This is a genomic window from Pseudomonas sp. QLc11A (assembly GCF_052112305.1).
GTDB classification, from domain to species: domain Bacteria; phylum Pseudomonadota; class Gammaproteobacteria; order Pseudomonadales; family Pseudomonadaceae; genus Aquipseudomonas; species Aquipseudomonas laurylsulfatiphila.
On the sequence record NZ_JAVAJJ010000002.1, the window covers coordinates 172365 to 229883 of the forward strand.

Consider the following 57519-nt stretch of genomic DNA (forward strand, 5'->3'; position numbering starts at 1 on the left):
GATGTCGTCGTAACGACCGCCCTGGGCAATGGACTGGCCAACACCCGGCACGAACACGGCGAACACCACACCAGTGTGGTAGTGGTAGCCACGCAGCTCGCCCAGGTCGAAATACAGCGGCAGTTCAGGGAAACGCACAGACAACCGCTCGGCAATTGCCAGCAAGTCGTCCAGCGCCGCCAGAACCGGGGCAGGCGCCTTGGCCAGACGCTCACGGGCCGCAGCCAGCACTTCACGGCCGCCACACAGGTCGACCAACGCCCGCAGCATGCCCGACAGATCGGCAGGCAAGCCTTCGGTCAAGGTAATGACCTCATCGATGGCCTTGCGTTGCAAGGCATCGAACAACTGCTGCTCGACTTCACCGGACAAACCGGCCGCGCGGGCCAGGCCGCGATAGATGCCGACATGACCGAGGTCCATGTGCACATCCGGCACATCGGCCAGTTGCAGCATGGCCAGCATCAGGCTGATGACTTCGACGTCGCTGCTCGGACTGCCGTCGCCGTACAACTCGGCACCCAGTTGAATCGGGCTGCGCGAGGACGACAAGGCACGCGGCTGGGCATGCAGCACGCTGCCGGCATAGCACAGGCGGCTCGGACCTTCGCGACGCAGGGTGTGCGCATCGATGCGCGCCACTTGCGGCGTGATGTCGGCACGGAAACCCATCTGGCGGCCCGATTGCGGGTCGATGACCTTGAAGGTGCGCAGATCCAGGTCCTGGCCCGCGCCGGTCAGCAGGGATTCCAGGTACTCGATATGGGGAGTCACGACAAACTCGTAACCCCAGCTCTGGAACAGATCCAACACCTGACGACGCGCGACTTCAATACGCGCAGCTTCCGGTGGCAGTACTTCTTCGATGCCATCTGGCAGAAGCCAGCGGTCTACCGTTGCCATTACGCCTTCCCCTATCTCCGGGCGACCAGCCTGTCGGCGAGCCTTGAGTGAAGCAGAAAATGATCGGCTTGCGCACAAACCACGCGCATGAGCGACGGAGCGAAAAGCCCTTCTACCGGCTTCGCCAACCACTTTCCTCGAAAAACTGTCGAGCCAATCGGCCCGGCATCTGCTTTAAAACAGCAATCAAACATGCAGACGCAAAAAAGCCGGGAATTTCCCGGCTGCCGCATCATACACACGTTTTCCCAAAGGATCACCCCGCCAGAGGTTTTAGCCGCCCGGCGGGGGGATAATTCAGGTCAACGTCGTATCAAGGCTTGGCTTTTTCCAGGTAGTGGAAGAAGTCGCTGCTTGGGTCGAGGACCATGACGTCGGATTTGTTCGCGAAGCTTTCACGGTAGGCACGCAGGCTACGGTAGAACGCGTAGAACTCCTGATCCTGACCGTAGGCCTTGGAGTAGATCGCAGCGGCCTGGGCATCGCCGTCACCGCGAACCTCTTCGGATTCACGATAGGCTTCAGCCAGCAGCACGCGGCGTTGACGATCGGCGTCGGCACGGATGCCTTCGGCCAGTTCGTTACCCTTGGCGCGGTGCTCGCGAGCTTCACGCTCACGCTCGGTGCTCATACGTTCGAACACGCTGCGGTTCACTTCTTTCGGCAAGTCGATGGTCTTGACCCGGACATCAACCACTTCGATGCCCAATTCTTTTTCAGCCATCTTGTTCAGCGAAGCAGTAATGTCCGCCATCAAAGCATCGCGCTCACCGGAGACCACTTCGTGCAAGGTGCGCTTACCGAACTGGTCACGCAGGCCCGATTCCAGACGACGGGACAGACGTTCGTCGGCGATCTGCTTGAGGCCGGAAGTCGCGGTGTAGTAACGCTCTGCGTCCTTCACGCGCCATTTGGCGTAGGCATCGACCATCACGGCTTTCTTTTCCAGCGTCAGGAAGCGTTGTGTCGGTGCATCCAGCGTCATCAGGCGTGCGTCGAATTTACGCACCTGGTTAACGTAAGGCACTTTCACATGCAGGCCTGGCTGAACATCGGTCTGGACCACGCGACCGAACTGCAGCAACACCGCACGCTCGGTCTGAGCCACGATGTAGAAGCAGTTCCAGGCAGCGATCGCCACGACGACGCCGACAATAAGGGCGATCAGCGATTTATTGCTCATCAGCGACTCTCCCTGGTACGTGCTGGCTGTTGCTGCAGATCAGCTGCCGCACGCGCATTCGCTTCATTGCTGGTGGCTGCCGCACTGCTCACCTGGGTGCTGGTGCCGCGACCACTTTCGACCATCTTGTCCAGCGGCAGGTACAGCAGATTGCTCTGGCCGTTCTTGTTGCCGGTCACGAGAACCTTGCTGGTGTTGCTGAAGACTTCCTGCATGGTGTCCAGGTACAGACGCTGGCGGGTGACTTCAGGAGCCTTGCGGTACTCGGCAACCAGCTTGGTGAAGCGATCGGCCTCACCCTTGGCGCGCGAGACGGTCTCGTCACGGTAACCATTGGCATCCTCAAGGATGCGCTGGGCCTGACCACGGGCTTCCGGCACGACGCCGTTGGCATAGGTTTCGGCCTGGTTGCGCGAACGCTGCTCGTCTTCCCGGGCACGGATCACGTCATCGAAGGCTTCCTGGACTTCGCGCGGTGCCGCTGCGCTCTGAACGTTGACCTGGGTAACGGTGATACCGGTGCGATAGGTGTCCATGAAGCGTTGCAGACGCTCCTTGATCTCGCTGGCCATCAACTCACGACCTTCGGTCAGTACCTGGTCCATTGCGGTGGAACCCACCACATGGCGCAAGGCGCTGTCGGTCGCGTGTTGCAGGCTGATTTCCGGCTGATCGACGCTCAGCACGAAATCCTGCAGGTTGCTGATCTTGTACTGCACGGTCAGCGGCACTTCGACGATGTTCTCGTCTTCGGTCAGCATCTGGCCCTGCTTGGTGTAGGCACGCTCACGCGTGACGTTTTCCATGTACTTCTTGTCGATCGGCGGGAAATAGATATTCAGGCCCGGCCCCACGGTTTCGTAGTACTTGCCGAAGCGCAGCACCACGGCTTGCTCCTGCTCGTCGACGACATAAACCGCGCTGTACAGCCAAACGGCGGCCAACACGACCAGGCCGATGCCGAGCAGGCCGCCAAAGCCGCCACTCTTGCCCGGACCACCGCCGTCGTCGCCACCACGTTTCTTACCACCACCGAACAAACCGTTCAGGCTTTCCTGCAGCTTTCGGAAGGCCTCGTCGAGATCCGGTGGCCCCTTGCGGTCGCCGTTGTTACGACGCTTGCCACCCCAAGGATCCTGATTATTCGAGTTGCCACCCGGCTCATTCCAAGCCATAGCGCTCTCCATCTGATAAAGCAAAGACGCACCCACGGCGCGCCGACCAATGCTACAGAATGCCTGTCACCACGGCACAACCGCTTTCTCAGGCTTTTATTGCAAAGTGTGTTGCTCGATAAACTCCGTCGGCACAACGCCTTCACGGCTGACCAGTCGATTGAGCTCCGAGCGCGGCAATCGAATGGCCAGCAAGCTGACACCTTCTTCGTCGTATTCTTCTTTCTGTACCGCGCCCAACTCGAAAAATTGTGCACGCAGGCGCGCAAAGCGCTGAGGCAAGCGCAAGGTACCGACAAACAAATCACTGCCCAACAACTCGGCAATGGCTTGCTCAAGCAATTCCAGACCTGTGCCATCACGTGCCGAGAGCCAGACCCGTTGGGGCCTGCCGTTTTCGTCGCGCTGGATTTGTGGTTCAACGCCTTCAAGCAAATCGAGTTTGTTATAGACCTCGAGGATCGGCAAGTCCTGGGCACCAATCTCGCCCAGCACCACCATCACCTGCTCGATCTGCAACATGCGATCCGGTTCGGCCGCATCAATCACGTGCAGCAACAGGTCGGAGTTGCTCGACTCTTCGAGCGTAGACCGAAATGCCTCGACCAGCTTGTGGGGCAAGTGGCGAATGAAACCCACAGTGTCGGCCAGGACAATCGGCCCCAGGTCGTCCAGTTCCAGACGGCGCAAGGTCGGGTCCAGCGTGGCAAACAACTGGTCAGCCGCGTACACGTCGGATTTCGTCACGTTATTGAAGAGCGTGGATTTACCGGCATTGGTATAGCCCACCAGGGACACGGTAGGAATATCCGCACGGGAACGGCCGCGTCGCGACTGTTCGCGCTGACTTCGCACTTTTTCCAGCCGGCCCTTGATCTGCCGCAGGCGAACCCGGAGCAAACGGCGGTCGGTTTCCAGCTGGGTTTCACCCGGGCCACGCATGCCGATACCGCCACCCTGGCGCTCAAGGTGGGTCCAGCCACGAACCAGCCGGGTGCTCATGTGGTCAAGCTGGGCCAGTTCTACCTGGAGCTTGCCTTCATGGGTGCGGGCGCGTTGGGCGAAAATATCGAGAATCAGACCGGTGCGGTCGATCACGCGACACTCGAAGACACGTTCGAGGTTACGTTCCTGACTGGGTGTGAGGACGTGATTGAAGATGACCAGGTCTGCTTCTTCGGCATGGACCAGATCGCGTAGCTCCTCGACCTTGCCGCTGCCAATCAGAAATTTGGCGGTTGGCCGATGACGCGGCACGTTAAAAAACGCAACGGTCTCGGCGCCAGCCGAATTAGCCAATTCCTGAAACTCCTGCGGATCTTCGCGCGCCTCAGGGTCCTGTCCATCCAAGTGAACGAGGATCACTCGCTCACCACCACCGTGGCGCTCAAAGAACAAAGGAGACTCCTATCAGGCGTTACCTGGCTCAGCGTCACCTGCATCGGATTCGGTTGCGCTAGGCAGACGAATTGGACGCACCGGTACCACTGTAGAGATAGCGTGCTTGTAGACCATCTGGCTTACGGTGTTTTTCAGCAGGATGACGAACTGGTCGAACGACTCGATCGTTCCTTGCAGTTTGATACCGTTGACCAGGTAGATGGACACCCCAACTTTCTCTTTACGTAAAGTATTCAAGTAAGGGTCTTGTAGCGAATGCCCTTTTGACATGTGCCGCACTCCTTTAAGGATTCAATATAAAAAATAGGTAAACAGATGGCTTTAGCCGCCACACCCCCAAGGATAGACGGCAATTGCAAGGACTCAGCTCAATATGGAGATGGTCCCAAGGTATTTCAAGGCGCGCGGCAGATTGTCGCAATCCAGACTGTCCAGCCAATGCAGGTCAGTCCAACTGCGCAGCCAGGTGAACTGGCGTTTCGCCAATTGGCGCGTGGCAATGATTCCACGCTCCTGCATCTCGGCTGACGTCAGCTTGCCATCCAGGTAGTCCCAGACTTGGCGGTAGCCTACTGCACGTATAGACGGCATCCCGGCATGCAGGTCACCTCTATTACGCAGGGCTACGACCTCGTCAATGAATCCCTGTTCCAACATTAAAGTGAATCTTTGTTTAATTCGCTCGTGCAGTACCTGGCGATTTGCCGGGGCAATAGCCAAGTTCGCGACAGTATAGGGCAATTGTTGCTGTCCCGAAGCGGCTGCTTCGGTACTTTGCGCAGATTGTTGCAAGCGTAGCGCAGTCATGCTCTGACCGCTTACCCGATAAACTTCCAGTGCTCGACTCAGACGCTGCGGATCGTTCGGATGAATACGCGCGGCAGAAACCGGGTCGATCACTGCCAACTGGTCGTGCAGGGCTTGCCAGCCAAGGCGTGCAGCCTCTTCTTCGATCTGTGCGCGCACGTGCGGGTCGGCGGCCGGCATCTGCGCCAGGCCTTCAACCAAAGCCTTGTAATAGAGCATCGTGCCGCCTACCAGCAGCGGAATTTTTCCGCGCGCGGTGATCTCGGCCATGGCTTGCAGGGCGTCACGGCGGAAATCCGCAGCCGAATAGCTCTCCGCCGGGTCAAGAATATCGATCAGACGGTGCGGATATTGCGCCAGCAGCTCTTTGGAAGGCTTGGCGGTGCCGATGTCCATGCCACGGTAGACCAGCGCCGAATCGACGCTGATCAACTCGCAAGGCAGGACCTTGGTGAGTTCGATGGCCAGGTCGGTCTTGCCGGCGGCGGTCGGGCCCATCAGGAAAATCGCAGGTGGGAGCTGGCTCATCAACGACCGCGCAAGAACAGTTTGTCCAGATCGTCCAGGCCCAGTTGGGTCCAGGTCGGTCGGCCATGGTTGCATTGACCGCTGCGCTCGGTGTTTTCCATGTCACGCAGCAGGGCATTCATTTCCGGCAGGGCCAGACGCCGGTTCGCCCGAACCGCACCGTGGCAGGCCATGGTCCCGAGCAACTCGTTCAGGTGCGCCTGAATGCGGTCGCTGGTGCCGAACTCCATCAGATCCGCCAGGACGTCCGCGACCAGCCGATTGGCTTCGGCCTGCTTGAGCAGTGCCGGGATCTGCCGGATGGCCAGGGTTTCCGGGCCCAGGCGCTGCAACTCAAAGCCCAGGCGCTGGAACCAGGCGACATGCTCCTCGGCGCAATCGGCTTCACGCTGACTGACGGCCAGGGACTCCGGCACCAGCAACGGCTGACCACTGAGGCCCTCGCTGGCCATCGCCACCTTCAGGCGCTCATACATGATCCGCTCGTGGGCGGCGTGCATGTCCACCAGCACCAGGCCCTGGGCGTTTTCCGAAAGGATGTAGATGCCCTTGAGTTGTGCCAGCGCATAACCCAGCGGCGGGATGTCGTCCTGCCCGGCCGGTAGCGCGACGGCATTGGCCTCGGGCAGCGGCGCAAAAAACTCGCGGTAGGCGGCCTGCGCTTCGGCGACAGGCACACCGGACTGCGGGCGCGGCGTGTATTGATACTGATAACCCGCGCCAGAACCCGAACCTGCCGGCGCATTGAACGACGGCTGGGCCTGGGGCTGTTCCAGCAGCGCATTGGCGGCCAGGCGCATTTCTCCCTGAGGCCCGAATTCACCGGCTTCGAGGCCGGTAGGCCGGACGATGGCCGTGGCAACCGGTGCCGCCAGATGATCATCGGGGCGCACATCGCCCAAGGCACGATGCAAGGTGCCGTAGAGGAAATCGTGAACCATGCGCCCTTCACGAAAGCGCACTTCGTGTTTGGTCGGGTGCACATTGACGTCGACCCCGGTCGGATCGACTTCGAAAAACAGCACGAAGGTCGGGTGCCGACCGTTGAACAGCACGTCGCGATAGGCCTGGCGCACCGCGTGGGCCACCAGCTTGTCGCGCACGGCACGGCCATTGACGAAGAAATACTGCAAGTCGGCCTGACTGCGGTTGAAGGTCGGCAGGCCGACCCAGCCCCATAGATGCAGGCCGTTGCGCTCGATTTCGATCGGCAGGGCCTGTTCCAGGAAGCCCGGACCGCAAATCGCCGCCACGCGCCGGGCACGGGCGGCATCATCATGGGCCTCGTGCAGGCTGAGGATGGTCTTGCCGTTGTGGCGCAGATGGAACGCCACATCGAAGCGCGCCAGGGCCAGACGCCTGATGACTTCCTGCAGGTGATCGAATTCGGTTTTTTCGGTCTTGAGAAACTTGCGTCGTGCCGGCGTGTTGAAGAACAGGTCGCGCACTTCAACCGAGGTGCCCACCGGATGCGCCGCAGGCTGCACGCGGGGTGCCATGTCACGGCCTTCGGTCTCGACCTGCCAGGCCTGATCGGCGTCGCGGGTACGGGAGGTCAGGGTCAGGCGCGCGACGGAGCTGATCGATGCCAGGGCCTCACCGCGAAAGCCCAGGCTCATGACCTGCTCGAGGTCTTCCAGGTTGCGGATCTTGCTGGTGGCGTGACGGGCCAGCGCCAGCGGCAGGTCATCGGCAGAAATGCCGCTACCGTCGTCGCGCACCCGCAGCAATTTGACGCCGCCCTGCTCAACATCGACGTCGATGCGCCTGGCACCGGAGTCGAGGCTGTTTTCCAGCAGCTCCTTGATCACCGAAGCCGGGCGTTCAACCACCTCACCGGCGGCAATCTGGTTCGCCAGTCGCGGGCTGAGCAGCTCGATCCGAGCGCCGTTGTTTACGAGCTGATTCATTCTTTGGCCGCCAGTTCAGTGCCCGGAATGGTCAGGTGCTGACCGACCTTGAGCTCATCGCTCGACAGGTTGTTGGCACTGCGCAGGGCCGCGGGCGACACCTGATAACGCACGGCGATCATCGCCAGGGTCTCGCCCGGGTTGACGCGGTGGTCACGTGGCCCCTGCACGATCTTGCCGGAGTCGCGCAGCCAGGCAATGTAAGTGCCCGGCGGCGGGTTCTGCTGGAAGAACTGGCGCACGCCGCTGCTGATCGAACGCGCCAGCGCCTGCTGGTGGCCAGACGCGGCCAGCTTCGAGGCTTCGTTGGCGTTGGAGATAAATCCGGTTTCCACCAGGATCGACGGAATATCCGGCGACTTCAGCACCATGAACCCGGCCTGCTCGACCCGCTGCTTGTGCAGAGGCGTTACCCGGCCAATGTTGCTCAGCACCTTCTGGCCAACGTTCAGGCTGGACGTCAGGGATGCCGTCATCGACAGGTCGAGCAGCACGCCGGCGAGCATGCGGTCCTTGTCATCGAGGCTGACGTTGCCCGCACCACCGATCAGGTCGGAACGGTTTTCGCTGTCAGCCAGCCAGCGGGCCGTCTCCGAGGTCGCACCACGATCGGACAGGGCAAACACCGAGGCACCGAAAGCGGCGGCAGAAGGCGCGGCGTCGGCGTGGATCGAGACGAACAGGTCGGCGCCTTTCTTGCGGGCAATTTCGGTACGGCCGCGCAAAGGAATGAAGTAATCGCCGGTACGGGTCAGTTCGGCACGGAAACCTTTCATGCCGTTGATCTGGCGTTGCAATTCGCGGGCGATCTGCAACACCACGTCTTTCTCACGCTGACCGCGAGAACCCGATGCGCCCGGGTCTTCGCCACCGTGTCCGGCGTCGATCACCACGATGATATCGCGTTTGCCGGCCGGGGCCGGCGGCAGTTTGATTGCAGGCTCCACAGGCGTGACCGGCACGGCGGGCATCGTGGCCACAGTCGGTGTCGGCGCTGGGGGAGGCGCGGCATCCGCGGCGTTATCGAACAGATCGACCACCAAGCGGTTTCCGTACTGGGCGTTCGGCGCCAGGGAGAAGCTTTTTGGTGTCACCGCCTTTTTCAAGTCGATGACCACCCGCAGGTCGGTCGGCGTGCGTTGGGCCGAGCGCATGGCGGTAATCGGAGTATTCGATGTGTTGACGTTGAGTGGCGCACCGAGGGTCGCACCATTGATGTCGATGACCAGGCGATCCGGCGCGGTCAGGGTAAAGACGCTGTGTTGCACCGGGCCGGTCAGGTCAAACACCAGACGTGTGTTGTCCGGTGCCCGCCACAGACGAACACTGTTGACCTTCGAATCGGCCACAGCGTCGACGGTCACCGCCAGAAACAACACCCCTACGGCAGCAACCAACGCGCGAAAGCGCATACCTAACCCCATCATTTATTTGGATTCCAATGCCAAAGCGGCACACCAGGCCTCGCCACGCGAGCCCTGGGATAAAATTTTCAGCGAACGCCCGCTGTCTTGCGGGCTAATGGTAATGGTCAGGTCCGGCTTTGGCAAAAAGCCTGCACCTTTGTCGGGCCACTCGATCAGACACAGGGCATCGTCTTCGAAATAGTCGCGGATACCGAGGAACTCCAGCTCCTCCGGATCGACCAGACGGTACAAATCGAAGTGGAAGGCACGAATGTCACCAATCTCGTAGGGCTCAACCAGGGTGAAGGTCGGACTTTTTACTGCTCCGACATGCCCCAGGCCACGGATGATGCCTCGGGACAAGGTGGTTTTGCCCATCCCCAGGTTGCCCTCGAGGAAGATCAGGCCATGGCCTTGGGTGATTCGGGCAATGCGTGCGCCAAAGTCGCTCATAGCCTGCTCATCGGCCAGATACAGGGTTACTTCAGACACGGTGCTTGCTCCTCCAACAACTGACGAATGACTGGAATCAGATCACTGGCCGCCAGTCCACGGCCGAATTTTCCTAGCTGTTCGCCGGCATTGGCGTGCAGCCAGACCGCCAGGCAGGCCGCGTCGAAGGGTTCCATGCCCTGGGCCAGCAATGCGCCGAGCAAACCGGCCAATACATCGCCCAAACCGGCAGTAGCCATCGCCGGGTGGCCCTGATGACAGACGGCCAGCCGCCCGTCGGGACAGGTAACCAGGCTCCCGGCCCCCTTGAGCACCACGACCGCCGAATATTTCTTGCTCAATGCATGGGCCGCTGCCGGTCGGTCGGCTTGAACCTGCGCCGTACTCATTCCGAGCAAACGCGCCGCTTCGCCCGGATGCGGGGTGATCACGCAATCCCTGGGCAAACTCACACGTTCCTCGGCCAGCAGGTTCAGCGCATCGGCGTCCCAGACTTGCGGCAGCGGTGCGTTAGCGGCGGCCGACAACAAGCTGCGCCCCCAACCCGCTTGCCCCAGCCCCGGACCGACAACCAACACGGAAACCTTTTGCAGCAAATCCATCAGCTGATTGGCAGAGGAAGTGCCCAGCACCATCGCCTCGGGGATCCGCGCCAGTGCGGCCGCGACATGTTCGCTGCGGGTCGCCACCGACACCATGCCCGCACCGCTGCGCAGCGCACTTTGCGCGCTCAGTAGAATCGCGCCACCCAATCCGCGATCGCCACCGATCAGCAACACATGGCCGAATCTGCCTTTGTGGGAAGCCGGTGCCCGCGCTGCTGGACGCGGCAGATTAGCTGCGGTCAGGCGACGGGCGGTGAAAGCAGCGCCTTCTATCAACTGTGGGTCTGCGTGCAAGTCGTTGAACAGCAGTTCGCCGACCACATCCGCCGCCTCGCCGGTGAACAATCCCAATTTCAAGCCGATGAAGGTCACTGTCAGGTCGGCCTGCACCGCCACGCCGAGGATACGACCGGTATCGGCGCACAGCCCTGAAGGAATATCCACCGCCGCGGCCGGCAGCCCGCTCACATTGATCGCGGCGATGGCACCGGCATACGGCTCACGCACATCACCGCTCAGTCCGGTGCCAAGCAAAGCATCCAGGACGATGCCGCGCAATCCGGATTGTGCGGTCCAGGGCTCGATGAGCACTTTTTCAGAAACCGCCTCGGCATGTGCCAAGGCCGCGTCCCCCTGCAGGCGCTGCGGATCTCCCACCGCCAATACCCGGACAGACCAGCCTGCGCGCAGGGCCAACACGGCCACCAGATACCCGTCCCCGGCGTTGTTGCCATGGCCGGTGAGTACACTCAGTTCATTCGCTGTCGGCCATTGCCGCACCAGCGCCCGCCATGTCGCCCGCGCCGCGCGCTGCATCAATTCGAAGCCCGGTGTGCCGGCGGCGATCAGGCTCGCGTCGAGCGCTCGCACTTGCGCGGCACTGTACAGCGCGTCGGGTAATTCATCTTTAGTGTGCGGCATGCGTCTTCGGGCTCCGATGTCTGGCAGAATTATACGCACCTCAGCTCCGGTTTCTCTCGCCTCATGCCTGCTATTACCACAGACCTGCCTGCCCTCGCCCAATCCATCAAGGACTGGGGCCGCGAGCTGGGCTTTCAACAAGTCGGCATCAGCGGCCTCGACCTGGGCGAGCACGAGCACCACCTGGAGCGCTGGCTCGCCGCCGGCTACCACGGCGAAATGGACTACATGGGCGCCCACGGCAGCAAACGCTCACACCCGGAGGAGCTGGTGCCCGGCACTTTGCGCGTGGTTTCGCTGCGCATGGACTACCTGGCGGGCGACACCCACATGGCGAAAATGCTCGCCCAGCCGGAAAAAGCCTACGTCTCGCGTTATGCCCTGGGTCGCGATTACCACAAATTGATCCGCAAACGCGTGCAACAACTGGCGGACAAGATTCAGGCAGAAATCGGCCCGTTTGGTTTCCGTGCCTTTGTCGACAGTGCACCAGTGCTGGAAAAAGCCATCGCCGAACAGGCCGGCCTGGGCTGGATTGGCAAAAACACCCTGGTGTTGAATCGCAAGGCAGGCAGTTATTTCTTCCTCGCCGAGCTGTTCGTTGACTTGCCGCTGCCGGTAGACCCACCCCACGCCACCGAACACTGCGGTCGGTGCAGTGCCTGCCTCGACATCTGTCCGACCAATGCTTTCGTCGGTCCCTATGTGCTGGATGCCCGGCGCTGTATTTCCTACCTGACCATCGAACTCAAAGGCGCGATCCCGCAAGACCTGCGGCCGCTGATCGGCAATCGGGTGTTCGGTTGCGATGATTGCCAGATTGTCTGCCCCTGGAACCGCTTCGCCCGCCCCTCCGGTGAAAGCGACTTCAAGCCGCGGCACAACCTGGATAACGCCGGACTGGCGGAACTGTTCATGTGGGATGAGGAGAAATTCCTGAGCAGCACCGAAGGCTCGCCGCTTCGTCGGACCGGTTACGAAAACTGGTTGCGCAACCTGGCGGTAGGCCTGGGCAATGCGCCTTCGACGATCCCGGTGCTGGAGGCGTTGAAAGCGCGGCGCGAGCATCCGTCCGAACTGGTCCGCGAACACGTCGAGTGGGCCCTGAAACAACACGGCCTCGTGTAGGAGCGAGCTTGCTCCGGGCGGCGTTCCGACGATGGACGTCAACGATAACGCGGCAAGCCTGGTAGCCCGCGGAGCTCTCCGGTTCATCGCGAGCGAGCTCGCTCCTACAAGGGACCGCGTCAAGCTTCGTCGTTGTAGACGAACTTGGGCATTTCCCAGTGGAAACGGATCGCCAACAAGCGCAACAGGAAACCGCCGAACAGGGTGATCAGAATCGCCTGCTCCCCAGGCAAGTTCAGGTACAGACAGAGCATGTAGCACCACGCCGCCGCAAACGAGACGCTGGCATACAGCTCACGCCGGAAGATCAGCGGAATATCGTTGCAGAAAATGTCCCGCAGGATGCCGCCAAATACTCCGGTGATCACGCCGCTGACCGACGCGACCAACATGCCATGGCCCATTTCCAGGGCGGTGATGCAGCCGATCAGGGTGAAGGCCACCAGCCCCATGGCATCGAGCACCAGAAACAGTGAGCGCAAATGCCGCATCCAGCGTGCCGTGAACACGGTAATCATCGCCGCAGCCGTGGTCAGCACCAGGTATTCCGGGTGTTTGACCCACGTCAGCGGGTAATGCCCGAGTAGCACATCGCGCACCGAACCGCCCCCCAGTGCCGTGACGCAAGCGATCAGCACCACGCCAAACCAGTCCATGCCACGACGCCCGGCAGACAGGGCGCCGGTCATGGCTTCGGCGGTGATGGCGATCAGGTAGAGCATCAGCAACATGGTGGCGGTCCTTGCGAAAAGGCGCGCAGTCTACCCACTTCGCCCAAGCACCAAAAGAGGGCGCTACCAGACCACTGGTGGCGACTGTGCCTACGCCATCGCGAGCAAGCTCGCTCCCACAGGGCGGCGATGTACCTGTGGGAGCGAGCTTGCTCGCGATGGGGCCGGAGTGGACGACCGTGAATTAGAACTTGATGAAATGCTTGCGGTAGTGCTGCAACTCGGCGATGGATTCGCGGATGTCGTCCAGCGCCAGGTGGGTGCTGCCCTTCTTGAAGCTGTCACGCACGTCCGGTGCCCAGCGCGCAGCCAGCTCTTTGAGCGTGGACACGTCGAGGTTGCGGTAGTGGAAATAGCTTTCCAGGGATTTCATGTGGGTATAAAGGAAGCGACGGTCCTGGCAAATGCTGTTGCCGCAGATCGGCGATTTGCCCTTCGGCACCCACTTCTCCAGGAAGGCGATGGTTTCGGCTTCGGCTTCGGCCATGCTGATACGGCTATCGCGAACCCGCTGGGTCAGCCCGGAACCACCATGCTGACGGGTGTTCCACTCGTCCATGCCGGCGAGGATTTCGTCGCTGTGGTGAATGGCGATCACCGGGCCTTCGGCCAGGGTGTTCAGGTCACTGTCGGTGACGATGGTGGCCATTTCGATGATGACGTCGGTATCAGGGTTCAGACCGGTCATTTCCAGGTCGATCCAGATCAGATTCTGCGGATTTTGCATGTTCGGCTCCTAAGCAATGCTGCGCAGTTTAGCCTAGGCCGGTGGCCGGGCGTGCTAAACTCGCGGCCGTTTTACCTAATCGCTGCATTCTTTATACGGAACACCCATGGCCAAACGCCAACTCAATCGCCGCCAAAACTGGCGCATCGAAAAGATTCAGGGCGAACGCGCTGCCCGCGCCGCCAAACGCGAGTCCTCGGCTGTCGAGGCACTTGAGGGCGGCGATCTGGGCCCGGAACAGCACGGTCTGGTGATCGCGCACTTCGGTGTGCAGGTCGAGGTCGAGGCCCGCGACGGCGAACTGGCCGGCCAGGTGTTCCGTTGCCACCTGCGCGCGAACCTGCCGGCGCTGGTGACCGGTGATCAGGTGGTGTGGCGCGCCGGCAACCAGGGCATCGGCGTGATCGTGGCGCAACTGCCGCGCAACACCGAGCTGTGCCGCCCGGACAGCCGTGGTCAGCTCAAGCCGGTGGCGGCCAACGTCGACATGATCGTCATCGTGTTTGCACCGCTGCCCGAGCCCCACGCCAACCTGATCGACCGCTACCTGGTGGCGGCCGAACATGCGGGCATCAAGCCGCTGCTGCTGCTGAACAAATTCGACTTGATCGACGAAAACAACGCCCCTGCGCTGAATGCCTTGCTCGCCGTATACCGCACCCTCGGTTACCCGGTGCTGGAAGTGTCGGCGCATCACGGTAACGGTATGGAGCAGTTGCAGACGCAACTGGACGGACGCATCAGCGTGTTCGTCGGCCAGTCCGGTGTCGGCAAGTCGTCGCTGGTCAACAGCCTGCTGCCGGATGTCGAGACCCGCGTCGGCCCGCTGTCCGAGCTGTCCGGCCAGGGCACCCACACCACCACTACCGCGCGGTTGTTCCACTTCCCCGGCGGCGGTGAGTTGATCGACTCCCCGGGTATCCGCGAATTCGGCCTGGGCCACGTCAGCCGTGCCGACGTCGAAGCCGGCTTCATCGAGTTCAACGACTTGCTGGGCACCTGCCGCTTCCGCGACTGCAAGCATGACCGCGAACCCGGTTGCGCCCTGCTCAAGGCCCTTGAAGATGGCCGCGTGCAGCAGCAACGGATGAACAGCTACCGCTCGATCATCGCCAGCCTGCCGGAAAACGGCTACTAAACAGACGTGCCGACCGCCCGGCTTACGCGGGGTGGTCGGCGGCTGGATCTTCCCCCGCTTAAACGTCAGACCTTTCTGTAAGACGTGCGCACACTCGCTTGTAGGGCATTTCTCTTTCCGCGCCGACCTCTTGTAGCCGCCCTGCAATCGCCTAGTTTCAAACCCTCTTCGCACTCAAGCGACACCGAGGGACACCCATGCAAACCTACCATCTGTTCATCAGCCACTCGTGGAACTACTCCGACGCCCACGACAATCTTGTGCGTCTGCTCAACGCCAAGCCCGGTTTCACCTACAAGAATTTTTCGGTGCCACCGGACAACCCGATTGTCGGCGCGAAAACCGACAAACAACTTGAGGAGGCCATCGAAAACAAGATCCGTCCGTGTTCGGCGGTATTGATCATGGCCGGGATGTATTCCACCTACAGCAAGTGGATCAACAAGGAAATCGAGATCGCCAAGCGCATGGGCAAGGTGATCATTGCGATCAAACCGTTCGGCGCCGAGCGGATTTCCACGGTAGTACGTGAGGCGGCACATGCCGAGTGTGCCTGGAACACCAACAGCATCATCAGCGCCATTCGCCAGCACACGGCGGTGTAACCATGCGCAAGGGACTGTTTATCGGCATCAACGACTACACCCACGTTTCGCGGCTGAGCGGTTGCAGCAATGACGCCATGGCCATGGCTTCCGTGCTGAAGACCGACGCCAATGGCGATCCGAACTTCAAGAACATCGTGCTGACCTCCGCCGAGGACTACCTGAGCCGGGAAAAGCTCGAAGACCAGATCCGCGAACTGTTTTCCGGGGACTGCAATGTCGCGCTGCTGTATTTCGCCGGCCACGGCAGCTTCGACACCGACACCGACGAAGGCATGTTGATCCCGCAGGATTACAAGAGCGCCAAGGACGGGATTCGCCTCAGCGACATTCTCAACTGGGCGAGCAAGGCCACGAAGATCAAAAACAAAGTGATCATCCTCGATTGTTGCCAGAGCGGCTCGGCCGGCGAACTGCGCGCCTTGCGCAGTGAGGGCAGCGTGGTCGGCGAAGGCATGACCATTCTGACCGCCTGCAAAAAGGAAGAGCCGGCGATGGAGGGCGGGCAACACGGCGTGTTCACCGGACTATTGCTCCAGGCCCTGCACGGCGGAGCAGCGAACATCCTGGGCAAGATCACACCCGGCAGCCTCTATTCGTTTGTCGACAACGCCCTCGACGCCTGGGAACAGCGCCCGGTGTTCAAGACCAACGTCTCGCAGTTCATTTCCCTGCGCGAAGTGTCACCGCTGATCCCCAAGGAAATCCTGCGCAAACTCCCCGAATGGTTTGCCGAAGCGGAGTCGGTGTACCCCCTCGCCCCCAGCTTTGAGCCCACCGAGCCCGAATTCAACCCGGAGCACGGCGACGTCTTCGCCCAGTTGCAAAAGTGCAACCGCCACAGCCTGGTCGAACCGGTGGACGCCGAGCATATGTACTACGCCGCCATCCACTCCACCGGCTGCCGCCTCACCGCCCTCGGCGCCTATTACCGCGAACTCGCGATCAAGGGACATTTCTGATGCCAGTGTTTATCAGCTACCGCCACATGGACCGCGCCCACGCGGTCAAGATCAACGGGCGCTTGATCCAGGCCAACATCAAGACCTACCTCGATGTGCTGGATGCCGAATCCCAGACCACCGACGACATCACTGGGGTGATCACCCGCAACATCAGTGAATGCACGCACCTGCTGGCGGTGGTCTCGGAGAAAACCGCGCTGTCCTGGTGGGTGCCGTTCGAAATCGGCGAGGCAACCATCACCAACCGACGCATCTGCTCGTTCAAGACCGGCCCGACCGAACTGCCGCTGTACCTGGACAAATGGCCGAAGCTGACCAGCGACCGGGACATCGAGTTCTTTATCGATGCCTATCGCAATGAAGCGACGCTCAAGCGCTCGATGGCACTGGATTCGGTGACCGGTAGCGAGTCGGTGCGCAGCGTCAACAAGTCCAATGCGGATCGCTTCCACTCCGACCTCAAGTCCCGAATCATCCGCGGCTTCTGAGTCACTCTGCTCCCCGATCCGTCTTCTTGACCGGTCGGGGTTTCTCTCACCCCATCATCTGTAGGAGCCAGCTTGCTGGCGATGGACTCCAGTACGCCGAGTGGATTCAGACAGCACGCGCTATCGTTGACGACCATCGCCAGCAAGCTGGCTCCTACAGGGGATCGTGCCCCCCCCCTGGCGGCCTCCAAACCAGTGAAAGCCGCACAAAAAAGCCGACACCACTGTCGGCTTTTTTGTCGGTCACTGCTTGGGCGGTTCAGCCGGTTTGGCTGGCTCACCCGGTTTCGGTGCCGGATCATCAAACAGGTTCAAACGCTCGCGCAGTTCGTGGGCCGGCAACGGTTCCTTGTCCGCCGGCAACGCGTTCGGGTCGACCGGCACGGTCGGTGCCGCGCCTGGTGCAGCCGAACCTTGCGGTGCATCGGGAGCAGGCTCCGCGCCTTGCGAGCCTTCGATGGCCCGCTGGGCTTTCTTGGTCAGCACCACGATGTCGATACGGCGGTTGACCGGGTTGAACGGATGTTCGCGATCGAACAACGCCGACGAGGCATAACCGACCACGCGCGCCACCTGTGCATCCGGATAGCTGCCCGCCACCAGCGCACGCCGTGCGGCGTTGGCACGGTTGGCCGAGAGTTCCCAGTTACCGAAATCACCGGTGCCGGTGTATGGCTTGGCATCGGTGTGGCCGCTGATGCTGATCTTGTTCGGCACCGCCTTGATGGTGTCGGCCATGGCCAGCAGGATGTCTTCGAAATACGGTTTCAAGCGAGCCGAGCCCGAGTCGAACATCGGGCGGTTTTCCGCGTCCATGATCTGGATGCGCAGGCCGTCCTGAGTGATTTCGAACAGGATCTGGTCCTTGAACTTCTGCATCTGCGGGTTTTCTTCGACCTTGTTCTGCAGTTCCTGCAGCAACAACTCGAGGCGCTCTTTTTCGACCTGCTCGGCCATGCCTTCGACCTGGTCGGTATCGATGGTGACCTTGTCCGGCTGCGGCTGGGACTTCACCTCGGGGTTGAGGGTGTTTTCCGGCGCCAGGGTCGGCGTGCCGCCCAGATCGATGATGTACGGCGTGCCGCTTTCGGAAAAGCCGATCGGGTCCTTGAAGTAACCGGCGATGGCAATCTTCTGTTCCGGCGTGGCGGTGGACAGCAGCCACAACACCAGGAAGAACGCCATCATCGCCGTAGCGAAGTCGGCGAAGGCGATTTTCCACGCGCCCCCGTGATGCCCGCCGGCGATGCGTTTGACGCGCTTGATGATTATCGGCTGATTATTTTCCATACAGAGTGCTCTGTCTCACAAATACTGTTCCTTTTTGACGGTGCCTGTTGTCGCCATACGGCGTTGCCGCTCCTCGCCATAGCGGGCTATGACTCGTCGCGGCGCCTTGTCTGGCAACAACAGTCACTCGCCAAAAAAGGAACGTATTTGCGAAACAGAGCACTATCGACCGCGAACCGCTTGTTCCAGCTCGGCGAAGCTTGGACGGTGCGCCGGGTACAGGACCTTGCGTCCGAACTCTACGGCCAGCGATGGCGGCATGCCGGAAGCCGAAGCCACCAGCGAGGCCTTGATGGCTTCGTAGACGTTCAGCTCCTCCTTGGCATCGTGGGCCAGGGAGTGGGCCAGCGGGCCAAAGAAGCCGTAGGCGGCGAGAATACCGAAGAAGGTACCGACCAGTGCCGCACCGACGTGCAGGCCGATGGACTTCTGGTCGCCCTCACCCAGCGAGGCCATGGTCACCACGATACCCAGTACCGCCGCGACGATACCGAAACCGGGCATGGCGTCGGCGATGCCGTTGACTGCGTGGGATGGGTGTTCCAGGTCTTCCTTGAGGCTGAACAGCTCCATGTCGAACAGGCCTTCCAGCTCGTGCGGGGCCATGTTGCCGGAGGACATGATGCGCAGGTAATCACAGATGAACGCGGTCATGCGTTCGTCCTTGAGGACCGTCGGGTACTTGGCGAAGATCGGGCTCGCGGCGGCATCTTCGATGTCGCCTTCGATGGCCATCATGCCTTCGCGGCGGCTCTTGTTGAGGATCTCGTAGATCAGGCCCAGCACTTCAAGGTAAAAGGCGTGGTTGAAACGCGAACTGAACATGCTCAGGGACTTCTTGAGCACGTGCATCGTCATGTAGCCGGGGTTGGCCTGCAAGAAGGCGCCGAGGGCCGCACCACCGATGATCATCACCTCGAAAGGCTGGATCAGAGCGGCAATCTTGCCGTGGGAAAGCACGTATCCGCCGAGCACGCTCGCGAATACGACGATGATGCCGATAATTTTAGCCATAGGTTAGGAGAGCACTTACTGAGTCGGGTTCAAGGTCATATTCGGAAGTTAAAAAATCTCTTCTTCTACTTATCGGCAAAACTGCGCCAGACTATAGCCAGTTCAGGCGAAAAGCTAATTTGACCCCTTCCGGGCACAGGTATTGTTGACGATGATCGCCTCCCACCATGGTTAACGAAACGAACGTTCCAACACCAAAACCGACGACGCTCGAAGGCTGGGTCAAGCTGCTCGATGGCGTGCGCCTGCCGGTTCCGCAAGCCAGCCACGACCGGGTCTGCAAGGCCATCCGCGACAATCGCAGCTCGCTGCGCGATATCGCCGACCTCATGCAAGGCAGCCCCGCCCTGGCCTTGAGCGTGATTCGCGAAGCCAACCGGCACACCCACGGCGGTATGGCCGAGCCGGCGGAAAACCTCGAGATAGCGATCAATCGCCTCGGTTTGAAGCGCACCGAAGAGCTGCTCGCTCGCCTGCCCGCCGAACCCCAGTCCGAAATCCCCAAAGCCTTGCGTCAGCTGCAGATGATCAGCCAGCACGCCACGCAACAGGCCAATGGTTTTTTTGCCAGCCGCCTGGCGCGCCTGTGGCAGGACATCCACTGGGGTAGCCTGCTGTTTCTTTCGCCCCTGTGGCCTTTGGCGCTGACCCATCCAAAACTGCTCGCAGACTGGGAACTGCGGGTCATCCATAAAGGTGAGTCGGCACGTAAAGTCGAAATGCAACTGTTTGGCGTACGCCTGCTGGACATCGGCCAGGCGCTGGTAGAGATCTGGCGCTTGCCGATCTGGGTGCAACAGGGCTATCGACTGTTACTCACCGAGCAGCGGGAGCTGGTGAAAGTCCTGCGCATCGCCCGTGACAGCGAGCACCCGTTGCGCCAGCAGAACCGCCTCGATGACGATCCGACCCTGCGCCGCTGGCTCAATCAACCGGCCAATACGGTGCTGCTGGCCAACGGGCTGGCGCTGTCGGCACAACACGCTTGGGACAGCCCGCACAGTGAACGCTGGCAGTACCTGACCAGCCTTTACCTGCAAATGCCGATGGATGAGGTGCAACAACAACTGCACCAGCAAGCCGCCAACAGCGCGCGCCATCACGCCATGCCCGACCTCTGGCACCCCGCCGAATCGCTGATCTGGCCGTGGGGCATGAACCGTATCCACGCCGGACTGCTGCCGGCCGCGGCCCCCACTGCCGAAGATCTGGCGAAATGGCGCAAGCAATGCGCCGAATTGCTGGCCGAGCCGAGTCGTTTCACCAACGCCATGCACTTGACCATCGCCGCCCGGGACGCCCTTGCAGCCTGCGGCATGCGTCGGGTGATGATCCTGATGGCCGACCGTACCCATGCCAACCTGCGCGTGCACCAGACGGCCGGCCTGCCGAAGGAAACGGCCGGGCTGAACTTCGTGGTCAGCCAGAGCAACGTGTTGCAACGCCTGCTCGCGCAACAGGCCCAGGTCCGCCTGACGCCGGCCAACAACGCGCAATTCTCGGCCCTGCTGCCCAACAGCCTGCGCTCACAGTTCAGCGGCGAACACCTGCTGCTGCGCTCGCTGGTCAATAATGGCCGGGTGATCATGATCGTCGTGGCGGACCAGGGCGGCGGGCCGTTTTCGGAAATTTCCGTACAGGCCTTCGGCAAAACCGCGCAGTGCATCGAAAAAGCCCTGCATAGCTTTAGCCACCGCGGCCAATAAGGCTGCGCTACAATCCTCCCTTTTGTGCTCTGGAGACCTCACATGTCTGACTTCTCTGGCTTGCCGCTGGTGATCGAACCGAGCGACTTGCTCCCTCGCCTCGACGCCCGCGAACTGATTCTGGTGGACTTGACCAGTCCCGCCCGCTACGCCGAGGGACACATTCCCGGCGCACGCTTTGTCGATCCGAAACGCACGCAACTGGGGCAGGCCCCCGCCCCGGGACTGATGCCCCCGCAGGCAGCGCTCGAAGCGCTGTTTGGCGAGCTGGGACACAACCCCGATGCGGTGTACGTGGTGTATGACGACGAAGGCGGCGGTTGGGCCGGACGCTTTATCTGGCTGCTGGATGTCATCGGCCACAGCAAGTACCACTATGTCGACGGCGGCCTGACGGCCTGGCTGGCAGAAGGCTTGCCCATGTCGATCCAGATCCCGCCAGCCGTGGGCGGCCCGGTTTCTCTGACCCTGCACGACGAACCCACCGCCACCCGCGAATACCTGCAAAGCCGGCTCGGTGCTGCCGACCTGGCCATCTGGGACGCACGCGGGCCGCTGGAGTATTCCGGCGAGAAAGTCCTGGCGGCCAAGGGCGGGCACATTCCCGGCGCGGTCAATTTCGAATGGACCGCCGGCATGGATCGGGCACGCCAGTTGCGCATCCGCACCGACATGCCGCAGATCCTCGAACAACTCGGGATCAGCAAAGACAAAGAAGTGATTACCCACTGCCAGACCCACCACCGTTCTGGCTTCACCTATCTGGTGGCCAAGGCTCTCGGTTATCCGCGAGTCAAGGGCTACGCTGGCTCTTGGGGCGAATGGGGCAACCATCCCGATACCCCGGTAGAAATTTAAGATTTTTTAAGGACTGTTAATGAACAAGCGTCTGTTTCTCCTCGGCCAGTACCTGCTGCCCCACAACTTGCTCTCGCGACTGGCCGGCTGCATCGCCGAATGCCGCGTGCGCTGGTTCAAGAATGCCTTTACCGCCTGGTTCGCCAAGCGCTATCAGGTGGACATGTCCCAGGCGCTGGTCGAAGACCTGACTGCCTACGAGCACTTCAACGCGTTCTTCACCCGCGCACTGAAAGACGGTGCCCGTCCTCTGGACGAAACGCCGGGCGCGATCCTCAGCCCGGCCGACGGCGCGATCAGCCAGCTCGGCCCGATCGAGCACGGTCGCGTGTTCCAGGCCAAGGGCCACAGCTTCAGCGTGCTGGAACTGTTGGGTGGCGATGCGGCGAATGCTGCACCGTTCATGGGCGGTGACTTCGCGACCATCTACCTGTCGCCGAAGGACTACCACCGCGTGCACATGCCGCTGGCCGGCACCCTGCGCGAAATGGTCTACATCCCGGGCCGTCTGTTCTCGGTCAACCAGACCACCGCTGAAAACGTTCCGGAACTGTTCGCCCGCAACGAGCGCGTGGCATGCATTTTCGACACTGAGCGCGGGCCGATGGCCGTGGTGCTGGTGGGCGCGATGATCGTGGCTTCGATTGAAACCGTCTGGGCCGGCCTGGTCACGCCGCCGAAACGCGAGCTGAAAACCTTCCGCTACGACGAAGCCGCTCGCGCGCCGATCCATCTGGAAAAAGGTGCGGAACTGGGCCGCTTCAAACTGGGTTCGACCGCTGTCGTGCTGTTCGGGCCGGATCAGGTGAAGTGGGCTGAAGAAATGACTGCCGGTACAGCAGTGCAGATGGGTCAGGGTATGGGTTCGCCAAAGGCCTGATAGACAACCGCCATTCACTGTAGGAGCGAGCCTGCTCGCGATGGACGTTAACGATGACGCGGGTTTCCTGAATGCCCGCGTTGCTCTCAGGTTCATCGCGAGCAGGCTCGCTCCTACAGGTGTTTTGCGGTGTTACAGCTGGCCGTCGCGATCGCGGAAGCCCAGCAGGTACAGCACGCCATCCAGGCCCAGCGTCGAAATGGCCTGCTTGGCCGACTGTTTGACCAGCGGCTTGGCGCGGAACGCTACGCCCAACCCGGCAATCGCCAGCATCGGCAAGTCATTGGCACCGTCGCCGACCGCAATGGTCTGCTCCAGGCGCAAGCCTTCCTTGTGTGCCAGTTCCTTCAGCAAATCCGCCTTGCGCTGCGCATCGACAATCGGCTCGACCGCTACGCCGGTGACTTTGCCGTCGATCACTTCCAACTCGTTGGCGAACACATAGTCGATTCCCAGCTTGGCCTGCAGTTGCTTGGCGAAGTAGGTGAAGCCACCCGACAGGATCGCGGTCTTGTAGCCCAGGCGCTTGAGTTCGGCGAACAGGGTTTCCGCGCCTTCGGTCAGGCGCAACGAAGCACCGATGGAATCCAGCACATTGACGTCCAGACCTTTGAGCAAGGCCAGGCGTTCCTTGAAGCTGGCGCGAAAATCCAGCTCGCCGGCCATTGCACGCTCAGTGATTTCCGAAACCTTGTCACCCACGCCAGCCGCCTTGGCCAGTTCGTCGATCACTTCGGCTTCGATCAGGGTCGAGTCCATGTCGAACACCGCCAGACGACGGTTCCGACGGAACAGCGAATCTTCCTGGAAGGCGATATCGACGTTCAGTTCCTGGGCGACGCTGAGGAACTCGGCCCGCAGCGCCTGCGGATCAGCCGCCTCGCCACGCACGGAAAACTCGATGCAGCCCTTGCCCTTGTCGGCCGGGGTGTCCAGCGGCATGCGCCCGGACAGACGATCGATGTGGTCAATGTTCAGGCCATATTTGGCGGTGATCGAACTTACGGCCTGCAACTGCCCGGCTGTCACCTTGCGGGTCAACAGGGTCACGATGTGGCGCTTTTTGCCCTGGTTGCCGACCCACTGCTGGTAATCCTGCTCGGACACCGGTGTGAAACGCACCTGTTGATCGAGCTCGTAGCCCTTGAACAGGATGTCCTTGAGCACGGACTTGCCTTGCTCGGTGTCGGGAATTTCAACCAGGATGCCGAACGACAAGGTGTCGTGGATCACCGCCTGACCGATGTCGAGAATGTTCACACCACCCTGGGCCAGAACGCCGGTAATGGCCGCAGTCAGACCCGGACGGTCGACTCCCGTGATGTTTATCAGGACGATTTCGCGCAAGGCGCACCCCCGCAGGTGGAAAAAAACCGCATTCTACCCACTTTCAGTGACCATCGGGCACCGTGAGCGCTTTGACGGTCTAGGGCCTGTCGCTATACTGCGCGTCAACTTCACGGACAAAAGAGCCGAGCTCAAGTGAACCGGCCTACGCCAGTAAAAACCGATAACTTCTTCCTGCTGATCTTCCGGGCACTGCGCCACCGCCGTGTACCGATTGCATTGCGCATCGCCAGCCATAACGTGATCCTGGTCGCCCTGGCCCTGGTCATCTATGCCGGCGTGATGGGCCTGCAGTTCAAGCAGGCCATGCACGAGCAGGCGGATGCGCTGGGCGAAAGCCTGACGACGCAGACGGCCACTTCGGCCACGGAGCTGTTGGTGTCCAACGACATCCTCAGCCTCAATGTGCTGCTCAATAACCTGACCAAGAACAAGCTGGTGGCCCACGCCGCCATCTACAGTCCGGACAACCGCATCCTTGCCGAATCCGGCCAGCGTCCCAAGCATGGCCTGCTGGGCGAGGCCGAAGGCATGTACCAGAGCAAGATCACCTTCCAGGACGTGACCGCCGGGCAATTGCGCATCAGTCTGGACATGGACCAGTTCCAGCAGCCGATGACCATAAGCCTGCAAAGCATGGGCATCCTCAGCGCGATCCTGCTGGCCCTGTCTTTGGCCCTGAGCCTGCGCATGGGGCGGTATCTCTCAACACCCCTGCTGCAATTGCGGGTGTGGCTGCGCAATATCGACGAATACACCCCGGCCACCGACCGCCAGGACGAAATCGGCGACCTGGCGCGTCAGTTGCACGCCAACTTCGCCCCGGAGCCCGCCCCTGTGCCGGAACCGGAGCCGGAATTCGACGACGTCGATGACGAGACCGACCCGGCCTTCGAAGTCCGTAACCTGCGCGATCCGAGTTTCGACGAAAGCCGCCCGGTAGCGGCGCTCAAGCCAGCGCCACGGCAGATCGTCAGCACCGTCGAAGACGACGATGACGAAGACCCGTTCGCCGACCTGCGCGACGAGGCACTGGACAGCACCCCGCAACCGGTGATTCGCAAGGCTACGCCGAGCGTGCCACAACACAGCGCGGTACTGGCGGTGCAACTGGGTTCCCAGGAGCAACTGCGCCGCCTGCCGCGGGCGCGCCTTGAAGAACTGCTGGAGCGTTATCGCGATTGCCTCGACCAGGCCGCATCGCTGTATCAAGGCGAAGTGGAGACCTTGAACGATGGCAGCACGCTGATGCTGTTCCACACCGAAGACAGCGGCGACGATTACCTGACCAACGCCATTTGCTGTGGCGAGCTGTTGCGGGCCCTGGGCCACCAGTTGCAGATCGAAGTCGCGGACAGCGGCATCACCCTGCAATTGCAGCTGGGCCTGACTCTGGGCGACGAACTGTTCGGCCTGAGCCAGATCGACCTGCTGCTGACCGACCCTGCCCTGGACGCCCTGGCCCTGTCGCAACACAGCCGCAACCTGCTGCTGGTGGAACGCAAGATCAGCGACGACGCCTTGATCCGTCAGCGCGCACGGATCCGCCCGATTGCCAGCCCAGAGGGCGCGTGCTGCGTGGAGCGGTTGATGGAGCCGTATCCATCGATGCTTGAGCGGCAACTGGCGCGAATGCACGAGCGCCGGGCTTAAACCTTAGGCCCGGCCACGATGAAGCCCGCAGATGAGTGATCGTCTGCGGGCTTTTTTGTTGCCTGTCATGACGCCTTCGCGGGCAAGCCCGCTCCCACAGGTTCAGGGGCGTTCACATAATTTGTGTACGACATGGACACTGTGGGAGCTGGCTTGCCAGCGAAGAGGCCGGAACTGACGCCAGATATCCCCAGCCGGCAGAAACAATAAAGCCCGCACAAGGCGGGCTTTATTGGGGGAACAGCTTCAGCTCTGGCTTAGAAGCGGAACACTTCCATATCCGTACGAATAGGCGCGGCCATCGGGATCTTCGGCTGCTTTTCCTGTTCTACCGCAGGTGCAGCCGCCTTGGCTGGCGCTTTACGCGGGGCTTCGGCGATCGGTGGCTGATTGGCCAGCGGCTTGAGCGCCACCGACAGTTGCTCGGCCAGGCGCTGCAACAACACGCCCTGTGCCTGGACCTGAGCCGCCGTACTACCGGCATGCTGTTCCTGCAAATGGATGATGCGATTATCACGGACCTGCCCGCGACGGTCGATCAGGCGCCATTGCGCATCGAGGATCGCCGGTTGCTTTGCACCCGAATCAAGGCGCGTGATGGTCAGCAGCACCTGAACGTCCGGGGTGAAGCCCAATGTTGCCGGGGCCAGCACTACGCGCTGGCTGTCCAGGTGACCCGCGACCTGACGCAGCAGCAACTGATCGATATCCGACGAAAGGCTGCCGGCCCAACGACCGTCGGTCGATGCTTGCAAGCTGCCATCCGGCTGACGCTGCAACAGGGTTTCGCGCTGCAGGTAGTCGGCCACGGTGACCGGACCCAACAATACCGCCATGCCCGCGTTCTGTGCAGGCTGAACCGGGTTTCCAGCGTCCAGCTGATACAACGACACCGGTTGGTGAACGCTGCAACCCGCCAGGCCAAGAATGCCGGCGAGCATAAGAATAAAAGGAAGGCGCAGAGCAGTCATCGTCCCATCCAGGTGATCAATAAAAGGCTGATCACAGTGAAAATACTCAATAAATATGAAGAACGCGCGGCAGTGCCGGCGCTTGAAAGGCCATATCATCCGTGAATATGCGTTCCGACTCCAGCGCAAAGCGCCGAACTACGGGTTAATTCGTAGTTCGGCGCTTCTATGTCGCCTAATTGAGGTTTTCGACGAGCAGCGCATCTACCCTCTGGAAGCCACGCGGCAGCTTGTTGCCACGACGGCCACGTTCACCTTTGTAGTGTTCGAGGTCGTCCGCTTTCAGTGACAAGGTACGTTTCCCGGCCTGCAACACCAAGGTTGCACCGTCCGGCAATACGGCGATGTCCGTCACATACTCTTCGCGACTGGCCACTCGCTCACCGGGAATCCCGATGATCTTGTTGCCTTTGCCTTTCCCTAATTGTGGCAGGTCGCTGATCTTGAAGATCAACAGGCGACCTTCGGTCGTCACCGATGCCAGCCAGTTCTGCTCACGATCGGCCACAGGGCGCGGCAGCATGACTTTGGCGTTGTTCGGCAGGCTCAACAGGGCCTTGCCCGCCTTGTTCTTGGCTTGCAGGTCCTCGCCCTTGACCACGAAACCGTAGCCGGCGTCGGAGGCGATCACGTACAACGCATCGTCTTCGGGCATCAGCACGCATTCGAAACTCGCTCCCGGCGGCGGCGTCAGGCGACCGGTCAGCGGTTCGCCCTGGCCACGGGCCGACGGCAAGGTGTGGGCGGCCACCGAGTAACTGCGGCCGGTGGAGTCGATAAACACGGCAAACTGGTTGGAGCGCCCGGCGGCCAGCGCCTTGAAACCGTCCCCGGCCTTGTAGGAAAGCCCGGTGGCATCGATCTCGTGGCCTTTGGCGGAGCGAATCCAGCCTTTTTCCGACAGCACTACCGTCACTTTCTCGTTCGGCAGCAGATCGTGTTCGGTCAGGGCCTTGGCTTCGGCGCGCTCGACAATCGGCGAACGGCGGTCGTCGCCGTAGGTTTCGGCGTCCTTGATCAGCTCGGTGCGCACCAGCTTCTTCAACTTGGCTTCGCTGCTCAGCAGGGCTTGCAGCTTGGCTTGTTCCTTGAGCAGTTCATCCTGCTCGGCACGCAGCTTCATCTCTTCCAGTCGCGCCAGCTGACGCAAACGGGTGTCGAGGATGTAGTCGGCCTGGATCTCGCTCAGGGCGAAGCGTTCGATCAGTTTGGCCCGTGGCTGTTCCTCGGTACGGATGATGTGGATCACTTCATCCAGGTTGAGGTAGGCAATCAGCAAACCGTCCAACAGGTGCAGGCGACGCTCAACCTTGTCGAGGCGGAATTGCAGGCGACGACGCACGGTCTGCACCCGGAATTCCAGCCATTCGACCAGCAGCGCGCGCAGGTTTTTCAGCTGCGGCTTGCCGTCCAGGCCGATGATGTTGATGTTGACCCGGTAGCTCGACTCCAGCTCGGTGCTGGCGAACAGGTGTTGCATCAAGGCATCGTGGTCGAAGTTCTTGCGCGCCCCCGGAATGATCACGATCCGGCACGGGTTTTCGTGGTCGGATTCGTCGCGCAGGTCGGCGATTTGCGGCGCCTTGGACGGCTTGGCCTGCATCATCGCGGCGATCTGTTCCAGCACCTTGGCGCCCGAGACCTGATGCGGCAACGCGGTGACGATGATGTCGCCGTCTTCGATGTGATACACGGCGCGCATGCGAACCGAGCCGCGACCGGTTTCGTAGATTTTCAGCAGGTCGGCGCGCGGGGTGATGATTTCCGCTTCGGTCGGGTAATCCGGGCCCTGGATGTGCTCACAGAGCTGTTCGACCGTGGCCTTGGGCTCATCGAGCAAACGCACGCACGCCGTGGCGACTTCGCGCAGGTTGTGCGGCGGCACGTCGGTGGCCATGCCCACGGCGATGCCGGTGGTACCGTTGAGCAGGATGTTCGGCAAACGGGCCGGCAGGACTAGCGGCTCGTCCAGCGTGCCGTCGAAGTTCGGCCCCCAGTCCGCCGTGCCCTGGCCCAGCTCGCTGAGCAGCACTTCGGAATAACGCGACAGCCGCGCTTCGGTGTAACGCATGGCGGCGAAGGACTTGGGATCATCCGGCGCACCCCAGTTGCCCTGGCCGTCGACCAGCGTGTAGCGATAGCTGAACGGCTGGGCCATCAGCACCATGGCTTCGTAGCAGGCCGAGTCGCCGTGGGGGTGGAATTTACCGAGCACGTCACCGACGGTACGCGCCGATTTCTTGTGCTTGGAATCGGCGTCCAGCCCCAGCTCGCTCATGGCGTAGACGATACGCCGCTGTACCGGTTTCAGTCCGTCGCCGATATGCGGCAAGGCACGGTCCATGATCACGTACATGGAGTAGTTGAGGTAGGCATTTTCGGTGAAGTCAGCCAGTGACCGGCGTTCTACACCGTCCAGGCTGAGATCAAGGGAGTCGCTCATGCGGGCCTCATCGGTTCGTTGTCTGGCGCAGCAGCATGGTGCCACCGCGCTGGGTAAATTCAAGTTTGTTCAGTGCGCTCATGCCGAGCAACACCTGATCGCCATGCAGCCCTGGGGCCACCAGTGCGCGCACATCCAGCAGCACGATGTCGCCCAGTTGCAGCCGTTCAATACGGGTGCGATAGCCCTGGCTCAGGCCATTGGCCGTGCTCAGGGTCACGCCGAATCCTTCTTCGAGCTTCAAACGCTTGGCCAGGTCCGCCGGAATCGACACATCGGTCGCCCCGGTATCAAGCATGAAGTCCACCGGCTGGCCATTGATCTGGCCGCTGGCAACGAAATGCCCCTGCACATTGCTGACCAGTTTCACCTCGATGAAACCTTCGCCCTGCTCCGAGCTGACCACCACGTTCGGATTTTGCTGCCGCGCTTCCCACTGGGCGAAAAACCGTGTGGCCAGAAACAGCGCTGCGCACCAGGCCAGCACCATAAACACCCGGCCGATGCGCTGCCCCGGCGTTTGCTGCCTCACAGCCTGGCACTCCAGCCACCGTCCGGTACCGCGAAGCGCCAGACCACCGGACGCACTTCACCATCGGCGCGCGCACCGAAGTTATTGTCGACACCGATCCACGCGCCATCAGCATCCACGATCAACGCTTCTTCCAACCCGTAGTCCTGTGGATAACGACGGTTTTCCTGCAACAACTCGGCGGCGTACGACCAGCAGCGCTCGACCCTGGCCGTCTGCGGGTCCCGGCGACAAATCTGATAGGCGTTGCGTTCAAGGGTGAACAGCTTGCCGTTGAACAGCGACAGGTCAGAGAAATCCCGCGAGACAGCTCTGGCGCGGGGAAACTGCTCGGGTTGCATTTCCATGCCCGCCTCGCTCAGCAGCACGCAGCCACCGTCGCAATCCCACAACGTCTGCTTGCGTTTGATCATCAGCAGTCCGCGGCCTTTACGCTCGGCGGCGAGCCACATCTGATCGCCCGCCGGATTGACCGCCAGCCCTTCAAACAGCGCATTGAATTGCAACAACAGACCTCTGGCCCGCGCCTCGCGAACCATCATCGGCGAAATTTTCAGCCAGGTAGCAGGCCCCGTTGGCGGCACTTGCAAGACAGCGGCATGGCCTTCGCTGACGATGTAGCGATTGCCGGCGCTGTCGCAAGTGATGCCTTCGAAGTCCAGATCGCCGCCACGCACGAACGAAGCCCCCCAGACACGAGACTTCAGCCCCCAGGGCAAACCGCTGTCAGGCACCGGCGGTACATCAATGTGCACCGTTTGTGCCTGCCACACGGATTCGCGGGTATCGAGGCGGTAGATCTGATCATCGTCGCGGTCGGAAACTGCCCACAGGTCATTGCCGCACTGCGCCAGCCCGGACAGGTTGCCACCGGGCATGCCGTCGACGACATGCCCGGACAACAGGCGCAGCTGTGGCGCCGGCTCGGCAGATACCGTAATCGACGTCAGCAGCAACGCACAGGCCAGGGCAAAGCCCAGACGCATCAGCCCAGCACCTCGGCCAGGTTGCCCTTGGACTCCAGCCAGGTCTTGCGGTCGCCAGCGCGTTTCTTCGCCAGCAGCATGTCCATCATTTCCGAGGTCGCCTCGAAATCTTCCAGGGTCAACTGCACCAGACGCCGAGTGTTCGGGTCCATGGTGGTTTCACGCAGCTGCGGCGGGTTCATTTCACCCAGGCCCTTGAATCGGGTGACCTGTGGTTTGCCGCGTTTCTTCTCGGCCACCAGGCGATCGAGGATGCCGTCGCGTTCGGCTTCATCCAGGGCGTAGTAGATTTCCTTGCCCAGGTCGATGCGGTACAGCGGCGGCATGGCCACGTAGACGTGACCGGCATCCACCAGCGGGCGGAAGTGCTGGACGAACAAGGCGCACAGCAAGGTCGCGATGTGCAGACCGTCGGAGTCGGCGTCGGCGAGGATGCAGATCTTGCCGTAGCGCAACTGGCTCATGTCGGCAGCGCCCGGATCGACACCGATCGCCACGGCGATGTTGTGCACTTCCTGACTGGCCAGCACTTCGCTGCCGTCGACTTCCCAGGTGTTGAGGATCTTGCCGCGCAACGGCAGGATCGCCTGGAATTCTTTGTCCCGCGCCTGCTTGGCCGAGCCGCCGGCGGAATCACCTTCCACCAGGAACAGCTCGGAACGCATCGGGTCCTGCCCGGCACAGTCGGCCAGCTTGCCCGGCAGCGCCGGGCCTTGGGTAATGCGTTTGCGCTCGACCTTCTTGCTGGCCTTGAGGCGACGGCCGGCGTTGTTGATCGCCAGTTCCGCCAGCAACATCCCGGTTTCCGGGTGGGCGTTGAGCCACAGGCTGAACGCATCCTTGACCACACCGGAAACAAACGCCGCCGCTTCTCGGGACGACAGGCGCTCCTTTGTCTGGCCGGAGAACTGCGGCTCCTGCATTTTCATCGACAGTACGAAGGCAATGCGCTCCCAGACGTCTTCCGGCGCCAGCTTCACGCCGCGCGGCAGCAGGCTGCGGAATTCGCAGAACTCGCGCATGGCGTCGAGCAGGCCTTGGCGCAAGCCGTTGACGTGGGTACCGCCCTGGGCGGTCGGGATCAGGTTGACGTAGCTTTCCTGTACCGCGTCGCCACCTTCTGGCAGCCACAGCAGAGCCCAATCGACCGCTTCCTTATTACCGGCCAGGCTGCCGCAGAACGGCTCGTCCGGCAGGCGCTCGAATTCGCTGACCGCATCCACCAGATAGGAACGCAGGCCGTCTTCGTAATGCCATTCGACTTTCTCGCCGGTGGCCTTGTCTTCAAAGCTGACCAGCAGCCCCGGGCACAATACGGCCTTGGCCTTGAGCACGTGCTTGAGGCGGCTGATGGAGAATTTCGGGGAGTCGAAGTATTTCGGATCCGGTGCGAAGAACACACTGGTGCCGGTGTTGCGTTTGCCAACAGTGCCAACGATCTCCAGTTCGGTGGCCTTGTAGCCATCCTTGAAGGTCATCTGGTACTCGTTGCCGTCACGCTTGACCCGCACCCGCACTTCGGTGGACAAGGCGTTGACCACGGAAATACCCACCCCGTGCAAACCGCCGGAGAACTGGTAGTTCTTGTTGGAAAACTTGCCACCGGCATGAAGCTTGGTGAGGATCAACTCGACGCCCGAAACACCTTCCTCGGGGTGAATGTCCACCGGCATGCCACGGCCGTCATCGCTGACTTCCAGCGAATGGTCGGCATGCAGGATCACCTGTACCGATGAGGCATGCCCGGCCAGGGCTTCGTCGACACTGTTGTCGATGACTTCCTGGGCAAGGTGGTTCGGCCGACTGGTGTCGGTGTACATGCCGGGGCGTTTGCGCACCGGGTCGAGGCCCGAGAGGACTTCGATGGCGTCGGCGTTATAAGAGCTAGCGCTGGGAGTGGCCATGGGGTCTCGTCGTCAGTGTTCGGTGAAAAAAGAATTCATGGGGCTATCGCTCACAATGCGGTGAAATCGATTGCCTGATACAAATCGGCGCCGATGCCGGCAAAACTCAACATGGCCGGCAGTCGCGTGGCAAAACCCTGGAAACTGTGGTCGCCACCGGCCTGGATACGCAAGGCGCATGCCCGGTAATACTGCTGGGCGAGACGATAGTCCAACGTTTCGTCAGCTGTCTGCAACCATACCTGATAACGCTGCGGATCCCGGGGTGCCGGCACTTCCAGCTCGGCCAGGGCCGTCACGTGGTCGTGGGTCAATTCCCAGGCCTCTTCGGTATACAGGTTTTTCTGCGTCCCCAGATAGCCGTCGAACATCCGGTGCGGGCTGACGGCAGGGTTGATCAACAGGGCTTTCAAGCCATGGCGCTCGGCCAGGTGAGTGGCATAGTAGCCGCCGAGCGAGCTGCCGACCAGCAATGGCCGTCCCAGTTGGGCGATCGCCTGCTCCAGCTGCTCGATAGCCTGGCGCGGGTGGTGGTGCAATGCCGGAACGCGCAACTGTTCGCTCAGGCCCAGACGCTCCATCACCTCGACCAACTGGCAGGCCTTCTTCGACAACGGCGAGCTGTTGAAGCCGTGGATGTAAAGGATCGAACCGGACATTTGAGTTCCCTGTGCGTCGGCTAAAAAGCCGCAGTTTACTGTAGGAGCGAGCTTGCTCGCGATGGTCGTCAACGATAACGGTGAAAACCTGGCGCCCCGCGGCGCTCTCAGGCTTATCGCGAGCAAGCTCGCTCCTACAGGGGATTTGTGACCGACGCAGGTCAAATGTGGGAGCGGGCTTGCTCGCGAAGGCCGCGCCCCGGTTTTCCAGAAAAATGAAAAATCAGTAGCCGTTGGAACCGTAATCCACAGTGAAATCGAACCCGGTGACCCGCTCCACACCGGTTTCCAGCCTCCCATCGGGCAGCAGTCGCAACCAGCGATAGCCCGGTGCCTGTTCGCCGACCTTGAAATCCTCGCTGCCCGGCTCGAACTGGATACAGGTCGAGGGTGAGGCGATCAAACGTACGCCGTTGCGCCTCTGATCGATTTCCTGGTGCACATGCCCCCACAACACCGCGCGCACCTGTTCGAAACGGTCCAGCACGGCGAACAGCGCCTCGGGATTGCGCAAGCCAATCGGTTCCATCCAGGCACAACCGATGGACACCGGGTGATGGTGGAAGCACACCAGATGATGGCGTTCCGGTGCTTCGCTCAGCGAGCGGGCGAGCAACTGCAGCTGTTCATCCTGCAAATATCCCGGCACCGAGCCCGGCACCGCCGAATCGAGCATCGTGACCCGCCAGTTGCCGATATCCACCACTGGTTCGAGCAAAGCACTCTGCACCGCCGCCGCAGCCATGATCTGCGGCTCATCGTGATTGCCGGGAATCCAGCGCGCCGGCGCATCGAGTTGGCTCGTCATCTCGCGAAATTGCCGGTAGGACGCAAGCGTCCCGTCCTGGGACAGATCACCCGTGGCCAGGATCAGATTGATCTGCGGCTGTTGCGCGCGCACCAGCTCGATGACCTTTTGCAGACTGTCGCGGGTGTTCATGCCCAGCAACGCACCGTCCGCTTCGGCAAACAGGTGGCTGTCGGAGAGTTGCACCAGCAACGCCGGATCGGCGGTGGTCAATGTGGATACGCTCGGCAAGGCGTTCTCCCAAGGCGTGATCACGGGGATGGGTAAGTGCCGCAATTATGCTGGGGGACGGTCGAAAGGGGAAATCCGTGAACCTGACGCAGTTCACAACTGCGGCGCTCAGTTAACGGACGACTTCGTACTCATGCCCCAGCGCCAGGCAATGGCTCAGCCATTCGCCCAGAAACATGTTCAGCTGGGCCTTTTCGTCCGGCTGGTGCATCGAGGCGTTCGGGTAAGGATAGATGCCGCGAAAGCGTCGCGCATGTTCGGCGCTGACCACTTCGGCCATGCGCGCGTCGTGATAGACCTGCACTTCCAGTTGCGGCACCGGTAGCCACGGCAGGCTGTGTTCCTGGCGCACTTGCAGGGTCGTGGTGTAAGGACAGGTCAGCAATACCTCCAGGGCCAGCACACCGAGCATCTGGTCGCCATGGGTCACGGCGATGCGTCGCGCGGCAGGTTCGCTGCGCATGTCCGGCAGCAGTCGCATCAGGCGCGCGTAGTTCGCCTCGCAGGACGCTTGCAGCCCCACCAGGTCTACCCGATAGCGATCGCGCAGCTTGTTTACGACCATAACCCCCTCACTTCAACGCGGTTCAAAGCCAGCCATTGCAAGGCAATGATGCTCGCCGCGTTGGCAATACGCCCGTCGCGTACGGCTTGCAGGGCATCTTCGAAAGCCCAGACCGTGACGCGGATGTCTTCTGCCTCTTCCTCCAGCCCATGCAGGCCGCCAACCCCGGTAGTGTCACAACGCCCCAGGTACAAATGCACGAATTCGTTACTGCCGCCCGGCGATGGAAAATATTTGAGCATCGGCCAGAGCGCCCCGATTTCCAGCCCAGCTTCCTCCTGCGCTTCGCGGTGAGCAACTGCTTCCGGCACTTCATCCTTGTCGATCAGACCAGCGACCAGTTCGATCAGCCATGGGTTGTCGGTCTTGCCCATGGCGCCGACGCGAAACTGCTCGATCAGCACCACTTCATCGCGCTGCGGATCGTAAGGCAGCATGCAGACCGCATCATGGCGCACGAACACTTCACGATTGATCTCACGGCTCATGCCCCCGGCGAACAATTCGTGGCGCAAGTGCACGCGTTCGAGTTTGTAGAAGCCCTCGTAGCATTTTTCGCGCCGCACGATATCAACGGCGGTCGGAATGGCGTTGGCAAAATCCGTCATGATTATCCTCGTTACTGCAAATCCTGAACGAGGCTGCTTTTTTCCTGGGCCTCGACTTCGCGCCATCCTAACGCGCCCGTGATGTTTGATGCAGCCCCTTTCCCGTTAGCGGGATGGACGGTGAAGGCGAAACCCTCTCTAATTAGCTTAGTGGCGAACTGATTGCTTTGTTGAGAGTCGAAGCCGGTAACTTTTTGCCTTCCCCTGTTTCAGAAAGGACGCCCATGTCGCTTTTCAAAATCGCCTCCGTGGCCGCCATCGCCCTGACCCTGGGCGCTTGCGCGAGCCTGTTCCAGCCCAACTACCGGACGCCGCTGGAAACCACCCGCGATGCCTCCGAGCAACTCAAGCCCGGTTGCAGCAACCCGGATTGCCCGCTGGTCAACATCGACACCCTGCGCTTTCCGGACGAGCCTGCACTGGACGGCATCATCGAAAAGCGCCTGCTGCAAATGACCCGCACCACTCCCGACGCGCCGGTGGCACCGACCCTGGCGGCCTATCGCGAAGAATTCCTGCGCACCGCCGGCCCGCGCAACAGCAGCTATCTGCAAGCGAAGGTACGTGAGCAGCATGACGGCTTGGTGATCATCGAATTGTCCAGCTACCTGGACACCGGCGGCGCCCATGGCACGCCGGGGCGGGGCTTCATCAACTACTCGCGCCAGCAGCATAAAGTGCTGACGTTGTCCGACATGTTGGTGCCGGGGCAGGAAGACGCGTTCTGGAAGGCCGCGCAAGTGGCGCACAACAGCTGGCTGATCAGCACCAAGCTCGATCAGGAACCGGAGTTCGTGAAGAGCTGGCCGTTCCAGAAAACCCAGAACGTGGCGCTGACCTACGGCGGGGTGATCCTCAAGTACGAAACCAGCACCATTGCGCCTTACGCGCTGGGCCATGTCGAACTGAAGATCCCCTACCCTCGCCTGAACGGCATCATCAAGCCCGAGCTGTTTCCCGGCCGTAACTGAAGGCCCGGCCCAGCACCAGCTGCAGCAACCCTGCCAGGACCAGCGCCGGCAGGGTTGCACCCACGTCCGGATACAGGTTGGCGAGCAGATGGTAAGTGCTGATCCCGCCCAGCCAGGCCAGCAGCGCCGGCCAGCGCAGAGCGGCTGAAGCCACCTGGCCACTGCGCTTGCGCAGGATGAAATGGTCCACCAGCACTACGCCGAACAACGGCGCAAACACCGAACCGATCAGCAGCAGGAAGTTCTGGTACTGGGCCAATGGCGCCAGCAGGGCAATCAGCGTACAGATAACGCCGATGGCCAGGGCCAGATGCTCGACTTTGGCACGCAACAGAATCCCGCTGGACACCGCCGCCGAGTGAATATCGGCAAAGGCGTTTTCCGACTCATCCAGAAGAATCAGCAGCAGCGGAATCCCCAGGCCGGCCCCAGCCAGCGCCAGCAGCAAGGCATTGACTTCACCGCTCGGCGCAAACGCCAGGGTGTAGGCCACGCCCAGGCTCATCAGCCAGAAGTTACCGATGAAGAAACCGATGGCGGTGCCACCGAAGACGTTTTTCGCCCGCTTGCCGAAGCGCGAATAGTCGGCGATCAGCGGCAACCAGGAGAGCGGCATGGCAATGGCGATGTCGAAACCCACGGCAAACGGCATCGAACCATCACCGGCCTGGGTCCACAACGCGGCCAGGTCAGCCTTGGCGAACAGGTTCCAGGTCAGCCAGATGCACGCGGCCAGCAGCAGCCAGATGCCCCACTTGCGCAGGATCTGTCGGACGAAAGTCAGCGGACCACTGACCGCCAACAGGGTCGCCAGGCCGCCAAAGAACAGGGTCCAGAGCAGCGGATTCGACAACAGGCTGCCTTCGCTGAAGGCCTTCGCGCCCAACAGGCTGGCGGCATCGCGCATGACAATGATTTCGAACGAGCCCCAGCCGATCAGCTGCAGCAGGTTCAGCACCGCCGGCAGGCTCGCGCCTTTGGCACCGAGGCTGAGCTTGAGGGCGGCCATCGACGACAGGCCGGTGTCACTGCCAATCACCCCCACCGCCGCCAGCAGCAGAACGCCGACCAGGGTACCGAGGAAAATCGCCAGCAACGAACCCGACAGGCCCAGGCCCGGCGCGAGCAATGCACCGGTCTGCAACACCATCAGGCCGATGCCGAGGGAGAACCACAGGGAAAACAGATCGCGACCGCCGAACACACGTTTGTCGGTCGGCACCGCGATGTCGGGTGAATAAGTGCTGGGTTGAATGCTCAAGGGTGTTATCTCAGAGGGACATTTGTTGTTGTTAAGATCGCCATCGCGAGCAAGCTCGCTCCCACATTGGACCTGTGCCGTTCACAAATCCCCTGTGGGAGCGAGCTTGCTCGCGATGGCGGCAGTGCAAGCACCGCCGACCTCAGGTCAGATCAAACCTTCTTGTACAACTGACTGCCTTCCTGCTTGAAGCGCTCGGCCTGTTCGGCCATGCCTTGGGCGACGTCCACGTCGACCGCTTCGATCCGTTGGTTGGCCGCATACTCGCGGACTTCCTGGGTGATTTTCATCGAGCAGAACTTCGGCCCGCACATCGAGCAGAAGTGCGCGACCTTGGCCGAATCCTTCGGCAGGGTTTCGTCGTGATACGAACGCGCGGTGTCCGGATCGAGGCCCAGGTTGAACTGGTCTTCCCAGCGGAACTCGAAACGCGCCTTGCTCAAGGCATTGTCGCGGATCTGCGCACCCGGATGCCCCTTCGCCAGATCGGCGGCGTGCGCGGCGATCTTGTAGGTGATGATCCCGGTCTTCACGTCATCCTTGTTCGGCAGGCCCAGGTGCTCCTTCGGCGTCACGTAGCAGAGCATGGCGCAACCGAACCAGCCGATCATCGCCGCGCCGATGCCCGAGGTGATGTGGTCGTAGCCCGGCGCGATGTCGGTGGTCAGCGGACCGAGGGTGTAGAACGGCGCCTCATCGCAGCACTCCAGCTGCTTGTCCATGTTCTCCTTGATCAACTGCATCGGCACGTGGCCCGGGCCTTCGATCATGCACTGCACGTCGTGTTTCCAGGCAATTTTGGTCAGCTCGCCGAGGGTTTCCAGTTCGCCGAACTGCGCTTCGTCGTTGGCGTCGGCAATCGAGCCCGGACGCAGGCCATCGCCCAGCGAGAAGCTGACGTCGTAGGCCTTCATGATTTCGCAGATTTCGTCGAAATGGGTGTAGAGGAAGTTCTCTTTGTGGTGCGCCAGGCACCACTTGGCCATGATCGAGCCGCCACGGGACACGATGCCGGTCACGCGCTTGGCGGTCATCGGTACGTAGCGCAGCAACACCCCGGCGTGGATGGTGAAGTAGTCGACACCCTGCTCGGCCTGTTCGATCAGCGTGTCGCGGAACAGCTCCCAGGTCAGGTCTTCGGCCACGCCGTTGACCTTCTCCAGCGCCTGGTAGATCGGCACCGTACCGATCGGCACCGGTGAGTTGCGGATGATCCACTCACGGGTTTCGTGGATGTGCTTGCCGGTGGACAGGTCCATGACCGTGTCCGACCCCCAGCGAATGCCCCAGGTCAGTTTCGCCACTTCTTCTTCGATGGACGAACCCAGGGCGCTGTTGCCGATGTTGCCGTTGATCTTCACCAGGAAGTTACGGCCGATGATCATCGGTTCCAGTTCGGTGTGGTTGATGTTGGCCGGGATGATCGCGCGGCCGCGGGCGATTTCCTCTCGGACGAATTCAGGGGTGATTTCTTTCGGGATGCTCGCGCCGAAACTGTGGCCGGCGTGCTGTTGCTTCAACAGGCCGGCGGCGCGGGCCTCTTGCAGCTTCATGTTTTCGCGGATGGCGACGTATTCCATCTCGGCGGTGATGATGCCTTTGCGCGCGTAGTGCATCTGGCTGACGTTGGCCCCGGCCTTGGCGCGGCGCGGGTTGTTCACGTGGGCAAAGCGCAGTTTGGTCAGCTCTGGATCGGCAAGGCGCTCCTGACCGAAGTTCGAGCTCAGGCCACTCAGGCGCTCGGTGTCACCACGGTCGTCGATCCACGCCGAACGCACGTCACCCAGGCCTTTACGCACGTCAATCACCACGTTGGGATCGGTGTAGGGACCCGAGGTATCGTAGACAGTCACCGGGGCGTTGATTTCGCCACCGAAGTCAGTCGGCGTCACGTCCAGGGTGATTTCGCGCATCGGCACGCGGATGTCCGGGCGAGAGCCCTGGACGTAGACTTTTTGCGAACGGGTAAAAGGTTGAACCGACTGCTCATCGACCTTGGCCGACTCACTGAGGTTGATCGCGTTTTTTGCTTTTATGGTCATCACGGGCTCTCCAGACAGCATCCAGGCAGTGGATTGTCGGAGCAGAACCTGAAAGGCACGGACGCACCAGGACTGGTGCTGTGCGTCGTCACACGGGGAGCGCTCGATTGTCGAACAATTTCCCGGACGAAGCACAAGAGGACTCGCCGGGTGACGAGAAATCTTGTTCCCTACGCAGGCGCTAACCTGATCAGGTTCAACGGGATCCGAAATTATTCGATCTCAGCCTCATAGCAAGGCACCCCGACAAGAACCCGACCAGTCTAGACACAACTGGCAGAGAACGCCAACCCTCCGGCAAATACCATGATGAATGGCGTAATAACACGCAGTATCAGGATTGTTGCCACCCCATTGCGCAACTACACTCGCTACGCTGAGCCGCGCATTGACGCTGTCGAAGCAGAGCCTTAGCCTTGGCGCTCAAATTACCTTTGTAATATCAATTCTAGGGATCGTCTATGCTGCGCAAACTCTCACTGGCCCTTGCCGTGTCTTGTGCGTCCAACGGATTGGCCTGGGCAGCAGATGCGCCCTTATCGAACAAGAACGACCTCGTCAGCGTTTATCAGGAAGCCGTCAACAACAACGCCGATCTGGCGGCTGCCATCGCCCAATATGGCGCGCAGAAGGAAGTCGTCCCCCAGGCCCGCGCCGGACTGCTGCCGAACCTCTCGGGCGGCGCCAATGTTTCCGAGGTGCGGACCTCGCTCGATCAACCTTCGGGCACGTCCAACCGCGATGCCCATTCCTACCAGGCCACTTTGGCGCAGCCGCTGTTCCGGGCAGACCGCTGGTTCCAGTTCCAGGCCGCCAAGGAAGTCAACGAACAGGCCGCCCTGCAACTCTCGGCGACCGAGCAGAACCTGATCCTGCAAACCGCCGACAGCTATTTCAACGTGCTGCGCACCCAGGACAACCTGGCCTCGACCAAGGCCGAAGAAGCGGCGTTCAAGCGCCAGCTCGATCAATCCAATGAGCGTTTCGATGTCGGCCTCTCGGACAAGACCGACGTATTGAACTCACAGGCCAGCTACGACACCGCACGCGCCAACCGCATCGTTGCGCAGCGCCAGGTGGACGACGCCTTTGAAGCATTGATCACCCTGACCAACCGTCAGTACAACTCGATCTGGGGCATCAGCCATAACCTGCCGATCCTGCCGCCAGTGCCGAACGACGCCAAGGCCTGGGTCGAAACCGCGGGCAGGCAAAACCTCAATCTGTTGGCCAGCAACTATGCCGTCAGCGCCGCCGAGCAAACCCTCAAGCAACGCAAGTCCGGGCACTTGCCAACGGTTGACGCGATCGCCAAGTACGAGAAAGGCGACAACGATGCACTGGGCTTCAGCAACCCGAACAACCTGCCCCAGGCGTACGGTGGCGACGTCGATCAAACCACCGTCGGCCTGCAACTGAACATCCCGATCTACAGCGGTGGCCTGATCAACTCCCAGGTGCGCCAGTCGTATGCACAACTGGACCAGACCGAGCAGCAACGCGAAGCGCTGCGCCGCAGCATCGTGGAAAACACCCGCGACCTGCACCGCGCGGTGAACACCGATGTCGAGCAGGTACAGGCGCGCAAGCAATCGATCATCTCCAACCAGAGTGCGGTGGAAGCGACTGAAATCGGCTATCAGGTGGGGACGCGAAACATCGTCGACGTGCTGGATGCGCAGCGCTCGCTCTACAACTCGGTGCGCGACTACAACAACACCCGCTACGACTACATCCTCGACAACCTGCGCCTGAAGCAACAGGCCGGCACGTTGAATCCGGGGGACCTGCAAAACCTCGCACGCTGGCTCAATCCCAACTACAACCCGGACAAGGATTTCCTGCCACCGGATCTGGCCAAGGCTGCAGAGGAACAGTTGAAGGCGCGACCGGAGCAGTAAAAAAAGCTTCGCGAGCAGGCTCGCTCCCACAGTGTTTCGAGTGTGGGAGCGAGCCTGCTCGCGAATGAATACGACTTGGTCTTAGCGCTCGATCAACCGCCCCAATCCATCCAGCAAGCGCTGCAACGCCCCCTGATTGGCGCGCATCACCTTCAACCCGGCCTCTGCCATGCGCTGTGCATCACGCGGCAGTTCGAACAGCCGCTGCACCGCCACCGCCAGCCCTTCGGCATCCTCCACTTCCTGCAACGCCCCGGCACTGCGCAACTGCGCAGCGATTTCGAGGAAGTTGAAAAGATGCGGCCCGCTCAGCACCGGTTTGGCGAGGGCTGCCGGCTCCAGCAGATTATGCCCGCCGTTCGGCACCAGGCTGCCGCCGACGAAAGCACTGTCAGCCAGGGCGTAGAGAAACAGCAACTCGCCCATGGTGTCGCCCAGCAACACGGAAGTATCGGCACAAACCGCGTCGCCACTGGAGCGCCGGACGGTGGCAAACCCTTGTTGCTGGCACAGCCCGTACACCGAATTGAAGCGTTCCGGATGACGCGGTACCAGAATCAGCAACGCATCGGGGTGACTGACCAGCAACTGACGATGAGCCGCCAGCACGACCTCGTCTTCGCCATCATGGGTACTGGCCGCGATCCACACCGGTCGCTCCAGCGCCTGCCATTGCCCGCGCAACTGGCTGGCACGATCAAGCAGTTGCGGGTCGATGGTCAGGTCGAACTTGATCGAACCGGTGACCTCGACGGTTTCCGCCCGCGCGCCCAGATCACGGAAACGCTGGGCTTCGGCCTCGGTCTGCACCGCGAACAGGCTCATCTCGGCCAGCATCGGCTGGGTCAGATTGCGGAAGCGGCCATAGCCCCTGGCCGAGCGCTCGGACAGTCGTGCGTTGGCCAGCGCCACGGGAATCCCGCGTTTGGCACATTGATGGATATGGTTGGGCCACAGCTCGGTTTCCATGATCACCGCCAGTTTCGGCCGGACCCGATCAAGGAAGCGCCGGGCGGCGCACGGTAAATCGTACGGCAGATAGCAGTGCTGGATGCGCGGCTCATTGGCAAACAGGGCCAGGATGCGTTCCGAACCGGTCGGCGTCATGCAGGTCACGGTGATCGGCAGATTCGGGTAACGCGCCAGCAAGGCGCGGATCATCGGCGCGGCAGCAATGCTTTCGCCCACCGACACCGCATGCACCCAGATGCCGCCCGGTTTCATCGCCGGCATCCCGTAGGAGAAGCGCTCGCCGATGCGCCTGGCATACGCCGGCGCCTTGCGCGCGCGCAGCCAAAGCCGAATCGCTACCAGTGGCAGCCCCAGATAAAACAGCGCGGTGTAGAGAGTTCTATTCATGGCGGCGGAGTTTATCGGCTTTTTTCGCCAATCGTCTGCAAGTGCACGGCAAAACGTTCGGCGAGCCAGCGCGCGGCCGGACCGAGGGGCTCGTCCCGGCGCCATACCAACTCCACCACTAGCGCTGGCGGGGTCCATTCGCTGACCAGTTCGACCATCTGGTTCTGATAGGTCGGGTATTGCACCACGTGGCGCGGCAACCACGCCCAGCCAAGGCCGCGCACCAGCCATTCGGCCATCACATAGAAACTGTCGGCGCGCCAGACTTGCGGACTGGCGGGATCACTGCCGGGATAAATGCTCGACTCCGTGGACATCAGCAACTGCCGATGCTGCGCCAATTGCTGGCCGTCCACCGTGCCTTTGCCCGCCAACGGATGATCCTTGCCGCACACCGTGACCATTTCCACGCTGCCCAGCACGCGACGCTCAAGCGCCTCGGGAATCTGATCGTGAAAGAACAGCAGCCCCAGATCGGCGCGCCGCTCCACCAGCTTGCGCGCGACATCGCCCTGGGCGGCGCTGGTCAGCTGCACTTCAAGGCTGGGGAATTTTTCCGCCAGGGCCTCGAAGCTTTCGATGATCGGCTGATAAGGCATCGCTTCATCCTGCGCCACGCGCAGTCGTGCCTCCTGGCCGCGCATCATCGCCAATGCCCGGCCATTGAGTCGTTCACACTGACGCAACACTTCCCGTGCTTCGTCCAGCAAAGCGGTACCGGCTTCAGTGAGCTTCGGCTGACGGCCGCTGCTGCGGTCGAACAGGCTGATGCCCAGGTCATCCTCCAGCAACGCTATCGCACTGCTGACCGCCGACTGCGCCTTGCGCTGATCCCGCGCCACGGCAGAAAACGAACGCTGCTCCGCTACGCTGACAAACAACCGCAGTTGCTCCAGATTCCACTGCATGCTCATGGCTCAACCCATCTCTTGAACAGATAGGTAATGACTTTACCGCATCTGGCAAATCACTAGAATGCCGACCTCAGAGAGCAACACTTCACACGAGGATTGACCCATGACCGCTTACTACTACCTGGCCATTGCCATCTGCGCCGAAGTGATTGCCACTGTTTCGATGAAAGCCGTCAAAGGCCTCAGCACCCCGCTGCCACTGGTGCTGGTCATCGTCGGCTACGGCATTGCCTTCTGGATGCTGACCCTGGTGGTGCGCAGCGTTCCCGTGGGTGTGGCGTATGCCGTGTGGGCCGGCATGGGGATCGTGATGGTCAGCGTCGCGGCGCTGTTTATCTACGGGCAGAAGCTGGACGTGCCGGCGATGCTGGGGATGGCGTTGATTGTGCTGGGGGTTGTGGTCATCCAGCTCTTCTCCAAGACTGCAGGGCATTAGAACTCGAAACGCGCCCCCCTGTGGGAGCGAGCTTGCTCGCGATGACGGCATGGAATTCAACATCAATGTTGACTGACCCACCGCTATCGCGAGCAAGCTCGCTCCCACAGGGTTACTCGTTGGCTCGAGAGTACTGGCGTCAGCCCCTCCAATCTTCGAGTCTGTATACTGCGCCCTCGTCTTGAACACAGAGGTCGCTGCATGCCATCCGTTATTTCCACCGACGTTCTGATTGTCGGCGCTGGTGTCGCCGGCCTCTGGCTGAACGCGCGCCTGCGCCGCCAGGGTTTTTCGACCGTGCTGGTGGAAAGCGCCAGCCTCGGCGGTGGGCAGACCGTGAAGTCCCAGGGCATTATCCACGGTGGTGCCAAGTACGCATTGCACGGTGCCCTGACCGGCGCTTCGGAAGCCATCGCCGATATGCCGCGCCGCTGGCGTGCAGCCCTGGCCGGTGAGGGCGAGCTGGACCTGTCTGGTGTGCGCCTGCTCTCCGAAGCCCATTACCTGTGGTCCCCTGGCACCCTCGCCGGCAACCTGACCAGTTTCTTCGCCAGCAAGGCCGTGCGCGGTCGCGTCGATCAGGTCAAGGGCGACCAGTTGCCGCCTGCGCTGCAAGACAAGCGCTTCAAGGGCAAGGTCTATCGCCTGGCGGAACTGGTGATCGATGTGCCGAGCCTGATCCAGCGCCTGGCGGACCTCGCCGGTGACGGCTTGCTCGCCGGGCAGAAAATCGAACCGCTGCTGGAAGGTGGCAAGCTGGTCGGCCTGATCGTCGATGAGCGCGAGATCCGCGCCCAGCGCATCGTCTTGAGCGCCGGCGCGGGCACGGCGCAACTGCTCGAAGCATTGGGCCTCAGCGAGCCGGCGATGCAGCGTCGACCGCTGCACATGATCATCGCCAAGGGGCCGAGCCTCAAACCGCTGTACGCCCACTGTCTGGGCGGCGGCACCAAACCGCGCATTACCGTCACCACCCACCCGGCCGCCGACGGTCAATGGGTCTGGTACATGGGTGGCGACATCGCCGAAAGCGAAGGCGTGCTCCGTGAGCCTGCGGAACAAATCGCCACCGCACAGAAAGAACTCGGCCAGTTGCTGCCGTGGATCGACCTGAGCACAGTGCAATGGGCCACCCTGCGCGTGGATCGCGCCGAACCTCTGCAATCGGGCCTGACCCGCCCCGACAATGCGTTTCTCGCAGAAGAAGGCCGGCTGCTGGTGGGCTGGCCAACCAAACTCGCCCTGGCGCCGGACTTCGCTGACCGAGTCATCGCCAGCCTGACCCGCGACGGCATCCAGCCAGGCCACCCGGCAGCGCTGCCTGTACTGCCGAAGCCACCGATGGGCGTACCGGCCTGGGAGCAACTGTTGCCATGAGCCAACCGACCCTGCATGACTTGCATCGCCCGCTGGGCAGCAGCGGCCTGCTGGTTTCACCCCTGGGCCTGGGCACGGTGAAACTGGGCCGCGACCAAGGCGTGAAATACCCCAACGGCTTCCGGATTCCCGATGACGATGAAGCGCGCATGCTGCTCAAGCTTGCCCGCGACCTGGGCATCAACCTGATCGACACGGCCCCGGCCTATGGCCGCAGCGAAGAACGCCTCGGCCCGCTGCTGCGCGGTCAGCGTCAGGATTGGGTGATTGTCAGCAAGGTGGGTGAAGAATTTGCCGACGGCCAGTCCCGTCATGACTTCAGCGCGGCACACACGCGCATGTCGGTAGAGCGCAGCCTGCAACGCCTGGAAACAGACTTCATCGACCTGGTGCTGGTGCACTCCGATGGCAACGACCTGGCGATCCTCAATGACTGCGAAGTCTACGAAACCCTTGCCGAACTCAAGGCCGAAGGCAAGATTGGCGGCTTCGGTTTTTCCGGAAAAACCGTCGAAGGCGGATTGAAAGCGCTGGAGCAAGGCGACTGCGCGATGGTCACCTACAATCTGAACGAACAAAACGAGAAGGCCGTCATTGACTATGCTGCTGCACACGGCAAAGCCATTCTGGTCAAGAAAGCCCTCGCCAGCGGTCACGTATGCCTGAGTCCGGGCGTGGATCCGGTGCGCGCCAGTTTCGAGTTGCTGTTTGAACATCCGGGTGTTGCCAGTGCTATTGTCGGGACCATCAATCCGCTGCACCTCGCCCACAATGTCGCGACCGTTGCCCAGGTCCTACGTAGCCACTGACGCCGCTCACGCGGCCTTAAGCAGGAGCCGACATGTCGCGCACGCTCATCAGAAAGAACCCGAGCAACTTCAAGACCCTGCCGTTATTCGTCGAAGCGACTCCTGAAGGCCTGAGTTACCAGAGCGTCGGCAGGCCACTGAATTTCTCCCAGACCCTGCAACGTCGTCGGCCAGTCACGGTCGGCGACAGCGAACGATTTGCCCTGGAACTGGCCAATCTCGGGGTCTCGGTGCGCCTGACCCTGCATTGGCAGAATCGCGACTACTGGGTGCTGGTGCGTCAGCGTCGGCAGGACCGTGGCGACGTGGTGCTCAAGCTGATCTCCGGTTACGTGCCGGCCCACGAACTGAACCTCCCCCTGCACACGGCGATCCAGGAGATTGCCGAAGAATGCCTGCTGGAAACCCCGGAGGGCTGGCTCGGTGGCCGGTTCAATGACACCTGGCTGCCGGCACCCTACTCGGCCGCCCTGCATTACCGCGAAGCCCTGCCGTTTCGCTTGTCGCCACTGTCCGGCTCGGCGCGGCCGGTGCGTTGCGCCAACCTGACGTTGATGGAGCGTCCGCGGGCTTACGTGCATTTGCCGACGGCCTCGCTGCAACTGATTTACGACCTGCGCCTGGACGTTCCCAAGGAAGCCAAATCCCTGAGCCTGTTCCATGTCGATGAAAGGCTCGAAGGCGATCAACTCGTCGCCCGTCTCGACCGCAAGCGCCCCGACCTGTACTTGATGCCCTTGCAGGACGGCCACCCGATGGCTGAGCTCTACACCCTGAAAAAGGATCAGTTGCACCCGGCCAGCACCCGCGGCCTGTACCTGGCCGAAAGCTTTGCCCGACAGGAAGGCTGGCTGGTGCGCGATGAACGAATCCGCTGGAAGGACTGGGTGAGGCAGCAGGGGTTGACCCCGCCGGGGAAGGATTCGGGTTTGGCGCGGTTGCGCGGGAAGGCCAAGCTGCTGCTGAAGAAAATCGTGCCGCGCAAGAAGGTCAGCTCTTAAAAGCAAAAGATCGCAGCCCCTGTAGGAGCGAGCTTGCTCGCGATGGACGTGAACGATACCGCGTGTTGACTGATTGAATGCGGTGCCGCTGAGTTCATCGCGAGCAAGCTCGCTCCTACAGAGACTGCGATCTTTTATGGCCTCACTCGGACTTGCGGATCTTCTCGACAATCGCCGTGGTCGAGCTGTTTTCCACCAGCCCCAGCACTTTCACGGTACCACCGTAGGCCGTCACGATGTCCGCGCCGACCACCTGGTCGATCCCGTAGTCGCCTCCCTTGACCAGCACGTCCGGCTTGATCGCGCTCAGCAGGTTTTCCGGGGTGCCTTCCGGGAAACTGATGACCCAGTCCACCGCGCCCAGGCCGGCCAGCACCGCCATGCGCCGGTCGACACTGTTGATCGGACGGCCCGGCCCTTTCAGACGGCTGACCGATGCGTCGTCGTTGATCGCGACGATCAGGCGATCGCCCTGGGCCCGCGCCTGTTCCAGATAGGTCACGTGGCCGGCATGCAGGATGTCGAAGCAACCGTTGGTGAACACGATCCGCTCGTTATGCGCGCGGGCATCATCGACCGCCAGCAACAGCTGCTCAAGACCCAACACACCGCGCTCGGAACCCTCTGCGCGCTGGATTGCACGACGCAGTTCCGGTGCACTGATGGCCGCCGTACCGAGCTTGCCGACGACGATACCGGCCGCCAGGTTGGCCAGTGCCACCGCGTGAGGCAGTTCTTCACCGGCGGCGATCGCCGCTGCCAGGGTGGAAATCACTGTATCGCCGGCACCGGTCACGTCGAACACTTCGCGGGCACGGGCCGGCAAGTGCAGCGCCGGATGATCCGGACGCAGCAAGGTCATGCCGTGCTCGCCACGGGTCACCAGCAAGGCACCGAGGTCCAGGTCGTGCATCAGTTGCGCGCCCTTGTTGACCAGATCGTGTTCATCGGTGCAACCACCGACGATGGTTTCGAATTCGTTGAGGTTCGGCGTGATCAGGCTTGCGCCACGGTAGATCGAAAAATCCTTGCCCTTTGGATCGGCCAGCACCGGAATGCCGCGGGCCCGGGCGGCCTGGATCAGCGCCTGATGATTTTTCAATGCGCCCTTGCCGTAGTCGGACAGCACCAGCACCTTGATGCCTTCGAGCAACTCGTCGACCTGCGCGGCCAGCGCCAGCGCGTCGGTGGCGAAGGGTTCTTCGAAATCGATACGCAGCAGTTGCTGGTGACGACTCATGACCCGCAGCTTGACGATGGTCGGCTGGTGCGCAATGCGCTGGAAGATGGCGCGCACGCCAGCGCCCTTGAGGCTGTTGACCAGGCTATTGGCGGCTTCATCGTCGCCGGTTACACCGACCAGCGAGGCCGGAGCCCCCAGGGCGGCAATGTTCAAGGCAACGTTGGCAGCGCCACCCGGACGGTCCTCGATGTGATCGACCTTGACCACCGGCACCGGCGCCTCAGGGGAAATCCGTGAGGTACCACCATGCCAGTAACGGTCGAGCATGACATCGCCGACCACCAAGACAGGGGCTTGATCGAATCGCGGCATGGACAACTTCATGGTGCAACCCACATACAGAATGAACAGGGGCGCGATATTAACACAGGGTTGGCATCGGCTTGTGCGGTGGCTGCAACGGGATGATTTGCCGGGTGTTTTTGCTCATTTTTTGAGCAAAAGAACCGCCAGGCGACGGTACCGGCACGAAAGGGCGAGCCAGGCTCGCCCTTTCGGGGTCAGGCGATGTCTTCGGCCGGGGCGTCGAGGCCCATCGCGTTGAGGCGCGAGTAGTAGCCGTTTTGCGCCAGCAGTTGCTCATGGGTGCCGCGCTCGACGATTTTCCCCTGATCCATGACCAGGATCAGGTCGGCCTTCTCGATGGTCGACAAGCGGTGAGCGATCACCAGCGTGGTGCGACCTTTCATGACCTGATCCAGGGCCGCCTGGATATGCCGCTCGGACTCGGTGTCGAGTGCCGAAGTCGCCTCGTCGAGAATCAGCAGCGGGGCATTCTTCAACAGCGCCCGGGCAATCGCCAAGCGCTGACGCTGGCCACCGGAGAGCAACACGCCGTTTTCCCCGACCTGGGTGTCCAGGCCCTCGGGCAATTGAGCAATGAAGTCCATCGCGTAGGCATCTTTCGCCGCTTTTTCGATGTCTTCACGGGGCGCCCCGGCCAGGTCGCCATAGGCGATGTTGTTGGCCACGGTGTCGCTGAACAGGGTCACGTGCTGAGTCACCTGGGCGATATGCCGCCGCAGGTTCAACAGCTTGTACTGTTCCACTTCGACGCCGTCGATGAGAATTTCGCCCTTGTCGTGGTGATAGAAACGCGGAATCAGGTTGGCCAGGGTCGACTTGCCGCTGCCCGAACGCCCCACCAGCGCCACCATTTGCCCGGGCTCGACCGAGAAACTGATGTCATTGAGCACCTGGCGCTCGGTGTCAGGGTAGGTAAAGCTGAGATTGCGCACTTCCAGGCGGCCGCTGACGACATCACGCTCGACGGTACCGGTATCGACTTCAGGCTCGACATCCAGTTGCTCGAAGATACTTTCGGCACCGGCCACACCTTTCTGGATGGTCGAGCTGACTTCGGACAGCTGGCGAATCGGCTTGGGCAGCAGGCCGGCCAGGGTGATGTAGGCCACCATGTCGCCGGCGGACGCATCACCACGCAGGAACAGCACCAGGAACATCAGCACGGCCATGGCGGTGTAGATCACCAGTTGCAGCAGCGGCGTATAGATGGCGCCGGTGCGGGTCATGCGCAATTGCTTGTCGGTATTGCCCTGGCTGGCGTCGAAGAAGCGTTTCTCTTCGTACTTTTCACCGCCGAAGCTGCGCACCACGCGATAGCCCTGGATCGTTTCGGACGCCACGTGCGTCACGTCTCCCATGGCCAGCTGGATTTTCTTGCTCTGCTTGCGGAATTTCTTGCTGGCCGTGCGCACCATGAGGGCAATCAGCGGCAGGATAGCGACCATCACCAGTGTCAGGCGCCAATTCATGAACAACAGCGAGGCAAACAGGAAGACCACCGTCATGCCTTCACGAATTACGACCTTGATCGCATCTGTTGCCGCCCCCGTGACCATGGTCACGTTGAAGGTGATACGTGAAATCAGGTGCCCCGAGTTATGCTTGTCGAAATACCGGTTCGGCAACACCAGCAGGTTGTTGAACAACTGGACCCGCAAGTCATGGACCAGGCCCAGGGAAACCTTGGCCAGGAAGTAGTTGCCCAGGTACGACCCCAGCCCCTGCCATGCGGCGATCAGGATGATCAGCAACGGCACCGCCTGCAGCAGTTGCAGGTCGCGCAGGTAGGGTACGGTTGGAAACAGCGCCGCTTCAGGATTGGATAGACCGTCGACGAAGTACTTGAGGATGTAGCCCAGCATTGGCTGCGTCGAAGCGAAAATCAGAAAACCGACGATGCTGATCAGGAACAGGCTGATATACGGCCGGACATAGCCGAGCAGACGGAAGTAGATTTTCAAGCTCGATGGGCTTGCGCAGAGACTGGAGTCGGTCATATCACGCGAATGTCGATGAAAAGGACGCTGACTTTAGCACAGCTTCCCCAGGGTTCTGGCAATCGCATACAGTCTGTGTATTGTGGCGCGTCAAATAGCCACCCGCTACCCCTGCCTTGGTACGGTCGCTCAATTCAGGAATAAGTTACTCAGCATGCAATTAAACGCTTTGAACAGCACGCCCAACAGAATCTTCGATTTAATTTGTTTGTGGATCCTTCCACTCGGTTACTTATTGCTGCTTTGTGCACTGTTTTTCCTGCCGGGGCGCAGTGAGCATCACAAGCTCTACTATGGCCTGTTCAGCATTCCGGCGCTGATTGCACTGTGCTTGCGGCCGCGGCTCGCCAAGGAGCTGCTGCACGAACCGATCGTCGTTGCTGTCCTGCTGTTTGTGGCGTGGGCATTGCTCAGCCTGAACTGGGGGCCGGAAAATGACGTCCCGGCCGGTCAGATCAAACCATCACTGCATACCCTGATGCTGTTCGTTGGCTGCTACCTGCTGGTGCGCTATCGCAGCGAAATCATTCAGCCCCTGCTGTTCTGCGCCGCGACGCTGGCGCTGATCATCTCTGCCTACAATCTGTACAGGTTCGGCCTGATCTACCAACCGGAAATGCGCCTGATCGGTGTCGGCGCGTTCGACAATCCACTGCTCAGCTCCCACGTCTTCGGCTTTTTCTGTACCTACTGGCTAAGCCTGAGCATGACCTGCAAGCGCCCCCGGATACTTTGGTTGAGCTTGCCAGCGATGGCGATCATGTTCGCCGCCGTGCTGGCCACCGGTTCCAGGACGCCACTGGTTGCACTGGTGATCGCGGCGCTGTGGCTGTGTTTCATCTGCTGGAATCGACGCTCGGCCCTCTTGCTTGCCTCCATGCTCATCGCCGGAACGGCGACTTTCGCGCTATTTACCGACAAAATCATCGCAAGAGGCAGCTCCTTCCGCATCGAGCTCTGGCAATTGACCCTGGGCAAGGTCGCTGAACATCCGTGGATCGGACATGGCTACAACGCCAAGTTGAGCCTGGACCCGGGCGTCGGCTACACCCTGCAAGAACCCCATAGCTTTGCCTTGGGCGTGCTCTACTACGTCGGCATTATCGGCCTGCTGCCATGGCTGTTCTTTCTCGCATGGGGCCTCATCAGTAGCCAGCGCCATCGCGTGCAACCGCTGTTCATCATAGCCTCCGCCTGGCTGGCCTTCGGTATCGGCGCGGGCCTGACTGAAGGTGGCGGAATTATCTCGCGCCCCAAGGAGCACTGGTTCCTACTGTGGATCCCTCTGGCCCTGGTTGCCGCATTGAGCATCAATCAGCGGGCCAGACGCCTGCTGGACACGCCGATCAAGACCGCGACGCCAAGCGCCCTGCAGCAGCTGACAGCCGATGCCCGGGTCATCGAAGAAGACGGTTTGGGCCCCAAAGTCCTGCGCCTGACCGACGGCAGCTTTCTCAAGCTGTTCCGCCGTCGCCGCTGGTATACCTCGGGCAGTTTCACACCCTATTCCGATCGTTTTGCCGTCAACAGTGTGCAACTGCGCGGCCTGGGCATCCCGACCCCGCAAATCCTCGATCTCTACCGGTTCGAAGACGGCAGCACCGGGGTGCACTACTCGCCGTTGCCGGGCAACACGCTACGCCAGATCCTGCAAGGCATCACCGCCCCGGCAGTGCGCCAGGCACTGGTGGAGCGCTTCGGCAAGTTCATGGCTCAACTGCATCAGAAAGGGATCTACTTCCGTTCCCTGCACCTGGGCAATGTGCTGGTGCTGGAGGACGGCGAGTTCGGCCTGATCGACCTGGCCGACCTGCGAATCTACCCGTCATCACTGAGCCCTTCCCTGCGTCGACGCAATCTGCGCCATATGCAGCGCTACGCGGAAGATCGGCGCTGGCTGTTCGAGGACCACTTCGAAGCGCTGCTGCAGGGATACGCCGCGGTCGCCTCTAAAGCCGACGTGGATAACTTGCACAGGCAAGTGTTGGCCGGGAGCCCTTCGGCCCAGGCTCACTGATGACGTAAACCAGCCCGCTGATCGCGATGACGGCCTACCGGCCGGCTATCGCGATCGCACTGGGCAAAGCCTCAAGCCCCGGGCTCAGTCTTTCTCCAGCCGTGAGAAATACATCCGGCCCAACCCGCGCCAGGTTTTCTTGTTCCAGGCCTTGAAGGGAATCTGCGCCAGCAACTCACGCGCCAGCTTGCGATCACGGTTGGCGGTCTTGAGGAACATGGAATTGAGAAACTTGTAGCGCACCTCGTCATACAGCGGGTGATCGCTGAAGAGCGCGTAGGTGCGCAGGATGCTGTCGATCATGAAGCGGTGGTTCTTGTAGGAGTTGGTGGCGTGCTTGCGATAGCGTGCCATCAACACGTTCAAACCATCGATGAAGTAACCGGCATGGGTCACCTTCAACTCGATCAGCAAATCTTCCAGGCGAATGGTCGGGTCGAAACCGCCCACCTTCTCCAGCGCTTCGCGCCGGATCATCAGGGTGGGTGCCGGAGGATAGGGCTTGCGCTCCAGGAACATGTCATCGAAGTCCAGGCGACGGAACGGCACATCCCGGCGCTGGCGCTTCTCCGGGTAGAGGTTGCCGTCGGCATCGATCAACTCGATGTTGCCAGCGCAAATGCCGACCTCGGGCTTGCCGTCCATATGCGCGACCTGGATGGCGATTCGCTCCGGCAACATGATGTCATCCGAACCGAACGGCACGATCAGGCTGCCCTTTGCCCGGGCAATCGCACCATTGAGGGTGTTGGTCAGCCCCTGGTTTTCCTGGACCCGGAAGTCGAAACCATGGGTGGCCTGTAACGCCTTGATCCGCTCGACGCTGTCATCCTTCGAACCATCGTCGATCACCAGCAACTCAATGTTCCGATAGGTCTGGTTGAGGACGCTGAGAATGCTCTGCTCGATGTAGGGGCCGTGGTTGTACGACGCGATGATGACCGTGACGATGGGTTGCGCGTCGTTCATGGCTGTTCCTTGCGGGCCTGTTCCAGGCCGGAGTCGATCAGATTGAGGTATTCGCGACGGAATTCCTCGATGTCATGGTGTTGTTGCAGATAACGGAAAGCCTGCTCGCCCTTGGCCTTGAGTTCGTCATCCGACAGCCCGAGGTAGGTGTCCAGCGCAGCTTGCAGCGTCGGCACATCCTTGGGCGTAATCGCCAGGCCACCGGCCCCATCGATGAGCGGCAACATGGCCGGCACGTTCGAGGCGATCACCGGCAAATGCCCACTCATGCCTTCAAGCAGCGCCAACCCGAGGCCCTCGGCCAGGGAAGGCATGGTCCAGATGTCGAACGCGCGAATGTACTGCAGGGCAATTTCCTTGAACCCCAGCAAATGGGCGCGACCGCTGAGGCCGAGGCGGTCGATTTCCGCGGCCAGGCGCGACTCTTCACGACCGGCACCGATGATCGCCAACTGGGTATTCGGGTACTTGTCCTTGAGCGCGGCAAAGGCCTGCAGCAAATAGATGTGGCCCTTGACCGGCACCAGCCGCCCCAGTGCACCGATCAGCCGTACCGACGGATCGATGCCGAGCATTTCACGGGACTTTTCACGACTGTGCTGCAGACCTTCGGCCTGCTCGATGTCGATGGCATTGGTGATGGCGTAGGTATTCTGGTCGGTGAAACCACAGTCACAGTCCAGCAGATACTGTTTCACCGCTGGCGACACACCGACGAAGCGCCAGTGACGATCGATCAGGCGCTGGGTCTGGCGGCGCCGGTAAAAACGGTCGTACTCGCCAAAACCGTGGGAAATGCCAATGCACAACGGCACTTTTAACCAGCGGTTGAGCGCCAGCATCATGTTCACCGGCTTGAAGCGGTTGCAGATCACCACATCGAATTTTTCCCGGCGGCAGAACTTGTACAACTGCCACATCGCCCGCAGGCGCATGCCCTTGAGGGACTTGTCGGAAAATTCGAAGTACACCGAACGATCAGCCCGGCTCACTGCTTCGCCCGGCTCGGGTTTGCCCCGCAGAAACGCGGCGGTCACTTCATATCGATCGGTGGGCAGGGCCTTGACGATTTGCTCCGCGAGGTCGGCGAAATCATGGGCTTTGACGTTGTAGTCAGGCTGCAGCTGCAGGACCTTTGACCGCTGACTCATAACTCTCCCCGCTGAGAAACATTACCTGGTGTGTGCTTGATGGACCACAAAAGCTCGTGACGCCGGACAGCCTTGCGAAAGAATTCGTTCTCGCCATAGGTGGACGGCACCCGGCCGGCCAACAACCGCTGGATCAAGCGACGCAAGCGGCGCTTGAACGGCATCGGCGGCTGCAGGTCGTGCATCATGCCCAACGCCATGGCCTTGTCCCGCTGTTGCTCCAGCGGCATCGGCAGGCAATAAGGCTGCATCGGCTGGACGGAATCGAATGCCGGCGGCAAGGCGATGCCGTCACCGCTATCGCCCATCGGCCAACGGTCGTTGTCGTGCAGGTGGTTGGCGTAGCCCAACAGCGTGGTCGGTTGCCAGTCCAGGCCTTGCAAGGCCTCGAGGACTGCCGCCTGGGCGCAGATATGATCGGGATGCGGATCCAGGGTCGGATGCGGCAGGACGATGACCTCGGGTCGGGCCCGCAGCAGCAACTCACGCAGATCGGCCAGCAGATTGTTCCAGGTCGGCGCGCCATCGGCATCGCCCGGCAGCGCGAACGGATTCAGCTGACGGAACAATCGGGTGTCGCTCAGGTCGGCTTCCCGCGATCCCGCCGGCACGCCAGGCGCGGCCTGCATGCTCGCCAGTTGCAGGCAGAAATAACCCAGCTGTACGCAGCGAGCCTCGGGCACACCGGCCCAACGCGGTACGGCAATGCTGTCCCAGGTGCGCAGGCGGCCTTTCAAGCGGGCCGCATCGACCTTGGTCAGACCCATCTGCCGGTAGTGTTCGGCTTCGATTTCACCGGCAGTCAGCGTGACGATCCAGGTTTCGTCGGCCTGGCTGTACAAACCGTAGGCTGCCAGCTCGGCGTCATCAGCGTGGGGCGCGATGACCATCACCCGCTGACGCCGGTAATCCGGATGTTCCAGTGCCCACAGCACAGGCTCACCGAACACCCGACAGAAACGCCCGCGCAAGCGCAGGTCACCACGGGACAGCGCCTGAGCCTGACCACTGAGATTGAGGTAACGCAGGCCGTTTACGCCCCGTTCGAAGGTTTGTCGGTCAGGGTTTTCGCCCCCCGCCAACTCGACCACCGGATCGAAAAAACGACCCAACCAGGTGCTTTTTACCCGCAGGGCCAGCACCAGCGTCGCGTCGTCGACCAGCATCACGCCCTCGTCCAGCCGCAAATGTTCACCGCTCAGGTGCACCTTGGGCTGGGGCGTGTACGGGGGAAAGCTGTACTGATAATCGTCTTTCGGCGAGTAGAACAGATGGTCGGCAAACCAGGCTTCGTGGGCAATCCAGCCGAGAACCGCCACTACCAGCGGCAACCACCAGGCCACCAGCACACCGATGACAATCAACAGCACCAGCGCAATCAACAGGCCGATGCGTTTAGTGCGCCGATGGCGCTTGAGCAGTTGCTGTTTGCGGCTCATGGCTTGGCTCATACGGTGAAGACCGGCACAGGGTTGCACCAGCGATCCTTGTATTCACGGTCGGCGCGACCGAAAGAAAAACGCAACGGTTTGTCCTGCGCCCGGGCATGCTCCCAAGCGCTTTGCGTATTGAGAAAACTCAGCACACTGCCGGGGCTGAACTCACGAGTCTCGGGATCGACCCCCCCGTTGATGTACTCGACGCTGATCCACTGCGGGGTTTCGACGCGGTACACCAATTGAATCGCAATCGGCGCATCGTTGAGAAAAATCACCGAACCGATCAGCAACTCGCGCAGCAACTCGATGACCTCGGCCATGCGTTCGGCACCCGTCGCCGGGAAGCCCCAACGGCGCTGGAACAGGTCGCAATAAATCGCCGCCAGCTCAGCGCTGGAGAATTCGGACACCGGCCGCACCACGCCCCCGGCCTCTTCCAGCAGACGCAATTCGCGGCGCTGGTTGTAGCGAAATTTCTTCGACAGCTCTTCGGGGGTACGAGCCATGGCCAGTTGCTCGGTCTGCAAGCGGATGCCGGTGAACCGCCCCTCGTTCAACGCCGACAGATAGCGCCCGCGATGGCGCAAAGGCGCTTGGGCATCGGCAGCGGCGGGCAGGATGATCTCGGCGTTACCCAGGTCGAACAGGCCCTTTTTACCGCGACGCTTGAGCACGTCCTTGGACAAGGCCAGGTCGCGCCCCCAGGTCGGGATCGCCGCCTTGACCTCATCACCCTGCATCCAGGCCAGGTAGCGCACCGGGATTTCGGCCAGTTGCGCCAGGCGCTCGACCACCAT

At 61.4% G+C, this 57519-nt stretch carries 50 protein-coding genes and 1 riboswitch (2 of these 51 running past the window's edge); of the genes, 16 read left to right on the forward strand and 34 right to left on the reverse strand.

What is annotated here, in order from left to right:
• The 10 genes from Q8X48_RS03695 to Q8X48_RS03740 all read right to left on the reverse strand — a co-directional run.
• Window positions 1–903 carry the 5' portion of an ATP phosphoribosyltransferase regulatory subunit gene (locus tag Q8X48_RS03695; RefSeq protein WP_007973265.1) on the reverse strand. It extends 285 nt beyond the left edge of the window, so the window shows 903 of its 1188 coding nt (coding positions 1–903); its start codon is at window positions 901–903; its stop codon lies off the left edge, out of view.
• Window positions 904–1216: 313 nt separating this feature from the next.
• Entirely contained in the window at window positions 1217–2086 is an 870-nt protein-coding gene (hflC, locus tag Q8X48_RS03700) for a protease modulator HflC (protein WP_007973264.1), read from the reverse strand.
• On the reverse strand, window positions 2086–3261 hold the full coding sequence (hflK, locus tag Q8X48_RS03705) for an FtsH protease activity modulator HflK (RefSeq protein WP_008048073.1): 1176 nt from the start codon (window positions 3259–3261) through the stop codon (window positions 2086–2088). The genes hflC and hflK overlap by 1 nt, the downstream gene beginning before the upstream one ends.
• Window positions 3262–3357: 96 nt before the next feature.
• Complete coding sequence (gene hflX / locus Q8X48_RS03710) at window positions 3358–4659, reverse strand: ribosome rescue GTPase HflX (protein WP_096819817.1); 1302 nt, start codon at window positions 4657–4659, stop codon at window positions 3358–3360.
• A gap of 12 nt (window positions 4660–4671) precedes the next feature.
• Window positions 4672–4932: an RNA chaperone Hfq gene (gene hfq, locus Q8X48_RS03715; protein WP_003221112.1), complete on the reverse strand. Its 261-nt coding sequence runs from the start codon at window positions 4930–4932 to the stop codon at window positions 4672–4674.
• A gap of 93 nt (window positions 4933–5025) precedes the next feature.
• Complete coding sequence (gene miaA, locus Q8X48_RS03720; RefSeq protein WP_095964698.1) at window positions 5026–5997, reverse strand: tRNA (adenosine(37)-N6)-dimethylallyltransferase MiaA; 972 nt, start codon at window positions 5995–5997, stop codon at window positions 5026–5028.
• Entirely contained in the window at window positions 5997–7907 is a 1911-nt protein-coding gene (gene mutL / locus Q8X48_RS03725; protein WP_407799692.1) for a DNA mismatch repair endonuclease MutL, read from the reverse strand. The genes miaA and mutL overlap by 1 nt, the downstream gene beginning before the upstream one ends.
• A complete protein-coding gene (locus tag Q8X48_RS03730) occupies window positions 7904–9334 on the reverse strand; it encodes an N-acetylmuramoyl-L-alanine amidase (protein ID WP_407799694.1) in 1431 nt (476 codons plus the stop codon). Before Q8X48_RS03730 ends, mutL begins: the two co-directional genes overlap by 4 nt.
• Entirely contained in the window at window positions 9335–9805 is a 471-nt protein-coding gene (tsaE, locus tag Q8X48_RS03735) for a tRNA (adenosine(37)-N6)-threonylcarbamoyltransferase complex ATPase subunit type 1 TsaE (RefSeq protein WP_007973252.1), read from the reverse strand. It abuts the gene before it with no gap.
• Window positions 9793–11292 carry an NAD(P)H-hydrate dehydratase gene (locus tag Q8X48_RS03740; RefSeq protein ID WP_407799697.1) on the reverse strand — a complete coding sequence of 500 codons (1500 nt, stop codon included), beginning with the start codon at window positions 11290–11292 and terminating at the stop codon, window positions 9793–9795. The genes tsaE and Q8X48_RS03740 overlap by 13 nt, the downstream gene beginning before the upstream one ends.
• A 63-nt stretch (window positions 11293–11355) precedes the next feature.
• Here Q8X48_RS03740 and queG point away from each other — a divergent pair, with 63 nt between their 5' ends.
• Window positions 11356–12420 (forward strand): tRNA epoxyqueuosine(34) reductase QueG, encoded by a 1065-nt coding sequence (gene queG / locus Q8X48_RS03745; RefSeq protein ID WP_407799699.1) that lies wholly within the window; start codon window positions 11356–11358, stop codon window positions 12418–12420.
• 119 nt (window positions 12421–12539) lie between these two features.
• Here queG and Q8X48_RS03750 read toward each other — a convergent pair whose 3' ends face one another.
• The gene (locus tag Q8X48_RS03750; protein WP_007973246.1) at window positions 12540–13151 is read right to left on the reverse strand and encodes a trimeric intracellular cation channel family protein; all 612 of its coding nucleotides are present in this window, start codon (window positions 13149–13151) and stop codon (window positions 12540–12542) included.
• A gap of 184 nt (window positions 13152–13335) precedes the next feature.
• On the reverse strand, window positions 13336–13878 hold the full coding sequence (orn, locus tag Q8X48_RS03755; RefSeq protein WP_007995036.1) for an oligoribonuclease: 543 nt from the start codon (window positions 13876–13878) through the stop codon (window positions 13336–13338).
• A 106-nt stretch (window positions 13879–13984) separates the two neighbouring features.
• On the opposite strand from orn, the gene rsgA reads away from it, so the two are divergent.
• The 4 genes from rsgA (at window position 13985) to Q8X48_RS03775 (ending at window position 17074) form a co-directional block, all read left to right on the forward strand.
• Window positions 13985–15016: a small ribosomal subunit biogenesis GTPase RsgA gene (gene rsgA / locus Q8X48_RS03760; protein ID WP_007978809.1), complete on the forward strand. Its 1032-nt coding sequence runs from the start codon at window positions 13985–13987 to the stop codon at window positions 15014–15016.
• A 197-nt stretch (window positions 15017–15213) separates the two neighbouring features.
• A complete protein-coding gene (locus tag Q8X48_RS03765) occupies window positions 15214–15621 on the forward strand; it encodes a TIR domain-containing protein (RefSeq protein ID WP_007978807.1) in 408 nt (135 codons plus the stop codon).
• A gap of 2 nt (window positions 15622–15623) precedes the next feature.
• Window positions 15624–16583, forward strand: coding sequence for a caspase family protein (locus Q8X48_RS03770; protein ID WP_007978805.1), 960 nt, complete (start codon window positions 15624–15626; stop codon window positions 16581–16583).
• Complete coding sequence (locus Q8X48_RS03775) at window positions 16583–17074, forward strand: toll/interleukin-1 receptor domain-containing protein (RefSeq protein ID WP_407799703.1); 492 nt, start codon at window positions 16583–16585, stop codon at window positions 17072–17074. The genes Q8X48_RS03770 and Q8X48_RS03775 overlap by 1 nt, the downstream gene beginning before the upstream one ends.
• Before the next feature lie 243 nt (window positions 17075–17317).
• On the opposite strand, the gene motB is transcribed toward Q8X48_RS03775, so the two are convergent.
• Entirely contained in the window at window positions 17318–18364 is a 1047-nt protein-coding gene (motB, locus tag Q8X48_RS03780) for a flagellar motor protein MotB (RefSeq protein WP_407799705.1), read from the reverse strand.
• Between the two features lie 162 nt (window positions 18365–18526).
• Window positions 18527–19378, reverse strand: a complete 852-nt coding sequence (motA, locus tag Q8X48_RS03785; RefSeq protein WP_015093220.1) for a flagellar motor stator protein MotA — start codon at window positions 19376–19378, stop codon at window positions 18527–18529.
• A 167-nt stretch (window positions 19379–19545) separates the two neighbouring features.
• Between motA and Q8X48_RS03790 the strand changes: the two genes are divergently transcribed.
• Genes Q8X48_RS03790 through asd form a run of 3 tightly spaced genes read left to right on the forward strand, consistent with a single transcriptional unit; the run spans window position 19546 to window position 22822 of the window.
• Window positions 19546–21084 carry an HDOD domain-containing protein gene (locus Q8X48_RS03790; RefSeq protein ID WP_407799707.1) on the forward strand — a complete coding sequence of 513 codons (1539 nt, stop codon included), beginning with the start codon at window positions 19546–19548 and terminating at the stop codon, window positions 21082–21084.
• Between the two features lie 42 nt (window positions 21085–21126).
• Window positions 21127–21942 (forward strand): rhodanese-like domain-containing protein, encoded by an 816-nt coding sequence (locus Q8X48_RS03795; RefSeq protein WP_407799709.1) that lies wholly within the window; start codon window positions 21127–21129, stop codon window positions 21940–21942.
• 19 nt (window positions 21943–21961) lie between these two features.
• Window positions 21962–22822 carry an archaetidylserine decarboxylase gene (gene asd, locus Q8X48_RS03800; RefSeq protein ID WP_008048034.1) on the forward strand — a complete coding sequence of 287 codons (861 nt, stop codon included), beginning with the start codon at window positions 21962–21964 and terminating at the stop codon, window positions 22820–22822.
• Between the two features lie 132 nt (window positions 22823–22954).
• Here asd and serB read toward each other — a convergent pair whose 3' ends face one another.
• Complete coding sequence (gene serB, locus Q8X48_RS03805; protein ID WP_407799712.1) at window positions 22955–24169, reverse strand: phosphoserine phosphatase SerB; 1215 nt, start codon at window positions 24167–24169, stop codon at window positions 22955–22957.
• Window positions 24170–24304: 135 nt separating this feature from the next.
• On the opposite strand from serB, the gene Q8X48_RS03810 reads away from it, so the two are divergent.
• On the forward strand, window positions 24305–25822 hold the full coding sequence (locus Q8X48_RS03810; protein ID WP_407799714.1) for an AhpA/YtjB family protein: 1518 nt from the start codon (window positions 24305–24307) through the stop codon (window positions 25820–25822).
• Between the two features lie 257 nt (window positions 25823–26079).
• Here Q8X48_RS03810 and Q8X48_RS03815 read toward each other — a convergent pair whose 3' ends face one another.
• The 9 genes from Q8X48_RS03815 to Q8X48_RS03855 form a co-directional block, all read right to left on the reverse strand.
• Window positions 26080–26793, reverse strand: a complete 714-nt coding sequence (locus Q8X48_RS03815; protein ID WP_407799716.1) for a PqiC family protein — start codon at window positions 26791–26793, stop codon at window positions 26080–26082.
• 175 nt (window positions 26794–26968) lie between these two features.
• Entirely contained in the window at window positions 26969–29236 is a 2268-nt protein-coding gene (gene parC, locus Q8X48_RS03820) for a DNA topoisomerase IV subunit A (protein WP_015093214.1), read from the reverse strand.
• A 7-nt stretch (window positions 29237–29243) separates the two neighbouring features.
• A complete protein-coding gene (locus Q8X48_RS03825) occupies window positions 29244–29768 on the reverse strand; it encodes a retropepsin-like aspartic protease family protein (RefSeq protein ID WP_015093213.1) in 525 nt (174 codons plus the stop codon).
• Window positions 29765–30754 carry an esterase-like activity of phytase family protein gene (locus Q8X48_RS03830; RefSeq protein WP_407799718.1) on the reverse strand — a complete coding sequence of 330 codons (990 nt, stop codon included), beginning with the start codon at window positions 30752–30754 and terminating at the stop codon, window positions 29765–29767. Before Q8X48_RS03830 ends, Q8X48_RS03825 begins: the two co-directional genes overlap by 4 nt.
• Window positions 30754–32658, reverse strand: a complete 1905-nt coding sequence (gene parE / locus Q8X48_RS03835; protein ID WP_007977465.1) for a DNA topoisomerase IV subunit B — start codon at window positions 32656–32658, stop codon at window positions 30754–30756. Before parE ends, Q8X48_RS03830 begins: the two co-directional genes overlap by 1 nt.
• Before the next feature lie 50 nt (window positions 32659–32708).
• On the reverse strand, window positions 32709–33317 hold the full coding sequence (locus Q8X48_RS03840; RefSeq protein WP_407799720.1) for a YqiA/YcfP family alpha/beta fold hydrolase: 609 nt from the start codon (window positions 33315–33317) through the stop codon (window positions 32709–32711).
• 223 nt (window positions 33318–33540) lie between these two features.
• The gene (gene cpdA, locus Q8X48_RS03845) at window positions 33541–34356 is read right to left on the reverse strand and encodes a 3',5'-cyclic-AMP phosphodiesterase (RefSeq protein WP_407799722.1); all 816 of its coding nucleotides are present in this window, start codon (window positions 34354–34356) and stop codon (window positions 33541–33543) included.
• Between the two features lie 112 nt (window positions 34357–34468).
• The gene (locus Q8X48_RS03850) at window positions 34469–34921 is read right to left on the reverse strand and encodes a DUF1249 domain-containing protein (RefSeq protein ID WP_007977461.1); all 453 of its coding nucleotides are present in this window, start codon (window positions 34919–34921) and stop codon (window positions 34469–34471) included.
• The gene (locus tag Q8X48_RS03855) at window positions 34912–35529 is read right to left on the reverse strand and encodes an NUDIX domain-containing protein (protein WP_015093209.1); all 618 of its coding nucleotides are present in this window, start codon (window positions 35527–35529) and stop codon (window positions 34912–34914) included. Before Q8X48_RS03855 ends, Q8X48_RS03850 begins: the two co-directional genes overlap by 10 nt.
• 224 nt (window positions 35530–35753) lie before the next feature.
• On the opposite strand from Q8X48_RS03855, the gene Q8X48_RS03860 reads away from it, so the two are divergent.
• A complete protein-coding gene (locus Q8X48_RS03860; RefSeq protein WP_407799725.1) occupies window positions 35754–36500 on the forward strand; it encodes an RsiV family protein in 747 nt (248 codons plus the stop codon).
• Here the strand turns inward: Q8X48_RS03860 and cytX are convergent.
• Window positions 36469–37761 (reverse strand): putative hydroxymethylpyrimidine transporter CytX, encoded by a 1293-nt coding sequence (cytX, locus tag Q8X48_RS03865; protein WP_407799727.1) that lies wholly within the window; start codon window positions 37759–37761, stop codon window positions 36469–36471. The genes Q8X48_RS03860 and cytX overlap by 32 nt on opposite strands.
• Before the next feature lie 152 nt (window positions 37762–37913).
• Entirely contained in the window at window positions 37914–39803 is a 1890-nt protein-coding gene (gene thiC, locus Q8X48_RS03870; RefSeq protein ID WP_007977453.1) for a phosphomethylpyrimidine synthase ThiC, read from the reverse strand.
• A 150-nt stretch (window positions 39804–39953) separates the two neighbouring features.
• A riboswitch (TPP riboswitch) is annotated at window positions 39954–40059 on the reverse strand.
• A gap of 205 nt (window positions 40060–40264) precedes the next feature.
• On the opposite strand from thiC, the gene Q8X48_RS03875 reads away from it, so the two are divergent.
• Window positions 40265–41704, forward strand: coding sequence for a TolC family outer membrane protein (locus Q8X48_RS03875; protein WP_015093205.1), 1440 nt, complete (start codon window positions 40265–40267; stop codon window positions 41702–41704).
• A gap of 81 nt (window positions 41705–41785) precedes the next feature.
• On the opposite strand, the gene waaA is transcribed toward Q8X48_RS03875, so the two are convergent.
• Both waaA and Q8X48_RS03885 read right to left on the reverse strand, forming a co-directional pair.
• Complete coding sequence (gene waaA / locus Q8X48_RS03880; RefSeq protein ID WP_407799730.1) at window positions 41786–43063, reverse strand: lipid IV(A) 3-deoxy-D-manno-octulosonic acid transferase; 1278 nt, start codon at window positions 43061–43063, stop codon at window positions 41786–41788.
• Window positions 43064–43074: 11 nt separating this feature from the next.
• Window positions 43075–43977 (reverse strand): LysR family transcriptional regulator, encoded by a 903-nt coding sequence (locus tag Q8X48_RS03885; RefSeq protein WP_173900784.1) that lies wholly within the window; start codon window positions 43975–43977, stop codon window positions 43075–43077.
• Between the two features lie 103 nt (window positions 43978–44080).
• Here Q8X48_RS03885 and Q8X48_RS03890 point away from each other — a divergent pair, with 103 nt between their 5' ends.
• From Q8X48_RS03890 to Q8X48_RS03905, 4 genes are all read left to right on the forward strand, one after another.
• Complete coding sequence (locus Q8X48_RS03890; protein WP_126048879.1) at window positions 44081–44413, forward strand: DMT family transporter; 333 nt, start codon at window positions 44081–44083, stop codon at window positions 44411–44413.
• Window positions 44414–44614: 201 nt separating this feature from the next.
• Entirely contained in the window at window positions 44615–45790 is a 1176-nt protein-coding gene (locus tag Q8X48_RS03895) for an NAD(P)/FAD-dependent oxidoreductase (RefSeq protein WP_126053047.1), read from the forward strand.
• A complete protein-coding gene (locus Q8X48_RS03900; protein WP_104451584.1) occupies window positions 45787–46599 on the forward strand; it encodes an aldo/keto reductase in 813 nt (270 codons plus the stop codon). The genes Q8X48_RS03895 and Q8X48_RS03900 overlap by 4 nt, the downstream gene beginning before the upstream one ends.
• A 32-nt stretch (window positions 46600–46631) precedes the next feature.
• Window positions 46632–47600 (forward strand): hypothetical protein, encoded by a 969-nt coding sequence (locus Q8X48_RS03905; RefSeq protein ID WP_007977441.1) that lies wholly within the window; start codon window positions 46632–46634, stop codon window positions 47598–47600.
• A gap of 142 nt (window positions 47601–47742) precedes the next feature.
• Here the strand turns inward: Q8X48_RS03905 and hldE are convergent, their stop codons facing one another.
• Both hldE and msbA read right to left on the reverse strand, forming a co-directional pair.
• On the reverse strand, window positions 47743–49167 hold the full coding sequence (hldE, locus tag Q8X48_RS03910; protein ID WP_126048877.1) for a bifunctional D-glycero-beta-D-manno-heptose-7-phosphate kinase/D-glycero-beta-D-manno-heptose 1-phosphate adenylyltransferase HldE: 1425 nt from the start codon (window positions 49165–49167) through the stop codon (window positions 47743–47745).
• Between the two features lie 176 nt (window positions 49168–49343).
• Window positions 49344–51146 (reverse strand): lipid A export permease/ATP-binding protein MsbA, encoded by a 1803-nt coding sequence (gene msbA, locus Q8X48_RS03915; protein ID WP_217837012.1) that lies wholly within the window; start codon window positions 51144–51146, stop codon window positions 49344–49346.
• Window positions 51147–51300: 154 nt separating this feature from the next.
• Here msbA and Q8X48_RS03920 point away from each other — a divergent pair, with 154 nt between their 5' ends.
• Window positions 51301–53163 carry an O-antigen ligase family protein gene (locus Q8X48_RS03920; RefSeq protein WP_407799735.1) on the forward strand — a complete coding sequence of 621 codons (1863 nt, stop codon included), beginning with the start codon at window positions 51301–51303 and terminating at the stop codon, window positions 53161–53163.
• Between the two features lie 84 nt (window positions 53164–53247).
• Here Q8X48_RS03920 and Q8X48_RS03925 read toward each other — a convergent pair whose 3' ends face one another.
• The 4 genes in view from Q8X48_RS03925 to Q8X48_RS03940 are tightly spaced (at most 8 nt apart) and all read right to left on the reverse strand, a layout consistent with a single transcriptional unit that may run on beyond the window.
• Window positions 53248–54132, reverse strand: a complete 885-nt coding sequence (locus tag Q8X48_RS03925) for a glycosyltransferase (protein ID WP_015093197.1) — start codon at window positions 54130–54132, stop codon at window positions 53248–53250.
• Complete coding sequence (locus Q8X48_RS03930) at window positions 54129–55283, reverse strand: glycosyltransferase family 4 protein (RefSeq protein ID WP_407799738.1); 1155 nt, start codon at window positions 55281–55283, stop codon at window positions 54129–54131. The genes Q8X48_RS03925 and Q8X48_RS03930 overlap by 4 nt, the downstream gene beginning before the upstream one ends.
• Window positions 55280–56722 carry a PIG-L deacetylase family protein gene (locus Q8X48_RS03935; RefSeq protein WP_407799740.1) on the reverse strand — a complete coding sequence of 481 codons (1443 nt, stop codon included), beginning with the start codon at window positions 56720–56722 and terminating at the stop codon, window positions 55280–55282. Before Q8X48_RS03935 ends, Q8X48_RS03930 begins: the two co-directional genes overlap by 4 nt.
• An 8-nt stretch (window positions 56723–56730) precedes the next feature.
• Window positions 56731–57519 carry the 3' portion of an antimicrobial resistance protein Mig-14 gene (locus Q8X48_RS03940; protein ID WP_126053048.1) on the reverse strand. Its footprint extends 108 nt past the window's final position, so 789 of the gene's 897 nt are visible here — the last part of the coding sequence; the start codon falls outside the window, past its right edge; the stop codon is at window positions 56731–56733.

Excerpts from the sequence above, each read along its gene's own strand:
- Q8X48_RS03850 (WP_007977461.1), bottom strand. The coding sequence starts at position 34,921 with ATGGTCGTAAACAAGCTGCGCGATCGCTATCGGGTAGACCTGGTGGGG.
- parC (WP_015093214.1), bottom strand. The coding sequence starts at position 29,236 with ATGAGCGACTCCCTTGATCTCAGCCTGGACGGTGTAGAACGCCGGTCA.
- Q8X48_RS03925 (WP_015093197.1), bottom strand. The coding sequence starts at position 54,132 with ATGAACGACGCGCAACCCATCGTCACGGTCATCATCGCGTCGTACAAC.
- Q8X48_RS03815 (WP_407799716.1), bottom strand. The coding sequence starts at position 26,793 with ATGACTGCTCTGCGCCTTCCTTTTATTCTTATGCTCGCCGGCATTCTT.
- Q8X48_RS03840 (WP_407799720.1), bottom strand. The coding sequence starts at position 33,317 with ATGTCCGGTTCGATCCTTTACATCCACGGCTTCAACAGCTCGCCGTTG.
- Q8X48_RS03855 (WP_015093209.1), bottom strand. The coding sequence starts at position 35,529 with ATGACGGATTTTGCCAACGCCATTCCGACCGCCGTTGATATCGTGCGG.
- thiC (WP_007977453.1), bottom strand. The coding sequence starts at position 39,803 with ATGACCATAAAAGCAAAAAACGCGATCAACCTCAGTGAGTCGGCCAAG.
- Q8X48_RS03860 (WP_407799725.1), top strand. The coding sequence starts at position 35,754 with ATGTCGCTTTTCAAAATCGCCTCCGTGGCCGCCATCGCCCTGACCCTG.
- Q8X48_RS03750 (WP_007973246.1), bottom strand. The coding sequence starts at position 13,151 with ATGTTGCTGATGCTCTACCTGATCGCCATCACCGCCGAAGCCATGACC.
- parE (WP_007977465.1), bottom strand. The coding sequence starts at position 32,658 with ATGGCCACTCCCAGCGCTAGCTCTTATAACGCCGACGCCATCGAAGTC.
- Q8X48_RS03830 (WP_407799718.1), bottom strand. The coding sequence starts at position 30,754 with ATGCGTCTGGGCTTTGCCCTGGCCTGTGCGTTGCTGCTGACGTCGATT.
- Q8X48_RS03770 (WP_007978805.1), top strand. The coding sequence starts at position 15,624 with ATGCGCAAGGGACTGTTTATCGGCATCAACGACTACACCCACGTTTCG.
- Q8X48_RS03905 (WP_007977441.1), top strand. The coding sequence starts at position 46,632 with ATGTCGCGCACGCTCATCAGAAAGAACCCGAGCAACTTCAAGACCCTG.
- miaA (WP_095964698.1), bottom strand. The coding sequence starts at position 5,997 with ATGAGCCAGCTCCCACCTGCGATTTTCCTGATGGGCCCGACCGCCGCC.
- motA (WP_015093220.1), bottom strand. The coding sequence starts at position 19,378 with ATGGCTAAAATTATCGGCATCATCGTCGTATTCGCGAGCGTGCTCGGC.
- hfq (WP_003221112.1), bottom strand. The coding sequence starts at position 4,932 with ATGTCAAAAGGGCATTCGCTACAAGACCCTTACTTGAATACTTTACGT.
- queG (WP_407799699.1), top strand. The coding sequence starts at position 11,356 with ATGCCTGCTATTACCACAGACCTGCCTGCCCTCGCCCAATCCATCAAG.
- Q8X48_RS03795 (WP_407799709.1), top strand. The coding sequence starts at position 21,127 with ATGTCTGACTTCTCTGGCTTGCCGCTGGTGATCGAACCGAGCGACTTG.
- motB (WP_407799705.1), bottom strand. The coding sequence starts at position 18,364 with ATGGAAAATAATCAGCCGATAATCATCAAGCGCGTCAAACGCATCGCC.
- Q8X48_RS03775 (WP_407799703.1), top strand. The coding sequence starts at position 16,583 with ATGCCAGTGTTTATCAGCTACCGCCACATGGACCGCGCCCACGCGGTC.
- Q8X48_RS03935 (WP_407799740.1), bottom strand. The coding sequence starts at position 56,722 with ATGAGCCGCAAACAGCAACTGCTCAAGCGCCATCGGCGCACTAAACGC.
- Q8X48_RS03900 (WP_104451584.1), top strand. The coding sequence starts at position 45,787 with ATGAGCCAACCGACCCTGCATGACTTGCATCGCCCGCTGGGCAGCAGC.
- hflC (WP_007973264.1), bottom strand. The coding sequence starts at position 2,086 with ATGAGCAATAAATCGCTGATCGCCCTTATTGTCGGCGTCGTCGTGGCG.
- Q8X48_RS03790 (WP_407799707.1), top strand. The coding sequence starts at position 19,546 with ATGGTTAACGAAACGAACGTTCCAACACCAAAACCGACGACGCTCGAA.
- Q8X48_RS03890 (WP_126048879.1), top strand. The coding sequence starts at position 44,081 with ATGACCGCTTACTACTACCTGGCCATTGCCATCTGCGCCGAAGTGATT.
- Q8X48_RS03885 (WP_173900784.1), bottom strand. The coding sequence starts at position 43,977 with ATGAGCATGCAGTGGAATCTGGAGCAACTGCGGTTGTTTGTCAGCGTA.
- waaA (WP_407799730.1), bottom strand. The coding sequence starts at position 43,063 with ATGAATAGAACTCTCTACACCGCGCTGTTTTATCTGGGGCTGCCACTG.
- msbA (WP_217837012.1), bottom strand. The coding sequence starts at position 51,146 with ATGACCGACTCCAGTCTCTGCGCAAGCCCATCGAGCTTGAAAATCTAC.
- hldE (WP_126048877.1), bottom strand. The coding sequence starts at position 49,167 with ATGAAGTTGTCCATGCCGCGATTCGATCAAGCCCCTGTCTTGGTGGTC.
- Q8X48_RS03930 (WP_407799738.1), bottom strand. The coding sequence starts at position 55,283 with ATGAGTCAGCGGTCAAAGGTCCTGCAGCTGCAGCCTGACTACAACGTC.
- Q8X48_RS03920 (WP_407799735.1), top strand. The coding sequence starts at position 51,301 with ATGCAATTAAACGCTTTGAACAGCACGCCCAACAGAATCTTCGATTTA.
- Q8X48_RS03875 (WP_015093205.1), top strand. The coding sequence starts at position 40,265 with ATGCTGCGCAAACTCTCACTGGCCCTTGCCGTGTCTTGTGCGTCCAAC.
- orn (WP_007995036.1), bottom strand. The coding sequence starts at position 13,878 with ATGCAAAATCCGCAGAATCTGATCTGGATCGACCTGGAAATGACCGGT.
- Q8X48_RS03740 (WP_407799697.1), bottom strand. The coding sequence starts at position 11,292 with ATGCCGCACACTAAAGATGAATTACCCGACGCGCTGTACAGTGCCGCG.
- asd (WP_008048034.1), top strand. The coding sequence starts at position 21,962 with ATGAACAAGCGTCTGTTTCTCCTCGGCCAGTACCTGCTGCCCCACAAC.
- Q8X48_RS03895 (WP_126053047.1), top strand. The coding sequence starts at position 44,615 with ATGCCATCCGTTATTTCCACCGACGTTCTGATTGTCGGCGCTGGTGTC.
- rsgA (WP_007978809.1), top strand. The coding sequence starts at position 13,985 with ATGGCCAAACGCCAACTCAATCGCCGCCAAAACTGGCGCATCGAAAAG.
- hflK (WP_008048073.1), bottom strand. The coding sequence starts at position 3,261 with ATGGCTTGGAATGAGCCGGGTGGCAACTCGAATAATCAGGATCCTTGG.
- Q8X48_RS03765 (WP_007978807.1), top strand. The coding sequence starts at position 15,214 with ATGCAAACCTACCATCTGTTCATCAGCCACTCGTGGAACTACTCCGAC.
- Q8X48_RS03730 (WP_407799694.1), bottom strand. The coding sequence starts at position 9,334 with ATGATGGGGTTAGGTATGCGCTTTCGCGCGTTGGTTGCTGCCGTAGGG.
- mutL (WP_407799692.1), bottom strand. The coding sequence starts at position 7,907 with ATGAATCAGCTCGTAAACAACGGCGCTCGGATCGAGCTGCTCAGCCCG.